Source organism: Actinoplanes subtropicus (assembly GCF_000721705.1).
Classification (GTDB): domain Bacteria; phylum Actinomycetota; class Actinomycetes; order Mycobacteriales; family Micromonosporaceae; genus Actinoplanes; species Actinoplanes subtropicus.
The window spans coordinates 223184-280040 of the sequence record NZ_JOJL01000011.1 but is presented as its reverse complement, the minus strand read 5'-3'; the positions used below and the strand labels follow the sequence as shown (position 1 = coordinate 280040).

The 56857-nt window shown below is 71.4% G+C and carries 50 protein-coding genes and 1 pseudogene (2 of these 51 cut by a window edge); 30 read left to right on the top strand and 21 right to left on the bottom strand.

The genetic code is table 11. From position 1 onward, the window contains the following. Both IH26_RS0117785 and IH26_RS0117780 read left to right on the top strand, forming a co-directional pair. Window positions 1-629, top strand: partial view of an FAD-dependent oxidoreductase gene (locus IH26_RS0117785; protein WP_030437322.1) — the 3' end only. The gene continues 715 nt to the left of window position 1, outside the view; only the last 629 of its 1344 coding nucleotides appear in the window; its start codon lies off the left edge, out of view; it ends in the stop codon at window positions 627-629. Further along, entirely contained in the window at window positions 626-1648 is a 1023-nt protein-coding gene (locus IH26_RS0117780) for an aldo/keto reductase (RefSeq protein WP_030437321.1), read from the top strand. Before IH26_RS0117785 ends, IH26_RS0117780 begins: the two co-directional genes overlap by 4 nt. Here IH26_RS0117780 and IH26_RS0117775 read toward each other — a convergent pair. Further along, the gene (locus tag IH26_RS0117775) at window positions 1639-2559 is read right to left on the bottom strand and encodes a hypothetical protein (protein ID WP_157437237.1); all 921 of its coding nucleotides are present in this window, start codon (window positions 2557-2559) and stop codon (window positions 1639-1641) included. The two genes, IH26_RS0117780 and IH26_RS0117775, sit on opposite strands and share 10 nt — an antisense overlap. Window positions 2560-2683: 124 nt before the next feature. Between IH26_RS0117775 and IH26_RS55895 the strand changes: the two genes are divergently transcribed. Then, a complete protein-coding gene (locus IH26_RS55895; RefSeq protein WP_084598887.1) occupies window positions 2684-4009 on the top strand; it encodes a 3D domain-containing protein in 1326 nt (441 codons plus the stop codon). A gap of 63 nt (window positions 4010-4072) precedes the next feature. Here the strand turns inward: IH26_RS55895 and IH26_RS0117760 are convergent, their stop codons facing one another. Both IH26_RS0117760 and IH26_RS0117755 read right to left on the bottom strand, forming a co-directional pair. Continuing rightward, window positions 4073-4840 carry a glycoside hydrolase family 75 protein gene (locus IH26_RS0117760; protein WP_030437319.1) on the bottom strand — a complete coding sequence of 256 codons (768 nt, stop codon included), beginning with the start codon at window positions 4838-4840 and terminating at the stop codon, window positions 4073-4075. 716 nt (window positions 4841-5556) lie between these two features. Further along, on the bottom strand, window positions 5557-6453 hold the full coding sequence (locus tag IH26_RS0117755) for a serine/threonine dehydratase (RefSeq protein ID WP_030437318.1): 897 nt from the start codon (window positions 6451-6453) through the stop codon (window positions 5557-5559). Window positions 6454-6523: 70 nt separating this feature from the next. On the opposite strand from IH26_RS0117755, the gene IH26_RS0117750 reads away from it, so the two are divergent. Together IH26_RS0117750 and IH26_RS0117745 are read left to right on the top strand one after the other, a co-directional pair. Then, window positions 6524-7408 carry a LysR family transcriptional regulator gene (locus IH26_RS0117750; protein ID WP_030437317.1) on the top strand — a complete coding sequence of 295 codons (885 nt, stop codon included), beginning with the start codon at window positions 6524-6526 and terminating at the stop codon, window positions 7406-7408. Between the two features lie 28 nt (window positions 7409-7436). Then, window positions 7437-8300: an SDR family oxidoreductase gene (locus IH26_RS0117745; RefSeq protein WP_030437316.1), complete on the top strand. Its 864-nt coding sequence runs from the start codon at window positions 7437-7439 to the stop codon at window positions 8298-8300. 6 nt (window positions 8301-8306) lie between these two features. On the opposite strand, the gene IH26_RS0117740 is transcribed toward IH26_RS0117745, so the two are convergent. Further along, window positions 8307-10679, bottom strand: a complete 2373-nt coding sequence (locus IH26_RS0117740) for an acetyl-CoA acetyltransferase (protein WP_030437315.1) — start codon at window positions 10677-10679, stop codon at window positions 8307-8309. Between the two features lie 83 nt (window positions 10680-10762). On the opposite strand from IH26_RS0117740, the gene IH26_RS0117735 reads away from it, so the two are divergent. Together IH26_RS0117735 and IH26_RS0117730 are read left to right on the top strand one after the other, a co-directional pair. Further along, the gene (locus IH26_RS0117735; RefSeq protein WP_030437314.1) at window positions 10763-11371 is read left to right on the top strand and encodes a TetR/AcrR family transcriptional regulator; all 609 of its coding nucleotides are present in this window, start codon (window positions 10763-10765) and stop codon (window positions 11369-11371) included. Further along, the gene (locus IH26_RS0117730) at window positions 11368-12396 is read left to right on the top strand and encodes an MBL fold metallo-hydrolase (protein ID WP_034215489.1); all 1029 of its coding nucleotides are present in this window, start codon (window positions 11368-11370) and stop codon (window positions 12394-12396) included. The genes IH26_RS0117735 and IH26_RS0117730 overlap by 4 nt, the downstream gene beginning before the upstream one ends. Here IH26_RS0117730 and IH26_RS0117725 read toward each other — a convergent pair. After that, the gene (locus tag IH26_RS0117725) at window positions 12393-13307 is read right to left on the bottom strand and encodes a LysR family transcriptional regulator (protein ID WP_051808232.1); all 915 of its coding nucleotides are present in this window, start codon (window positions 13305-13307) and stop codon (window positions 12393-12395) included. The two genes, IH26_RS0117730 and IH26_RS0117725, sit on opposite strands and share 4 nt — an antisense overlap. Window positions 13308-13455: 148 nt before the next feature. Between IH26_RS0117725 and IH26_RS0117720 the strand changes: the two genes are divergently transcribed. After that, window positions 13456-15879, top strand: a complete 2424-nt coding sequence (locus IH26_RS0117720; RefSeq protein WP_211268667.1) for a CaiB/BaiF CoA-transferase family protein — start codon at window positions 13456-13458, stop codon at window positions 15877-15879. A 7-nt stretch (window positions 15880-15886) separates the two neighbouring features. Here the strand turns inward: IH26_RS0117720 and IH26_RS0117715 are convergent, their stop codons facing one another. After that, on the bottom strand, window positions 15887-16360 hold the full coding sequence (locus tag IH26_RS0117715; RefSeq protein WP_030437310.1) for a universal stress protein: 474 nt from the start codon (window positions 16358-16360) through the stop codon (window positions 15887-15889). A 143-nt stretch (window positions 16361-16503) separates the two neighbouring features. Between IH26_RS0117715 and IH26_RS62885 the strand changes: the two genes are divergently transcribed. The 3 genes from IH26_RS62885 (at window position 16504) to IH26_RS0117700 (ending at window position 21031) form a co-directional block, all read left to right on the top strand. Beyond that, window positions 16504-17991: a lysylphosphatidylglycerol synthase transmembrane domain-containing protein gene (locus tag IH26_RS62885; RefSeq protein WP_084598885.1), complete on the top strand. Its 1488-nt coding sequence runs from the start codon at window positions 16504-16506 to the stop codon at window positions 17989-17991. Window positions 17992-18018: 27 nt separating this feature from the next. Further along, window positions 18019-19332, top strand: a complete 1314-nt coding sequence (locus IH26_RS0117705; RefSeq protein ID WP_245665261.1) for a lysylphosphatidylglycerol synthase transmembrane domain-containing protein — start codon at window positions 18019-18021, stop codon at window positions 19330-19332. A 397-nt stretch (window positions 19333-19729) separates the two neighbouring features. Continuing rightward, window positions 19730-21031 (top strand): radical SAM protein, encoded by a 1302-nt coding sequence (locus IH26_RS0117700; RefSeq protein WP_030437307.1) that lies wholly within the window; start codon window positions 19730-19732, stop codon window positions 21029-21031. A gap of 136 nt (window positions 21032-21167) precedes the next feature. On the opposite strand, the gene IH26_RS0117695 is transcribed toward IH26_RS0117700, so the two are convergent. Then, a complete protein-coding gene (locus tag IH26_RS0117695; RefSeq protein WP_030437306.1) occupies window positions 21168-22697 on the bottom strand; it encodes a M4 family metallopeptidase in 1530 nt (509 codons plus the stop codon). 230 nt (window positions 22698-22927) lie between these two features. Here IH26_RS0117695 and IH26_RS0117690 point away from each other — a divergent pair, with 230 nt between their 5' ends. Then, window positions 22928-24061 carry an FxsB family cyclophane-forming radical SAM/SPASM peptide maturase gene (locus IH26_RS0117690; protein ID WP_245665260.1) on the top strand — a complete coding sequence of 378 codons (1134 nt, stop codon included), beginning with the start codon at window positions 22928-22930 and terminating at the stop codon, window positions 24059-24061. Between the two features lie 559 nt (window positions 24062-24620). On the opposite strand, the gene IH26_RS55890 is transcribed toward IH26_RS0117690, so the two are convergent. After that, window positions 24621-28334 (bottom strand): 5'-nucleotidase C-terminal domain-containing protein, encoded by a 3714-nt coding sequence (locus tag IH26_RS55890; protein ID WP_051808230.1) that lies wholly within the window; start codon window positions 28332-28334, stop codon window positions 24621-24623. Window positions 28335-28543: 209 nt separating this feature from the next. Here IH26_RS55890 and IH26_RS0117675 point away from each other — a divergent pair, with 209 nt between their 5' ends. Next, entirely contained in the window at window positions 28544-28870 is a 327-nt protein-coding gene (locus IH26_RS0117675) for a hypothetical protein (RefSeq protein ID WP_030437303.1), read from the top strand. A gap of 13 nt (window positions 28871-28883) precedes the next feature. Here the strand turns inward: IH26_RS0117675 and IH26_RS0117670 are convergent, their stop codons facing one another. Continuing rightward, window positions 28884-29429 (bottom strand): hypothetical protein, encoded by a 546-nt coding sequence (locus tag IH26_RS0117670; protein WP_030437302.1) that lies wholly within the window; start codon window positions 29427-29429, stop codon window positions 28884-28886. Window positions 29430-29761: 332 nt separating this feature from the next. On the opposite strand from IH26_RS0117670, the pseudogene IH26_RS64495 reads away from it, so the two are divergent. From IH26_RS64495 to IH26_RS0117660, 3 genes and pseudogenes are all read left to right on the top strand, one after another. Beyond that, window positions 29762-29830, top strand: a pseudogene (locus IH26_RS64495) (SEC-C metal-binding domain-containing protein); the annotation flags it as partial. A 380-nt stretch (window positions 29831-30210) separates the two neighbouring features. Continuing rightward, entirely contained in the window at window positions 30211-30687 is a 477-nt protein-coding gene (locus tag IH26_RS0117665; protein WP_169789764.1) for an SUKH-4 family immunity protein, read from the top strand. Window positions 30688-30780: 93 nt separating this feature from the next. Continuing rightward, complete coding sequence (locus tag IH26_RS0117660; RefSeq protein ID WP_030437300.1) at window positions 30781-32355, top strand: alpha/beta hydrolase; 1575 nt, start codon at window positions 30781-30783, stop codon at window positions 32353-32355. A gap of 117 nt (window positions 32356-32472) precedes the next feature. Here IH26_RS0117660 and IH26_RS0117655 read toward each other — a convergent pair whose 3' ends face one another. From IH26_RS0117655 to IH26_RS0117635, 4 genes are all read right to left on the bottom strand, one after another. Further along, window positions 32473-33177, bottom strand: a complete 705-nt coding sequence (locus tag IH26_RS0117655) for an anti-sigma factor family protein (protein ID WP_030437299.1) — start codon at window positions 33175-33177, stop codon at window positions 32473-32475. Continuing rightward, window positions 33174-33725: a sigma-70 family RNA polymerase sigma factor gene (locus IH26_RS0117650; RefSeq protein WP_030437298.1), complete on the bottom strand. Its 552-nt coding sequence runs from the start codon at window positions 33723-33725 to the stop codon at window positions 33174-33176. Before IH26_RS0117650 ends, IH26_RS0117655 begins: the two co-directional genes overlap by 4 nt. An 81-nt stretch (window positions 33726-33806) precedes the next feature. Beyond that, on the bottom strand, window positions 33807-34793 hold the full coding sequence (locus IH26_RS0117645) for a DUF1996 domain-containing protein (protein WP_063763700.1): 987 nt from the start codon (window positions 34791-34793) through the stop codon (window positions 33807-33809). 378 nt (window positions 34794-35171) lie between these two features. Then, the gene (locus tag IH26_RS0117635) at window positions 35172-36008 is read right to left on the bottom strand and encodes a LysR family transcriptional regulator (RefSeq protein WP_030437296.1); all 837 of its coding nucleotides are present in this window, start codon (window positions 36006-36008) and stop codon (window positions 35172-35174) included. A 115-nt stretch (window positions 36009-36123) separates the two neighbouring features. On the opposite strand from IH26_RS0117635, the gene IH26_RS0117630 reads away from it, so the two are divergent. The 3 genes from IH26_RS0117630 to IH26_RS57955 all read left to right on the top strand — a co-directional run bounded on the left by IH26_RS0117630 (window position 36124) and on the right by IH26_RS57955 (window position 38179). After that, window positions 36124-36810, top strand: coding sequence for an SDR family NAD(P)-dependent oxidoreductase (locus tag IH26_RS0117630; protein WP_030437295.1), 687 nt, complete (start codon window positions 36124-36126; stop codon window positions 36808-36810). A 66-nt stretch (window positions 36811-36876) separates the two neighbouring features. After that, the gene (locus tag IH26_RS0117625; RefSeq protein WP_157437235.1) at window positions 36877-37218 is read left to right on the top strand and encodes a hypothetical protein; all 342 of its coding nucleotides are present in this window, start codon (window positions 36877-36879) and stop codon (window positions 37216-37218) included. A 379-nt stretch (window positions 37219-37597) separates the two neighbouring features. Beyond that, complete coding sequence (locus IH26_RS57955; protein WP_084598883.1) at window positions 37598-38179, top strand: MTH938/NDUFAF3 family protein; 582 nt, start codon at window positions 37598-37600, stop codon at window positions 38177-38179. On the opposite strand, the gene IH26_RS0117620 is transcribed toward IH26_RS57955, so the two are convergent. Next, window positions 38095-38898, bottom strand: coding sequence for a maleylpyruvate isomerase family mycothiol-dependent enzyme (locus IH26_RS0117620; RefSeq protein ID WP_030437293.1), 804 nt, complete (start codon window positions 38896-38898; stop codon window positions 38095-38097). The genes IH26_RS57955 and IH26_RS0117620 overlap by 85 nt on opposite strands. A 323-nt stretch (window positions 38899-39221) precedes the next feature. Next, window positions 39222-39491 carry a hypothetical protein gene (locus IH26_RS0117615; protein WP_211268666.1) on the bottom strand — a complete coding sequence of 90 codons (270 nt, stop codon included), beginning with the start codon at window positions 39489-39491 and terminating at the stop codon, window positions 39222-39224. A 65-nt stretch (window positions 39492-39556) separates the two neighbouring features. Between IH26_RS0117615 and IH26_RS0117610 the strand changes: the two genes are divergently transcribed. The 4 genes from IH26_RS0117610 to IH26_RS0117590 all read left to right on the top strand — a co-directional run bounded on the left by IH26_RS0117610 (window position 39557) and on the right by IH26_RS0117590 (window position 43530). Then, window positions 39557-40237 carry a TetR/AcrR family transcriptional regulator gene (locus IH26_RS0117610; RefSeq protein WP_063763699.1) on the top strand — a complete coding sequence of 227 codons (681 nt, stop codon included), beginning with the start codon at window positions 39557-39559 and terminating at the stop codon, window positions 40235-40237. 475 nt (window positions 40238-40712) lie between these two features. Continuing rightward, window positions 40713-42308, top strand: a complete 1596-nt coding sequence (locus IH26_RS0117605; RefSeq protein ID WP_030437290.1) for an alpha/beta hydrolase — start codon at window positions 40713-40715, stop codon at window positions 42306-42308. A gap of 138 nt (window positions 42309-42446) precedes the next feature. Continuing rightward, complete coding sequence (locus tag IH26_RS59805; protein ID WP_157437234.1) at window positions 42447-43169, top strand: hypothetical protein; 723 nt, start codon at window positions 42447-42449, stop codon at window positions 43167-43169. Between the two features lie 4 nt (window positions 43170-43173). Beyond that, on the top strand, window positions 43174-43530 hold the full coding sequence (locus IH26_RS0117590) for a hypothetical protein (RefSeq protein ID WP_245665258.1): 357 nt from the start codon (window positions 43174-43176) through the stop codon (window positions 43528-43530). Between the two features lie 21 nt (window positions 43531-43551). On the opposite strand, the gene IH26_RS0117585 is transcribed toward IH26_RS0117590, so the two are convergent. From IH26_RS0117585 to IH26_RS0117565, 5 genes are all read right to left on the bottom strand, one after another. Continuing rightward, the gene (locus IH26_RS0117585) at window positions 43552-43878 is read right to left on the bottom strand and encodes a TraR/DksA family transcriptional regulator (protein ID WP_030437286.1); all 327 of its coding nucleotides are present in this window, start codon (window positions 43876-43878) and stop codon (window positions 43552-43554) included. Between the two features lie 2 nt (window positions 43879-43880). Further along, entirely contained in the window at window positions 43881-44549 is a 669-nt protein-coding gene (locus tag IH26_RS53650; protein ID WP_157437233.1) for a hypothetical protein, read from the bottom strand. After that, entirely contained in the window at window positions 44549-44944 is a 396-nt protein-coding gene (locus IH26_RS0117575) for a DUF1707 SHOCT-like domain-containing protein (protein ID WP_034215480.1), read from the bottom strand. The genes IH26_RS53650 and IH26_RS0117575 overlap by 1 nt, the downstream gene beginning before the upstream one ends. Window positions 44945-44975: 31 nt before the next feature. Next, a complete protein-coding gene (locus IH26_RS0117570) occupies window positions 44976-50441 on the bottom strand; it encodes an ATP-binding protein (protein WP_030437283.1) in 5466 nt (1821 codons plus the stop codon). A gap of 62 nt (window positions 50442-50503) precedes the next feature. Continuing rightward, entirely contained in the window at window positions 50504-50953 is a 450-nt protein-coding gene (locus IH26_RS0117565; RefSeq protein WP_030437282.1) for a hypothetical protein, read from the bottom strand. A 71-nt stretch (window positions 50954-51024) separates the two neighbouring features. Between IH26_RS0117565 and IH26_RS0117560 the strand changes: the two genes are divergently transcribed. From IH26_RS0117560 to IH26_RS0117540, 5 genes are all read left to right on the top strand, one after another. Beyond that, window positions 51025-51372: a VOC family protein gene (locus tag IH26_RS0117560; protein WP_030437281.1), complete on the top strand. Its 348-nt coding sequence runs from the start codon at window positions 51025-51027 to the stop codon at window positions 51370-51372. 3 nt (window positions 51373-51375) lie between these two features. Next, window positions 51376-51900: a hypothetical protein gene (locus IH26_RS0117555; protein ID WP_157437232.1), complete on the top strand. Its 525-nt coding sequence runs from the start codon at window positions 51376-51378 to the stop codon at window positions 51898-51900. 184 nt (window positions 51901-52084) lie between these two features. After that, window positions 52085-52678 carry an RNA polymerase sigma factor gene (locus IH26_RS0117550; RefSeq protein WP_030437279.1) on the top strand — a complete coding sequence of 198 codons (594 nt, stop codon included), beginning with the start codon at window positions 52085-52087 and terminating at the stop codon, window positions 52676-52678. Continuing rightward, entirely contained in the window at window positions 52671-53387 is a 717-nt protein-coding gene (locus IH26_RS0117545) for a hypothetical protein (RefSeq protein WP_030437278.1), read from the top strand. Before IH26_RS0117550 ends, IH26_RS0117545 begins: the two co-directional genes overlap by 8 nt. Window positions 53388-53441: 54 nt before the next feature. Then, the gene (locus IH26_RS0117540; protein WP_030437277.1) at window positions 53442-53672 is read left to right on the top strand and encodes a three-helix bundle dimerization domain-containing protein; all 231 of its coding nucleotides are present in this window, start codon (window positions 53442-53444) and stop codon (window positions 53670-53672) included. Window positions 53673-53683: 11 nt separating this feature from the next. Here the strand turns inward: IH26_RS0117540 and IH26_RS0117535 are convergent, their stop codons facing one another. Then, window positions 53684-54511, bottom strand: coding sequence for a MurR/RpiR family transcriptional regulator (locus IH26_RS0117535; protein ID WP_030437276.1), 828 nt, complete (start codon window positions 54509-54511; stop codon window positions 53684-53686). A 59-nt stretch (window positions 54512-54570) separates the two neighbouring features. Between IH26_RS0117535 and IH26_RS0117530 the strand changes: the two genes are divergently transcribed. Together IH26_RS0117530 and IH26_RS57950 are read left to right on the top strand one after the other, a co-directional pair. Beyond that, entirely contained in the window at window positions 54571-55593 is a 1023-nt protein-coding gene (locus IH26_RS0117530) for an ornithine cyclodeaminase family protein (RefSeq protein ID WP_030437275.1), read from the top strand. Continuing rightward, a protein-coding gene (locus IH26_RS57950) for an aromatic amino acid lyase (protein ID WP_157437231.1) crosses the window boundary here: on the top strand, window positions 55590-56857 show its 5' portion. The gene runs 496 nt beyond the window's last position; 1268 of the gene's 1764 nt are visible here — the first part of the coding sequence; its start codon is at window positions 55590-55592; its stop codon lies beyond the right edge, outside the window. Before IH26_RS0117530 ends, IH26_RS57950 begins: the two co-directional genes overlap by 4 nt.

Below are 56857 nucleotides of genomic sequence, written 5' to 3'. Positions count from 1 at the left end.
AGCGGCTGGAGGGCGGCCGGATCCTCCTCACGCTCGCCGGGGTGCGCGGCGAACGGCCGCCGCTCGCCTACGACGAACTCCCGGCGTACGCGCGGACCCTCGCCACGGCCGACACCTACGACCTCCTCCGCGCCGCGAAACCGCTCGGCGCACCGGTGGCGTTCCGCTTCCCGGCGTACGTGCGATACCGCTACGACCAGCTGCGCCGGCTGCCCGCCGGCCTGCTCGTCACCGGCGACGCGACCTGCGGCTTCAACCCGGTGTACGGCCAGGGCATGTCCGTCGCCGCGATGAACGCCGCCGCCCTGGCCGAGGAGCTGAGCCACGGCGCCGAACCCGACCCGTACCGCTACTTCCAGGCCGTCGCCCGCGCCCTGGAGGCGCCCTGGCGGATGGCCGTCGGCGCCGACCTGGCCCTGCCCGGGGTGACCGGCCCGGCCCTGCCCGACTCGCCGCTCACCCCCGACTACCTGCGCCGGCTGCAGCTGGCGGCCACCGAGGACGCCGAGGTCGCCGCGGCCCTGGTGCGGGTGACCAGCCTCGTCGAGCCGCCGCCGACGCTGCTGCGGCCGGAGATCGTCGCACGCGTCGAGCGGTTCTCCCCGATCCAGGCGATCCTAGGTGGATGAGATATCGAACCCTGGGCGGCACCGGCACCGTCGTGTCGACCCTGTGCCTGGGCACCATGACCTTCGGCAAGGAGAGCAGCGAGGAGGTGTCGCACGCCCAGCTCGACCGCTTCGTCGAGGCCGGCGGCAACTTCGTCGACACCGCGAACGTCTACTCCCGCGGCGTCTCCGAGGAGGCCATCGGCCGCTGGCTGGCGGCCCGGTCCGGCGTACGGGACCGGCTCGTCATCGCCACCAAGGGCCGCTTCCCGATGGCCGACGACCCGAACTCGGCCGGGCTGAGCCGGGTGAACCTGACCCGCGCGCTCGACGCCAGCCTGCGCCGCCTCGGCGTCGAGACGATCGACCTCTACCAGGCGCACGCCTGGGACCCGCTGACCCCGATCGAGGAGACGCTCGCGTTCTTCGACGACGCGGTCCACGCCGGCAAGATCCGGTACGCCGGGGTCAGCAACTTCCTCGGCTGGCAGCTGCAGAAGGCGGCGCTGATCACCCAGTTCCGCGGCCTCGCCCCGATCGTCACCCTGCAGCCGCAGTACAACCTGCTGGTCCGCGAGATCGAGTTCGAGCTCGTCGACGTGTGCCGCAACGAGAACATCGGCATCCTGCCCTGGTCCCCGCTGGGCGGTGGCTGGCTGACCGGCAAGTACACCCGCGACCACGAACCCACCGGCGCCACCCGCCTCGGCGAGGATCCGGCACGCGGCATGGAGGCGTACGGCCCGCGCAACTCCGACAGTCGCACGTGGCGCGTCCTCGACGCCGTCCGCCGCGTCGCGGACGAGAGCGGCGTGTCGATGTCGCAGGTGTCGCTGGCCTGGCTGGCGGACCGTCCGGCGGTCACCTCGGTGATCCTGGGCGCCCGTACGCTCGAACAGCTCGACGACAATCTGGGCGTCGCCGACCTGCAGCTGTCGGAGAAGCAGACGGAGCTGCTCACCGAGGCCAGCACGCCGGCGGTGGGCGAGTACCCGTACGGCCCGCAGGGCATCGCCCAGCGTGACCGCCGCTACGCGTGAAACATTTGCTGAGCCTCGGCCTGACTCACCCGCCAGATCGTGGCCATGCCTTTAGCGCCGAATTTGCGCCGTACCCGGCGCTGCCCGATGACGAACAGGATCAACAGGACGAACCACATAAGAAGCGGAATGCCCTTGCCACCGAAGACGGATAGGAACGAGATGGGCAGAACGAGCCCGATCAGGTAGATCACGAAGACGATCTGGAGGACCGGCGACAGCATAATTTTGAAGACCTGCCGATCGTTCACATTCTGCTGCCGGGTGGTGTGGTTGAGGACCGCGAAGGTGAAAGCGCTCTGTCCCTTGTACGCGGTCCAGAAGCTCGCGATCTGGCCGCGAAAGGCAGTGACGTTGAAGTTGAGGACCTGAACGGTGTGGCTCCGCCCGTCGGCCAGCCTCAGGTTCAGGGTGTCGTACACGTCGATCTTGACCTGGGTCCGGGACGACGGGTAGGAGCTGCCCGGGAAGTAGCCGTACTCGGTGATGACAGTGGTGTCCGTGTCTCGCCGCGACGCCAGCACCTCGCCGGTGACGTGGCCGAGGCGCCACCCCCGGCGCAGCCCGGTGGCGGTGCTGTTGACCCGCAGAGGCCGCCAGATCCAGACCACATACCCGATCAGCGGCAGGCAGAGCAAAAGCGCGAAAAACGTCATGGCGACCACCACCGTGGCGCCGGTGAACGTCGACCCCGTCGTATCCGGCACGTCCACGTTCTCCTCCTGAAGGCGCAACCGCATGGAATGGAAAATGGTCGACCGAACCGTTCTCCACGCTGCAAATCCCCTCAAAACCGCCACCGAGTCGGACGCCCGGCGGGAGCCAGCTTCACATTGTTGCCAGCGCGCGACATCACCCGATCCGCTCTTTGCCACAACTTCTTTCGGCTGGATCAGATCGACCCATTCCACGGAGCACCACCAACTGCCTATCTCGCTCGCCGAATGCGACGCGGGCGGGACCGGACGCCGGCGACCCCTCCGGGAACAGTTAACAAACCTTGACATTCGGCCGGTCGTCGACTCTCATCGATGCATGCGTAGACGGAGAGGCCTGGCGGTCGGCGCCGGGTGCGTGACGGCCGCCGTGGTGGCGGTGTTCGCGGTGGTCCTGCCGGCCAGCGCCGGCGCGAATCCGGTCGGCGATCCGGGCTTCGAGTCCGGCCTGGCGGGGTGGTCGTGCGGCGGTGCGGCGAGCGCCGCGACGGGCACGGTGCATTCCGGCACGTACGCGCTGAAAGCGACGCCCAGCAGCGGCGACACGGCGCAGTGCAGCCAGTCCGTGGCGGTGACGCCGAATACGGCGTACACGCTGACGGCGTGGGTCAACGGCAGTTACGTGTACGTGGGTGCTTCCGGCGCGAGCATCTGGACGCCGTCCACGGGCGGGGCGTTCCAGCAGCTCAGCACGTCCTTCACGACGTCGTCCTCGACCACCAGCGTCACCGTGTTCGTGCACGGCTGGTACGGGCAGCCGACGTATTACGCGGACGACTTCGCCCTGACGGCCGGCTCGGGCAGCGGCACCACGACAACGCCCACCACCGTTCCGACGACGGCCCCGACCACGCCGCACACGACCGCGCCGACCACACCGCCGACCACCGCCCCGCCAACCACCGTTCCGACGACGCCGCCCACGACCGCGCCGCCGACCACCGCTCCGACCACGCCGCCGACCACCGGGACCGGGCCCGGTGCGAGCCTCCCGGCCTGCCCGTTCTGGTCGACCGTCACGCCGCCGGCCCGGGTCGTCGGGCCCAGCCACGACTCGGTCAGCCAGGGGCCGCGGATCAGTCTGAGCGGCCGGCTCCCCGCCCCTGCCACGGTGACCGGCTCGCTGACCGGTTCCAGCGTGACGATCGCGTTCAGCCGGGTGACCGGCGCCGCGGCGTACCGGGTGTGGCGCAACAGCCAGTCAGTCGGCTGGATCGACGACTGGGGGCAGGCCAGCCTCTCCGTGACTGACACCGCGCCATGCCGTAACGCGCATTACACGGTGGTGGCACTGCGCTCGGATGGGAGCGATGCCTCCACCGGCGCGCTGTCGCAGCCGTATATCCTCGCCGACAGCGGAGTGGTCCAGCCGTACGCGATTCCGGCCGGAACCAAGTTCCAGTACGAGATCACCTCGTACAACGATCTCGGCCAGACGGCGAGTGGCTACCACGCGGCGCTGGGCATCTGCGCCGTCGACACCCGCTACATCCCGTGGGGAACGCGCCTGAAGGTGGACGGGTACGGGTACTGCTACGCGGCCGACATCGGCACCTGGATCCAGGGCCAGATCGTGGACGTGTGGTTGCCCGGCGCCGAGGCGGACAACTGGGGCGTACAGATGAGGACGATCACCATCGAGTAGAACGGTCGCCACCATGCCGCCCGCCGGCAGCATGGTGGCGATCGTCTTCAGCTTGGACGACTGCTAGAGACCCATGCTCGAGCCGAGGCTGTTCAGCGCCTTGGAGACCAGGGCCTGGGCGTTGTCGCTCAGCTTGGAGTTGCTGCCGTTCACGACCCAGGACGAGCCGGAGAAGATCACCACGGTCACGCCGTTGTCCACGCCGCCGGTGGTGCCGCTGCTGGGGATGCCGAGCAGCGAGGCCGACTTCACCGAAGCCTCGCCCAGCTCGCGGGAGTCGTTGTCCGAGGTGGTCTGGTCGTTCCCGGTCTGCGTGTCACCGAAGATCGCGCCGATGCACTTGCTCTTGTAGAACATCAGGGCGAACTGCCGGCCCTTGATGTTGTGCTCCTTGTAGAAGAAGTGCGGGCAGGGCGACTTGCGATCCCAGCAGTCGTCACCCAGCACGTAGAACGGCACGTGGTGGGCGGCCAGCTGCTTGCCGTTGCTGTCCTGGAACGTCGTCTCGCCCTGGTGATCGGGATCGGGATCCGGGTCGCTGCCGTCATCGTCGACGGCGAGACTCGAGGTGTAGGCATAGACGCCGGACGCCACCTGGTACACGTTCACGTTCTTGGCCCGCGTCATGGTGTTGATGTGCGGCTTGGAGTTGACCTTCTTCGAGCTCGTCATGTTCTTCTTGACGCCGGCCAGCACCTCGGCGGCCGTGTAAGACGCGGCGGCGGGAGCGGCCGCCGCCGCGTCCGTCTTGACCGCGGCCTGCGTCGTGGCCGCGTCGGCGTCCCGCACGGCAAACGGGGCGGCGAGCGCGAGAGCCGCGGCGCCTGCCACAGCTAAGCGCGTGCGGGTACGGGTGGATGACATGGGTGAGGGCCCCCAATCGTTAGTTAGACTTATTAACAGATCGAAGCACCGCGCCCCTCGCCACGAAATCATCTTCAAGAAAATTTAAGATTATCGACAATCCCGACAAGTCGATCTTCGAGCACCCCGATCACCCGTGTTACGCATCCCGATCACGGCAGCGACGGCGACGGCGACGGCAACCACGCCCGGATGCGACATGGTCGGCCGTGCCAAGACCCGCCACACGCAGCCTTCCCGAGACGGGATTTGCCGATGTGCGGGCACCCCCGCCGCTCGGAGGCCGCCGCGGGTAAGCCACGGCCGGGGCGCGCATCAAGCCGTAACCGCCATCGCACGCCACTCGACAGCGCGCCCCAACCTTCGACGATCGACGCCGGACCACCGACCTTGAAGCGCACACGTCCGCCATAAACAGGAAAGCCTCACCCTCGCGCCGAATCCGCGTCCGCGACGCCCGGAATGACGAAAATATGGTGATACCCGACCGCGCGAACGCCAGCATGTGGACGCGAGGCCCACCACACGGGAACATCCAGGCGCCCTCCAGGGCGACATCCATCCGCTTACGAAAATCCTGCCAGAGCCGTGGGCAGCCGTACCGGGACGCGACATCCGTAGCCGTGAGCGCACCCGGCAGCACCTCTCGGATGCACACCGGCGGCCGTGAGCGCGCACGGCCGTCAGTCCTCGGGTGACCAGTCGGTGTTGGCGCCGCACACGATCAGGCAGGGGAGGTCACCGGGGACTCGGCCGGCCAGCCACGCGGCGAACGGGACCGCCGCCGCGGGCTCGACCGCGAGCCGGAAGTGGTCCCACAACAGATCCCGTGCGGTCAGCAGTTCCTCGTCGCTGACCAGCACCGACTCCACCGGCGCCGATCGCAGGATCGCGAACGGCAACGCCCCGACGCGGGTGGCGCCTAGTGCCGATGCCGCGACCGAGTCGACCTCGCCGTCGACCGGCCGGCCCGCGGCCAGGGCGTTCGCGAAGCACTGGCAATTCTCCGGCTCGACCGCGACCGTCACGCGCCGCCCGGCGGCGAGCGCGGTCCCCGCCGCCAGCCCACCCCCGCCGACCGCCACCGCCATCGTGTCCACCTCGGGGGCGTCCTCGAGTACCTCGGCGGCGACCGTCCCCTGCCCGGCGATCACGGCCGGGTCGTCGTAGGCGTGCAGATATCCGCACCCCGGTCGCTCGGCCGCCACCATTGCCGCCGCGGCCGCCTCCGCATACGTAGAGCCATGCCGGATCAGGCGGGCGCCGGCCGCCTCGATTCGCCGGGCCTTCGCGGGCGGCACGGTCACCGGCACGAGGACCGTCGCCGTGCGGCCGAGCAGGCCCGCCGCCGTGGCCACGCCCAGGCCGTGGTTGCCGCCCGAGGCGGTGATCACGTGCTCCGAGCGAGGGCGGGCGAGCAGGGCGTTCACCGCTCCGCGCAGTTTGAACGAGCCGCTCAGCTGCAAATGCTCCAGCTTGAGCAGCACCCGCCGCCCGTCGATCCGGGCATCCAGCAGGGGCGTGCGCCGAACGTACGGCCGAATTCTCTCCGCCGCCGCGGCGATGTCGATCGGTTCCATGCCCTCGATGATCGGCAGTCGCGGCATTAAGCGCCAGCGCATACTTCTCAATCCCGTTTAGCATCGCTTAATGACCCTGGACGTAGGACGGCTCCGAGTGCTGGTCGAGGTGGCCCGTGCGGGCTCGATCGCCGAGGCGGCCCGCCGCATGTCGTACACCCCCTCGGCGCTCTCCCAGCAGCTCAGCAAGCTGGAGGCGGAGCTGCGGGCCCGCCTGGTCGAGCGCAGCGGCACCGGCATCCGGCTCACCGAGGCCGGCGCCGTCCTGGTGCACCACGCCGAACGGGTCCTGGGAGAGCTCCGCGAGGCCGAGGCCGCCACCGCCGCGGTCCTGGGAGCGGAACAGCGGCGGATGGCGATCGGCACCTTCGCCACCGCCGGCGCCGCCCTGGTCCCCGCGGCCCTCGTCGAGCTCCGCGCGCGGCACCCCGACGTCCAGTTGTCCCTGCGCGACCTGGAGCCGCCCGACGGCTACGGCCTGGTCACCTCCGGCGACCTCGACCTGCTGATCACCCACCGCTACCCGGGCGTGCCGTCCGTGCCCACCGGCGGCCTGATCCGCCGGCCGCTGCTCAACGATCCGCTGCGCCTGGCGCTCCCGGCCACCCGCCCGGCGAACGGGAAGCTGGACCCGGCCGCCGAGCACTGGATCTCCGGCGGCCCGGGCGTGCCCAACCGCACGTGCCTGGACATGCTCGCCGCCCGGATCGGCTTCACTCCCAGGATCAGCTACGAGACCGCCGACTACGGCCTCACCCTGGCCCTGGTCCGCGCCGGCCTCGGCATCGCCCTGGTCCCCGCGATGGTGCTGCGGGAGCATCCGGGCCTGCGCGTCCGCGAGTGGGGCACCGCCCGGCCCGCCCGCGAGATCTGCGTCGTCCACAGGAGACGCCCCACCCCGCTGGTGACCGAAGTGGTCACCCTCATCCGCGAGGCGGCGCAAGCCCTGTCATGATCCTCGGGGCCGGAGGAGGGCGGGATCGATGACGGTTCTGGTGGTGGGTGCGACCGGCAGCGTAGGCGTCCACACGACGAGGGCGCTGCTGGCCAGGGGCACCGACGTACGAGCCCTGGTCCGAAAAGCGTCGCTCCCCGAGGGCGTGACCCCGGTCCTGGGCAATCTCCGCGACGAGGCGTCGGTGACCGCCGCGCTGAGCGGCGTGAGCGCGGCCCTTTACACCTCCCCGCACGACCCGGACGAGGAGCGCCTGGCCGAGACCTTCGCCCGCGCCTGCGAACGCCTGGGCACCCGGCTGGTCTTCTGCGGCGTGTACGCGGGCGGCCTCCGCCGGTTCGTCTACGAGCGATTCCTCCCGCACTACCGCGGCAAGCTGCGGATCGGCGCCCGCATGCACCGCTCCCCGGTCTGCGACGTGGTGCTCGCCCCGACGAACTTCTACCAGAACGACGAGATCATCAAGGCCGACATCCTGGCCGGACGCTACCCTTTGCCGGCCCATCCGCGCGGCGTCAACCGGGTCGACCTGCGCGACGTCGGCGAGGTGCTGGCCCGGGCCCTGACCGACCCGGCGTTCCCGGCGGTGACCGGCACGCTGGCCGGCCCCGCCTCGATCAGCGGCCGCGCGGCGGCGCAGACCTGGGCGAGCGCGCTCGGCCGCCCGGTCGAGTACCAGGACGCGGAGAGCGCCTGGCGCCCGGCCCTGGCCCGGGGCCTCGCCGGCCAGAAGCTGGCGGACTTCGGCCACACGTACCGGCTGCTCTCCCGCATCCCGGTGCCCACCTCGGCCAGGGACGTCGCCCTGATCACCGGCCTGCTGGGCCGGCCACCACGGTCGTACGAGGACTACGTCCGGGACACCGCCGCCGACTGGGCCGCCACGCCGTAGCCCGGGTCAGCGGTTGCGCCACCGCGGCTTGCGTTTCTGGGCGAACGCCGTCAGCCCCTCGATCGCGTCCTCGCTGACCATCAGGTCGTCGAGGGCCGGGCTGTGGTGGGTCACCGCGTCGACCACGTCCGGGATGCCCCGGGTCTCCTCCATCACCTGCAGCGAGATCCGCACCGAGGTGGGCGACCCGTCGAGAATCTCGGCCGCCAGCTCTCGCGCCCCGGCCAGCGCCCGCCCCGCCGGCGTGACCCGGTTGACCAGGCCGTACGCCTGTGCCTCGGCGGCGGTCAGCCGGCGGCCGGTCAGGATCATCTCGTTCGCCAGCTTCGGTGGCAGCATGCGCGGCAGCCGCACCACTCCCCCGGCCCCGGCGATCAGCCCGACCTTCACCTCGCTGAGCGCGAACCTTGCCGTCTCGTCGGCGACCACCAGGTGACAGGCCAGCGCGATCTCGCACCCGCCGCCCATCGCGAAGCCGTTGACCGCGGCGATGACCGGTTTGGGCAGGCTGCGGCGGCTGGTCAGGCCCGCGAACCCGTTCTTCGGCACCCACATCGGCTGGCCCGACCCCGAGTAGATCAGGTCATTGCCGGCCGAGAACGCCTTGTCGCCGGCCCCGGTCAGGATCGCCACCCACAGGTCGTCGTCCGCGAAATAGGCGTCGAACGCGTGGTCGAGCTCGTCGTTGGCCATCGGGTGCAGGCTGTTTCGCGCCTCCGGCCGGTTGATGGTGACTTCGAGCAGATGTCCCTCTCGCCGTACGAGAATGTGCTCGTAGCGTTCTCGAAGCACCGCCGGCGACACCGGAAAGAGCGCGTCCATCGCTTCCGGCGAAACCGTCACCCGGTTGCCGAAGCCGAACGACCGCACGTATACGCGTTTGCCGATCGGCTCGTCGGTGCCGAGCAATGCCAAAATCGAAAAGTCCCGATCGTCCGTACGGGAGATGAACCGTCGCCCGTCCGACTCGAGGCGCCCGATCACGATGCCGGTCCGCTTCCCGTCGCGCGCCTGCTTCACCGTGTACGTCTCGACGGTCGCCCAGCCGTCCGCCTGCCGCGCCTCGACCGGCGCCGCCCACGAGTCGATCTCCGCCTGCAGTTCCCGGGACCGGTCCGCCCGCCACGGCGACGGCGTGGTCGTATAGACCCCGGCCGAGTACTTGCTCATCGTCCCGCCATTGGCCCCGACGAATCCGTAACTGCCCGGCGAACGGCGCGCCAACTCGACGGTCGTGGCGATCGCGTGCATCGAGTAGTTGTTGCCGGCCCCGCCGAAGAACGGCAGTCCGCCGGTCACCGTCAGCCCGCGCGGGTCGTCCGCCGCCAGCCCGAATGCGTCCGCGATATTGAACACCGGCGCCGGGAAACAGCTGTACAGATCGATGGTGGCGACATCGTCCATCCCGATTCCGGCCACTTCCAGGGCGTGCCGCGCGGCCATCACCGACGCCGGGCCGGCCGACAGATCCGCCCGCTCCATCAGGTCGCGCTCGCGCAGGTCGGCGTGCCCGGCCAGGAACACCCACTTCGCCCGCGGAATGCCCAGTCGCCGCGCCTCGCCGACCGACGTCAGCAGCACCGCCGCGCCCTGGTTCACCTTTTCCCGGGCGACGACATAGCGGGTGTACGGGTCGGCGATCGGCCGGTTCGCCGCGCTCGGCGTGACCAACTCCGCCGCGCTGCGCTCGATCGGCGCCGCCGCGTACGGATTGGCCGCCGCGACCCGGGTGAACGGCTCGAACAACGCCCCGATCGCCGCCGCGTACTCCTCCCGCGACTGCTTGAGCCGGGCCCGCCGGGCGTTCTCGAAAAGCGCGTACTGGCTCGGCGCGTCGGTCAGCCCGTGCGCCGCCTGATGCATGCTGACCAGCCCGTGCAGCCCGTATCCGCGGTCCTCCAGATCGCCGTCGACGTGCTCGGTGAAATCGGGTTTCGACTCGTCCCCGGCGTACCTCTCAATGGTGGAAATCGCCTCCGACCCGAAGATCAATACCGAGCCGCAGGACCCCGCGGCAATGGCGGCCGCGAATTCGTTGACCAGGTGCTGCGGGCTCTGCCCACCCGCCACCTCGAGCACCGCCCGGCGCGGCGTGACGCCTACGCGCCCGGCGACCGAGCGCGGGAAATTGTCCGACCGGCCCAGCGGCGCCCGGGCCATCGGCATCGAGTTCTCGAACTGCCGGGTGCCCGCCACCGTGTCGATCGCCGCGACGACCTCCCGCGAGGGCGAACCGGTGTCCGCGATCGCCGCCCGCGCGGCGTCCGCGGCCAATTCCACCGGCGACCGGCGCCGATACCCCGGCTCGTCGAGGCGCTCCGCGGACTGCCCGACGCCTGCCACGATCGGCGTACGCGGGTCGAGGTCGTCCGGTGTCATGAATGTCTCCAATACTGAACGCTTCCCGTTCACTTATGGCGACTGTATCCTGACGGAATCCGTTCAGCAATATGGAGATCGTGATGAGCGCTACGCCGACCGCGCCCGGCCGGCCCCGGGACCCGGCGGTCGACCGCCGGATCGCCCAGGCCGCCCTGGACGTCTTCGGCGACGCCGGCTGGGCCGGGTTCGCGATGGAGGCCGTGGCGAAGCGGGCCGGCGTCGGCAAGGCGTCGCTCTACCTGCGCTGGAGCAACAAGGAGGCGCTGCTCACCGACGCGCTGACGGCCGGCCTGCCGCGAATCAGCGACGTCGACACCGGCACCCTGCACGGCGACCTGGCCGAGCTCGCCACCCAGATCCTCGATCTCTACCTCGGCCCGGCCAGCCGCGCCGCGATGCGGCTCAACCTGGAGGCACACACCATTCCCGGCATCGCCGAACACTACGAAGCCCTGCGGACGTCCCAGGTGCTGGCCGCCCGCGCGATCGTCCGGCGCGGCATCGACCGGGGCGAGTTGCCCGGCACGGTCCCGATCACGCTGCTGCTGGACACCCTGGTCGGCGGCGCGATGATGCACGCGATGACCACCCCGGCCGGCAGGCGCGCCGCCCTGGCGAGCGACACGGCGGCCCACGCGGCCCGGCTGGTCGACTTCCTGCTGCACTCCGTCACCGCGAGCCACGCATGATCGTCACCGGAGAGGCTCAGCACCGGGCCTGGCAGCAGCGCGTCCTCCCGCCGGTCGAGCAGGTCCGCCCGGGCGTCTGGTCGATCCCGGTGCCGATCCCGCACAATCCGTTGCGTTACACCCTGGCGTACGCGTTCCTCGACGATCCCGCCGTGCTGCTGGTCGACCCGGGCTGGGAGAGCGACGAGAGCCGGGAGGCGCTGACCGCGGGCCTGCGCCTGGCCGGGGCCGCGGTCGCCGACGTCACCGGCGTGCTGGTCACCCACGTGCACTTCGACCACCACGGCCTCAGCGGCTGGGTCCGCGAGCGGTCCGGGGCGTGGATCGGCATGCACCCGGCCGAGGCCCGCGCGCTGCCGGGCCGGACGTGGCACGACGGCGCCGCCGCGGCCGACCACGCGTGGCTGCTGCGCCACGGCGTACCCGCCGGCGAAGCCGCGATCCTGGTGGTGGATCCGGCGAAGGTGGGCGACATCCTCGAGATGGTCGAGCCCGACCGTACGTTCGAGGACGGCGACCTGCTGCCGACGGCCCGGCACGAGCTGCGCGCGGTCTGGACGCCCGGCCACACCCCCGGCCACCTGTGCCTGCACGACGCGGCGGCCGGCCTGCTGCTCACCGGCGACCACCTGCTCCCCCGGATCACCCCGAACATCGGCGTGCACGACGACGAGGACGACCCGCTCAGCGACTACCTGGCGTCGCTGGAGCGGACCGCCAAGTTCACCGCCGAGGAGGCGCTGCCGGCGCACGAGTACCGCTTCCGCGGCATCGACGCCCGCGCCGCCGACCTGATCGCCCACCACGACGAACGCGGCCACGAGATCCTCACCGTCCTGGACCGCCTCGGCCCGTCGACCGGCTGGGCGATCGCCGCCGAGCTGACCTGGTCGCGCGGCTGGGACGCGCTGCGCGGCATGCTGCGCCGGATGGCCCTCGCCGAGACCCTCGCCCACCTGCACTACCTGGCCGGCACCGGCGCGGTCCGCCCGGACGGCGGCACCCCGGAGCGCTGGCGCCGCTAGATCTGGATCTCGCCGCGGGCCCACCGTTCCTGGACCGCCTCGACCAGGCCCGCGACCACCCGATCGGCGACCCGGGCGCCCAGCCAGACCAGTCCGAGGTGGAACGGCGGCCCGTCGGTCAGCGGCACGATCGCGAACGCCGGGTCGTCGAAGATCCGGGCCGATCCGCCGGTCTCCGGGGCCAGCGTGAACGTCAGGTCGCCGGTGCGGCGCACGTGGCCGGCCAGCATCGCCGAGTCGGCGCCGGGCAGCATGCGCACCCGGCGCAGGCCGCGGCCGAGCAGCCCGTCCCGCATCTGCTCCATCGCGGCCGGCTGCAGGCTCAGCGGGAACGTCACCACGGTCCGGTCGGCCAGGTCGGCCAGGTCCAGCGACGACCGCCCGGCGAGCGGGTCGTCCCGGCGCATCGCCACGAAGAAGCGATACGCCGCCAGCGGCAACGCCTCCATCGCCGGGTCGTCGACCGGCAGGTGCACCACGGCCGCGTCCAGCTCACCCCGCCCGAGCGCCGGCAGCAGCTCCGAGGAGGGCGCCAGCGTCACGTCGACGGTCCGGCCCGGGTTGCCCTTCTCCGCGCACTCGACCACCGCGTCCAGGATGGCCGGCGGCGACAGGTGCGACCCGCCGAGCCGCACCACCCGGCTCTCCCCGGCCGCGACCAGCTGGACCTCGCTGCGCAGCCGGTCGAACTCGGCGAGCAGCGGCGGCACCCGGCGGGCCAGCTCCCGCCCGGCAGGGGTCAGCTGGATCCGGTGGTAGCCGCGGACGAACAGCTCGGCGCCCAGCTCCCGTTCCAGATCCTTGACGATCCGGCTGACCGGCGAGGCGGTCATGTGCAGGCGCTCGGCCGCCCGGCCGAAATGCAGCTCCTCGGCGACCGCGAGGAAGCAGCGCAGCTGGGCGATGTCCACGCACCCATCCTGCGGTGCCGGACGATCACCGGCAAGGAAGCACGTTGCGGCGGGCGGCACGTAGCGTGCCGGAAACAGTGATTTACGGACGTCCGGGCGCCCGGTCATCGTGTGACGTACCGCACCGCACCCGCCGAGGAGGCCGCCCGTGGACGAGATCCTGCCGCTGACCGGAGTCCGGGTCGTGGACCGCACCGACGGCCTCGGCGAGACGACCGGGCGGCTGCTCGCCGACCTCGGCGCCGACGTGATCCGGGTGGAGCCGGCCGAGGGCGCGGCGTCCCGCCGGCGCGAGCCGGTCGTCGACGGGGTGAGCCTCTACTACGCGACGCACAACGCGAACAAGCGCGCGGTCGTGGCCGCCGGCGACGATCTGCAGCGCCTGGTCGACAGCGCCGACATCTACCTGACCAATGAAGCGTCCTGGCTGCCGGCGCCGCGGCCCGGCCTGGTCGTGGTGGCGATCACCGACTTCGGGCTGACCGGGCCGTACCGGGACTGGCAGGCGACCGAGTGGACGCATCTCGCGCTCGGCGGGGTGCTCTGCCGATCCGGGCTGCCGGGTCGCGCGCCGTTGCTTCCACCGGGTTCCCTGGCGTACGAGTCGGCAGCCGCCCAGGCGGCGTGGGCGGCTCTGGTGGCCTACTTCGCCGGCACTGGTGACCTGGTCGACGTGTCGGTCTACGAGGCGACCGCCCAGGTGCTCGACCCGGGCTTCGGCATCGGCGGCAGCGCGACCGGCGGCGTCCCGGCCGCCGACGGGCCGCGGGGCCGCCCCGACGCCCGGCACCTCTACCCGATCTTCCGCTGCGCCGACGGCTGGGTCCGGATCTGCGTGCTCGCGCCGCGCCAGTGGCAGGGCATGTTCACCTGGCTCGGCTCGCCCCCGGAGTTCGCCGACCCGGCGCTGGCCAGCCTCGGCAAGCGGTTCGCCGCCGCCGGCCGGATCTACCCGGCGATCGGCCGCCTCTTCGCCACCCGCACCCGGCAGCAGATCGTCGCCGAGGGCCAGCGGCACGGCGTCCCGACCGCCGCGCTCCTGGAGCCGACCGAGGTGCTGCACGCCGACCAGTTCACCGCCCGCGGGCTCTTCACCCCGATCGAGGAGGTCCCCGGTGCCCTGATGCCGAACGGCTACCTCGAGATCGACGGCCGCCGCGCCGGCATCCGGATCCCCGCACCCGTCCACGGCCAGCACACCACCGAGGTTTTCGCCGCCCTACCCCCCACCGAACCTTCCGCGTACGGACTCTCCGCGTACGGAACGGAACGGTCCCGCCCGCTGGCCGGGCTGCGGGTGCTCGACCTGGGTGTGATCGTGGTCGGGGCCGAGCTGGGCCGGCTCTTCGCGGACCTGGGTGCCGAGGTCATCAAGGTCGAGAACAAGGCGTTCCCGGACGGCAGCCGGCAGACCTTCGACGGCTCGGCGATCAGCGCGGGCTTCGCCTACGGGCACCGCAACAAGCTCGGCCTCGGCCTCAACCTGCGTACGACCGACGGCATCGCGCTGTTCAAGCGGCTGGTCGCGGAGTCGGACGTGGTGCTCGCCAACTTCAAGCCGGGCACGATGGAGTCGCTCGGACTCGGCCACGACGAGCTGGCCGCGATCAACCCCGGGATCGTGGTCGCCGACTCCAGCGCGTTCGGGCCGACCGGGCCGTGGAGCAAGCGGATGGGGTACGGGCCGCTGGTCCGCGCCACGACCGGGCTGAGCGGGCTGTGGCGCTACCCCGACGACGAGGCCGGCCACAGCGACGCGTCCACGATCTACCCCGACCACGTGGCGGCCCGCTTCGAGGCGGTCGCCATCCTGGCCAAACTGATCGCCCGCCGCCGCACCGGCCGCGGCGGCACGGTCAGCGTCGCCCAGGCCGAGATCATCCTGGGCCAGCTCGCCCACCAGCTCGCGCTCGAGTCGGTACGCCCGGGCTCGCTGGCCCCGGCCGGCAGCGCGACGTGGGGGCTCGCCCCGAGCGGAGACGCCGCCGACGAGCAGGGAGTGGCCGCCCCGGGCGAGGACGCCCGGGACGCGCGGCGAGAGCCTGCCACCGGCGGGGACGCCCGGGACGCGCCGTGGGGGCTCTACCCCTGCGCGGGCGACGACGAATGGTGCGTGGTGACCGTGCGGGGCGACGAGGACTGGGTGCGGCTGGAAGGCGTACTCGCAACCGGTCTTGATCTTCCCACGGCCGGGGACCGGATCCCCCGGCGGGAGGAGCTGGATGCCCTGGTGGCGGCGTGGACGTCGAAGCGTGCGCCGCGCGACGCGATGGCCGAGTTGCAGGCGGCCGGCGTGCCCGCCGCGATGATGCAGCGGATCCCGGAGCTGCTGGACGACCCCCATCTGGCCGCGCGGGGCTTCTTCCGCACGATGGTGCATCCGCGGATCGCCGAGAAAATGCCGACCGAGAACGCGCCCGCCGTCTTCGCGAACGTCGCGCCGCCGCCGCTCGACCCGGCGCCGCTGCCCGGCGAGCACTCCCGGGAGATCCTGACGCGGGTGCTGGGCCTGCCGCCGGAGGAGATCGACGCGCTGATCGCGGCGGGCGTGGTCGAGCAGTGGGCGGCCTGAACAGCGATCAGGGGACGACGGTGACCGGCCAGCGCCCGCAGCGGGTCAGCTTCACGGCGAGCGAGCCGATCACCCGGTGCAGGATCTTGGTGGAGCGCCCGACGATCACCGCGTCCGGGTGGACCTCCCCGGCCACGTCGAGCAGCTCCGCGTAGGGCTCGCCGCTGCGCACCACCAGCTGCACGTCGAGATCGAGCACGGCCACCCGCTGCGCGATCGCCGCCCGGAGCTCCCGCTCGACCTGGTCCTGCGCCTCGATCACGGTCCCGGCCGCGCCGGCGACGGGCACCGCGTAGGCGCTCGGCTGCTTCACGTAGACCGCGACCAGCCGGCTGCGCTGTCGCCGGGCGAGGCCGGCGGCATAGGCGGCCGCGCGCAGCGACGACGTCGAACCGTCGACGCCCACGAGAATCGTGGCCGGACCGTCCTTGCACCTCTCCGGGGCGGCCTTGGAGCGCGGCAGCAGCGAGTCGTCAGTCATGACGCGGACCCTCCGTTGCTGAACGTTCGTTGTTCAGCAACGCCCACTTTATGGTGACGTCGACCGATCAGCAATGGCGGGGTGTGACGGCGTTCTCACCACGGAAGCTTGCGCAATGGGCAAGTTTGGATGACGCTTGATCAGTGACCAGGAAACTGCGGGCGGTGGGCATCGGAGCGGTGCTGCTCCTGCTCACGGTCGAGCTGGTGCTGGGCTGGCACTCGCTGGCCGGCGCGCTGCGCCAGCTGCGCACGCCGCATCTCGGCTGGCTCGCCCTGGCCGTCTTCGTCGAGCTGGGCGCGATGAACGCGTACGGGCGGATGCAGAGTCACCTGCTGCGCTCGGCCGGCGTCCGCGCCCCGGTGATCGAGCACCTGCGCCTCGCGTATGCCGCGCACTCGCTGAGCGCGACGCTGCCCGGCGGCCCGGCGTTCTCCACCCGCTTCAACTACCAGCAGATGCGTCGCCTCGGCGCCACCCCGGCCATCGCGTCGTGGGCGATCGCGCTCAGCGGCATCCTCTCCACCTGCGCGCTCGGCGTCGTCACGCTCGGCAGCGCCCTGGCGGCCGGCGGCGCCACCCACTGGCAACATCTGCTCTGGTGGCTGCTCGCGGCGGTCGCGTTGATTCTGGGCGTACGTCATCTGGGCCGTCACCCGGAGGTTCTGCGATCGCCCCTGGCGGCCGTCAACCGGCTGCGCCACCGTCCCGAGACCGACGGCTCGGACCGTCTGCGCGGCTTCCTCGAGCAGTTGCGGGCGGCCCAGCTGACCCTCCGCCACGGCGCGCCGGCCGCGATCCTCGCCCTGGCCAACTGGCTGCTCGACGCGCTCTGCCTGTGGCTGTGCTTCCGCGCGGTCGGCGAAGAGCCGGCCGCCCTGACCGTCGTGCTGCTCGCCTTCTGCGCCGCGATGGCCGCCGGCACCATCACGATCGTCCCCGGCGGCCTCGGCATCATCGACAGCGCCCTGATCCTCGGCCTGATCGCCGGCGGCGTCCCCACCGCGGCCGCCGTCGCCACGGTCGTCCTCTACCGCGTGATCAGCTTCGGCTTCATCGTCGCGCTGGGCTGGCTCTCCTGGCTCGGCATGCGCTCCCCTCGCACCGCCGAGCCCGTCCCGGCCGTGACTCCCGCCCAGGCGGGGGCCACGGCCGCGGCCGCCGACACGCCCACGCCCGCTCCCGCCCGCACGGCCGCCGCGGACGCGCCCGCCCCCGCCCGCTTGGCCGCCGCGGACGCACCCACCCCCGCCAGCTTGGCCGCCGCGGACGCACCCGCCCCCGCCAGCTTGGCCGCCGCGGACGCACCCGCCCCCGCCCGCTTGGCCGCCGCGGACGCGCCCGCCCCCGCCCGCACGCCCGTCCTCGCCCGCACCCGCACGGCCGCCCGCACCCGCACGGCCGCTCCCGCCCGCACGGGCGGCCCCGCGCGCACGCCCGCGCCAGCCCGCACTGCGATCATTGCCGACGCGCCGATTCTCGCCCGCACGCCGACGCTCGGCCTCACGCCCGCCCTCGCCCTCGCGGTGACCCTCGGCTCGCTGTCCGCCCTCGCGCCCGTCTGGCCCGCAGCGCCCGCCGCGCCCGCCGCCCCGCACACGGAACCCCGGCCCGCGGAGATCCTCAGCTAGCCGCGGCGAGCGCCGATGGTCCCGGCGATGACCGCCGTGGACAGCCCGATCGTGGCCCTTGACGCAGCCTCGCCCGCGGTGGATCGCCGCCGCTGGCTCCGCCTGGCCGGCATCGCCGCTGTCGTCGTACTGTTCGGCGTCGAGCTGGTGCTGGGCTGGCACTCGCTGAGCAGCGCCCTGCGCCAGCTGCGCACCCCGCACCTGGGCTGGCTGGCCCTGGCCACCGTCGCCGAGCTGGTCGCGATGAACGCCTACGGCCGCATGCAGCGTTACCTGCTGCGCTCGGCCGGCGTGCACGCCCCGCTGGTCGAGCACCTGCGCCTGGCCTACGCCGCACACTCGCTCAGCGCGACGCTGCCCGGCGGACCAGCCTTCTCCACCCGCTTCAACTACCAGCAGATGCGCCGCTTCGGCGCCACCCCCGCCATCGCCTCCTGGTGCATCGCCCTCAGCGGCATCCTCTCCGCCTGCGCCCTGGCCGTGGTCACGCTGGTCAGCGCCCTCGCCGCGGGCGGCGTCACGCACTGGCAGCACCTGGCCGCCCTGCTGGTCGCCGGCGTCCTGCTGACCCTGGGCGTACGCCGGGTGGCCCGCGACCCGGACACCGTGCGCCCACTGATCCGCCTGGTCAACCGCCTGCGCCGCCGCCCCGAGACGGACGGCGACGAGCGCATCCGCGGCTTCCTGGAGCAGCTGCGCGCCGCCCGCCTGCGCCCCGGCCACGGCGCGGCCGCGGCCCTCTACGCCCTCGCGAACTGGTTCCTGGACGCCCTCTGCCTGTGGCTCTGCTTCCGCGCCGTGGGCGTGACCCCGGCCGGCCTGCCCGACGTGCTCCTGGCCTTCTGCGCCGCGATGGCCGCCGGCACCATCACGATCGTCCCCGGCGGCCTCGGCATCATCGACAGCGCCCTGATCCTCGGCCTGATCGCCAGCGGCGTGCACACCACGGCCGCCGTGGCAGCGGTCGTCCTCTACCGCCCACCACGCCCGCCGCAGCGCCCACCACCACGCCCGCCGCAGCGCCCACCACCACGCCCGCCGCAGCGCCCACCACCACGCCCGCCGCAGCGCCTACCACGACGCCAGTCGCCACGCCCACCACCACGCCCGCCACAGCATTTGTCGCCGCGCCTGCCACGGCGTCCACGTCTGTCGCCGGCGACTGAGCGGCACATCTCGGTGGCCGACCGCTCAGGCCGGCCACCCGCCGGGATAGGCGCAGGTCAGCAGGTACCTGCGGCTCCCTTTGCTCTGCGCACGCATACGCACCGAAATCGAATAGGCGTTCATCTTCGGTGCGTATCGGTGCGCAGAGCAAAGGGAGCCGCACCCTGGCCGTGAGCCGCAACGTCGCGAATCGGTGCGCAGAGCAAAAAGGGTGGCCGCACCCTGGCCGTGAGCCGCAACGTCGCGTATCGGTGCGCAGAGCAAGGGGGGCCGCAAGGTGGGCGTGAGCTGCGACGTCCCTATCTCCGCCGCCGCGGTGAGCGGCGGCAGCTGGGTGACCGGACGCCCGGGCCGGCCTGCCCAAGTTGCAGCTCAGCCCGCAGCGGGCGGCACGGGGCCGGGACGGCAGCCAGCTCGCCTGCTGCAGGCGGGACTCTTCTGACCCGTACGATGGCTGGATCTTGATCTTGGTTCTACGACGCAACCGGTGTCATGAACGTCTCCCCCGGGGTGGATACGGGAGGTTCGTGTGATGACATGGGATGAGCCGCATAGTCAGGAGAGGCGTCGCATGCGTACCGATCTCGTCGAAGACCTCATGGCCCGTTTTCCGCATGTCCCCCGGGAAGCCGTGATCAAGGAGGACCTGCTGCGTGGTGGCCTGGCTTTCGACGACTCCGCGCTGACCGACAACGAGAGCGGCGACGTCAAGCCCAAGTCGTACTTCATCTTCTCGTTCGACCACCGCACCCTCCCCGAGCTGGGCCAGGCCGCCCTGCGCCGCCCGCCGGAGGAGATCGTCCTGCTCGGCGGCCCCTATGACCTGCGCCGCACGGTGGTGAGTGTGCGAACGAACCCGGACTCCCCCTACCGGGTCAAGGCCGACAAAGACGGGCAACTCAAGCTCTTTCTGGACGACCGCGCGATCGCCGAGGTCGGCCTGCCGCCGATGCCGGACTACTACCGGCACACCCTGGCGAACGGCAAGCAGGTCATGGAGGTGGCGCCGACGATCCAGTGGGGCTACCTCGTCTACCTGACCGTCTACCGGGTGTGTCAGTACTTCGGGGCCTCGGAGGAGTGCCAGTACTGCGACATCAACCACAACTTCCGGCAGCACAAGGCGGCCGGGCGGCCGTACACCGGGGTGAAGCCGGTCGAGGAGGTCCTCGAGGCGCTCGAGCTGATCGACAAGTACGACACGGCGAAGGCGTCGCAGGCGTACACGCTGACCGGCGGCAGCGTCACGCGCAAGGTCGACGGGCTGGCCGAGGCGGACTTCTACGGGCGGTACGCGCAGGCGATCGAGGAGCGCTTCCCGGGACGGTGGATCGGCAAGGTGGTGGCGCAGGCGCTGCCCCGGGCCGACGTGCAGCGGTTCAAGGACTACGGGATCAGCATCTACCACCCCAACTACGAGGTGTGGGACAAGCGGCTGTTCGAGCTGTACTGCCCGGGCAAGGAGCGCTACGTGGGCCGCGAGGAGTGGCACCGCCGGATCCTGGAGTCGGCCGAGGTGTTCGGGCCGCGCAACGTGATCCCGAACTTCGTGGCGGGCGTGGAGATGGCCGAGCCGTTCGGCTTCCGGACCGTGGACGAGGCGATCGAGTCGACCGCCGAGGGCCTGCAGTACTTCATGTCGCGGGGCATCACGCCGCGGTTCACCACCTGGTGCCCGGAGCCGACCACCCCGCTGGGCCGGACGAACCCGGCCGGTGCGCCCCTGGAGTACCACATCCGGCTGCTCGAGGTGTACCGGGCGACGATGGAGGCGAACGGCCTGTCCAGCCCGCCCGGCTACGGCGAGCCGGGTGCGGGACGCGCGGTCTTCTCGGTCTCGTCGTTCATGGACAGTCTGCCCTCGAACGACTGAGCTCCCGCCGACGTGCGAGGTCTTGGGCCGGTACAGCCCGGCGGCCGGGGCCGGGGCTGTCGTTGCAGCCGCCGGCCCCGGCACGCCGGGGGCTCGTCGAACGCTCGTACGGTACGAGTCGACGCCTAGCGAACGGTCAGCAGGTGGCCTCGCCGGACTGGGCCGGCACGCTCACCGCGTTCCAGGCGGCCTTCACCGAGTTGAACTGGGTGCAGCTGCCGGGGAACAGGTTCTTCGCGGCCTGCAGCGTCCACTTGCGGTAGTTCAGGTAGGACGAGCTGGACGTCTTGAGCAGCATAGCGTTGTACATGATCTTGATGGCGTTCTGGATGCCGACGCCGGTCACGCTGCTGCCGTTGCAGGTCGGGCTGGCCGGCTGGCCGTTGCCGGAGCTGCCCTGGGCCAGCAGGTAGAACCAGTGGTTGCCGGGGCCGGCCGCGGCGTGCACCTCCTGGTTCGGGATGCTGGAGGAGTAGCAGTTGCTGTCACCCAGCGCGGACGGGTTGTACATGTTGCGGATCGGGCCGCTGCCGACCAGGTTGACCTCCTCGCCGACCAGGTAGTCCGGCGGGTCCATCGGGCTGTTGATGTACCACTCGGTGGCCGCGCCGAACGTGTCGGCGACGAACTCCTGGGTGCCGCGCTTGGAGATGCCGCCCGGGGTGTGGTCGTCGATGCCGTGCCCCAGCTCGTGGCCGACCACATCGGCCGAGGCGATCCAGTCGCCCGCGGTGTTGTGGCCGATCTGCACCTGGGTGCCGTCGTAGTACGCGTTCTCGTCGTTCAGGCCGATCCGGATCGGCCACGCGCCGCCGGAGCCGTTCTGGCCGTTGCGGCCGAGCCACGCCGAGAGCATCGCGAACTGCTTCTCCGCGACGAACAGCGCGTCCACGCCGCCGGTCTCCCGGTTGGTGCCGTTACCGTTGCCCCAGACGTTGTCCGAGCCGGAGAACGTGGCGTTGTTCGACGCGTTCTGCGCCCGCACGGTCGTGTGCGACGGGTCCTGCAGCAGGTACGTCGAGCCGGACTGGGTGGTGCTCAGCGACACCGAGCCGTAGACCCAGCCGGTGCCGCTGCCGGTCGCCTCGGTGACGTGCTCGTCCGTGCTGAGCACCTGGCCGGTGACCGCGTCGACGTTCACGGTGAGCCGGCTCGGGCCGCCGGCGCGGATCCCGTCGACCGTCGTCTGCCAGGCCAGCTTGGCGGCCGTGCCCTCGTCGGCGAGCACGACGAGCTGGGTGCCCTCGACCTTGCTGACCGAGCTGAGCTGCTTGCGGGCGGTGGCCCGGGCGGCCCGGTCGGAGATCTTCGGGGTCACCGACAGGGCGCCGACCGCGCTGGTCCGCGCGACCGAGGTGTACCGCGCGACGCCGTTCGCGTCGGTCATCACCACGAAGTCGCCGCCCACTTCCGGCAGGCCCTGGTAGGTGCGGGTGTACGAGACGTAGCTGAAGCCGGCCGAGGTGGTCACGGCCTGCCGCTGGAACGTCTCGGCCGAGCTCACGTGCAGGTACGCGGGTTTCGCCGCGACCAGCGCATCGGCCGCGGCGGCCGGCGAGGCGGCGGTTCGCGCCGGCGCTGCCTGGGCGACGGCCGGCCCGGCGGTCAGCGCGGCGGCGACCGCGGTGGCGGTCCCCACGGCGATGACGAGGGGGATTCGGGACATCAGACGCACTCCTTCCCCGCCCGGGGGGTGACGGGCGGGCTCGACTCCGGCGCGGCCGGGTAACCGCGACCGGCGTTACCGAACCGACGCTATATATCGACATGGATCAAAGGAATGGGGAAAACCCTCGGCTCACGTAGTACGTCGGAAGGTGGTAGCTTCTGCCGATCTCCCGCCGACCCGAGCCGACCCATCCCGAGTGGCCCCATCGCTCGCTGGACGTCGCCGCGTTGCGCGCCGAGGGCTGGCGGCCCACCCCGTTCCGCGAGTTCGTGCTCAAGGTCCACCAGCGGTGCAACCTCGCGTGCGACTACTGCTACGTCTACGAGCACGCCGACCAGAGCTGGCGCGACCGGGCGACGGTGATGCCGGGCCACGTCGTCGAGGCGGCCGCGCGGCGGATCGGCGAGCACGCCGCCCGGCACGGGCTGGACCGGGTGCGGCTGGTGTTGCACGGCGGCGAACCCCTGCTGGCCGGGCGGGACCGGTTGCGCGCGATGGTGCGTACGGTGCGGGCCGCGCTGCCCTGCCCGGCGGAATTCACCCTGCAGACCAACGGCACCCTGCTCGACGAGGCGACCTTGGACTGGCTGCGGGCCGACGAGGTGAGCGTGGGGGTGAGCCTCGACGGGCCGCCCGGCGCCAACGACCGGCACCGCCGCTACGCCGACGGCCGCGGCAGTTCCGGCGCGGTGCACCGGGCGCTATCCCTGCTTTCCAGAGCAGAACACCGCGACGTGTACGCCGGCCTGCTGTGCACGGTCGACCCGGAGTCCGACCCGATCGGCTGCTACGAGGCCCTGCTCGCGTTCGACCCGCCGGCCGTCGATTTCCTCCTGCCGCACGCCAACTGGGAGCGGCCCCCACCGGGCGGAACCCCGTACGCACATTGGTTGATCCCGGTCTTTGATGTTTGGTACGACAGCCGGCCGCAGGCCACCCGGGTCCGGCTGTTCGAGTCGCTGATCGCCCTCACGATCGGCGGGCGCAGCCGCAGCGAGCAGGTCGGACTCAGCCCGGCCGCGCTCGCGGTGATCGAGACGGACGGCGCGGTCGAGCAGGTCGACGCGCTCAAGTCCGCCTACGAGGGGGCGTGTTCAACGGGCGTCAACGTGCTGACCGATCCGCTCGACGCGGCGCTCGGCCATCCCGGCGTGGTGGCCCGGCAGATCGGGGTCCGCGGGCTCGCCGACACGTGCCGGGCCTGTTCCGTGCACCGCATCTGCGGCGGCGGCCACTACGCGCACCGCTACCGGCGCGGTTCCGGCTTCCGCAACCCGTCGGTCTACTGCGCCGACCTGCTGCGGCTGATCCGGCACGTCGGCGGCCGGGTCACCGCGGATCTGGGCCGGCTGGGACGGTGATCCCGCCCGGCGGAAGACATCTTTCGCGCTCTGAGCGTTGCCTGCGTGCTGTCCGGTGGGTTCGCTGCCGGCTTGGTGGATGGCTGGGCCGGCTCGCATGGCCCGGGGCTGCGTGGTCGCTGCTCGTGCGATCGGCCGAGCATGGTGGGCGGCTGGGCTGGCTGGCCATGGCCCGGGGCTGCGTGGTTGCCGCTCGTGCGGCCGGCCGAGCATGGTGGGGCCGGCCACGACGGTGATGACTTGCTGTTCGTGGCGAACAGATACGCGTCAAGGTTCACCGACGGCCAGCGCACGATGATGGGTTGCTGTTCGCGGCGAACAGCAACCCATCATCATTGCCGCGAAGATCGTGGCCTGACGACCCTGGCATGCGCGCAAATCGCCCACCGTGACCGGCCGCAGCCGCCGCGACCACGCAGCACCGGGCCAGGGCGAGCCAGCGCGGCCACCCACCCAGCCCGGCCGGCCGGCCGCGCGAGCAGCGACCACGCAGCCCCGGGCCAGGGCCGGCCGGCCCGGCCACCCACCAAAGCCGGACCGACCGCACGAGCAGAAATGCCTAGCCGATCGCGATGCGCTTGTCGGTGGTGTACGTGAACGGGTTGGGGAGGGTGCCGACGTACCAGACCAGCGGCACCAGCTCGGCGTCGGCGGTCTGCACGATGTTGCCGGCGCCGGTCAGGACCGTGAAGCCGTCGCCGCCGCCCATCATGAACGAGTTGGCGGTGCCGGTGTAGGACGCCGACGTGTCGTTCGGGATCGGGGTGCTGTTGTCGCCGGCCGCACCCAGCCACACCCCGGTGATCTTGCCGCCGGAGTAGGTGAAGTGGAAGCCGGAGATCTGCATGATCCCGCCGGTGCCGGTCGCGAGCTGCTGCGCGAGCAGATCCCACACCTGCTTGCCGGTCAGCGAGAACGTGTCCACGTAGTCGTCCTGGAACGGCTGCATCGTGAACAGGTCACCGTAGGTCACCTCGCCCGCCGTCAGCCCGGCCCGCACGCTGCCGGTGTTGACGAAGGCGAGCTGCGTCTTGGTGTACGCCCGCTGCGAGTCGGCGATCAGGTCACCGGCCGGCGACTCGCCCGCCGCCGTGGCCCCGCCCTCCCGCTGGGAGAGGACGTCGGCCGCCGCGTTGCCGATCACCCGCTGGGTCACCGGGTTCGTGGCGGTCACCGCGGCGTCCACGATCTTCTGCACCGCCGGGTCCGGCTGGACGGCCGGCGCCGACGGGTCGGTCGACAGCGGCGGCTGGTTCTCCCAGGCCGGGAGCACCGAGCCCCAGGTCGCCGCGATCGTCCCGGCGTGCCGGTCGAGCAGCAGGTGCACCTGGTCGAACGCCCGCGTGTAGGACGATGCCTGGATGACCAGCGCGTGCCCGACCCGGGTGTCCACGACCGAGTGGCTGTGCCCGCTGATCAGCACCGAGACGGCCGGGTCGAGGTTCGCCGCGATCGTGTTGATCCGGTCGCCGACCGTGCCGACCGGGTAGCCGGTCTGGAAGCCACCCTCGTGGATGACCGCCACGAAGGCCCGTACGCCCTTCTTCTTCAGCGCCGCGACCTGCCCGTTGATGGCGGTGGCCTCGTCGGTGAAGTGGACGCCGGTGGTCGCGCCGGTCGTGGTGATCGTCGGCGTGGTGATCGTGGTGGCGCCGATGAAGGCCACCGGCACGCCGGCGATCCGCTTGAGCACGTACGGCCGGAGTAGTGGTTCTCCGGTCTTGTCGCTGATCACGTTGGCGTCGACGATCGGGAAGTTCAGCTTGTCGAAGGTGATCGTCGGGTCGATCGTGGACACGCCGCCGTTGATCTGCCGGAGCATCTCGGTGACGCCGCGGTCGAACTCGTGGTTGCCGAGCGTCCCGACTTCGATCCCCATCTTGTTGAGCGCGTCCAGCGTCGGCTTGTCGCGCAGCAGCCCGGACGCCGGCGGGCTGGCGCCCACCATGTCACCGGCCTCGACGGTCACGGTGTCCCGCGGGTCCGCCGCCTTCGCGCTCTTCAGGTACGCGGCGAGCGTGGCGATCCCGCCCGCGGTGTCCTTCACACCGGTGAACGGGTCGGTGTAGGTGAGCCCGTCGTGGGTCAGGTTGCCGTGCACGTCGTTGATCGCCAGGAGCTGTCCCGTCCCGTACCGGGAACCGCCCTTGATGATCGAGGTGAGCACGCTGCCCTGGGCCTGCAGCGGCGGGTTGAAGCCGCCGAGCACCGCCAGCGTCGGGGCCAGGTCGACCGCGCGCACCCCGCGGACCGCCGGGACGTGCGCGATGTCCGGGCCGCCGGCCACGAACGTCGCGTGCATGTTGATGTTGTGCGGCAGGTCGACGTCGTCGGGCAGGTAGCCGTGCTGGCCGAAGAACCGGGACGGCGCGACGATCGTGCCGACCGTGTTGCCGTCGAACTCGTACGGCACCTTGGTGACCACCACGACGTCGCCGGAGCGGGTCGGGTTGAGCGAGTCGCTGCCGTCCACGTTCGCCAACTGGGCCTTGGTGAGCACCTTCTCGACCACCGGCTTGCCGGTCGCCGGGTCCTTCAGGTCCCGGTACGCCGCGACGATCTTGTCAACCGTCGCCTGGTAGTCGGCCTGCGCGAGCACGCCGTCCGGGTTGCGGCCCTTGAGGTCCAGGTAGATCTGCGTGGTCGCGCCGGCCCAGCAGGCCTTCGCGATCGTCTTGCCGGCCTGGCTGGCCGCCGCCGGGCGGCAGTTGCCGGTCTGCTCGACGTCCTGCAGGCCGAGCTGCTTGAGCACCAGCGGGGCGTCGACCGCGTACCACTGCGGCGCGAAACCGTGGTCGCTGGAGGCGAGAACGTCCGGGTTGTGCAGCGTCGAGCGGACGAAGCCGAGCCGCGCGTCCGCCGAGTGGTAGGCGCCGCGCAGGTAGCCCTCGCGCTGGGCGAGCCGGTTGTCCCGCGGCCCGCTGCCGGCGACCCGGTCGAAGTAGGGGTTGGCGCTGCCGTCCGGCGCGGTCGGGGTGAGCAGGCCGAGGATCTGGTGGCTCACCTCGTCGGTCTGGTCGGTGCCGGCCAGCAACACCTGCGTGTCCGGCTGCAGCGTCTTCAGAACATAATCAAAGACCGCGAGGTCGTACGCCTGGTTGAGGCCCACGGTCTGGCCGTACCAGGTGTCCTCGTCGATCAGGCCGGCCTCCTCGGGCGCGAAGTCGCCGAAGATCGCCGGGGGCAGGTTGTCCGCGATGTACTTGGCGAGCTTGTCCTCGCCCGCGGCGCCGGCCGGCAGCGCGTTGCAGGCCGCGGTCGCGCAGTGCGCGTTGGGCCGGGTGACCGAGGTGAAGTAGAGGCCGAAGCTGGAGAGGTCGCTCGCCAGGTTCGTCACGTCGACGTAGAAGCCGGCGCTCTCCCCCGCGGCCGTGCCGATCAGGCCGTCCGCGCCCTTCAGCTTGACCGGGCGGTATGTGCGAGGGGTCAGGTTCGCCGCCGCCTTGCTGCCGTCCTTGGCGGCCGACGACGGGACCATCACGACCTTGTCGTAGCCGCGCTTGCCGCTCGCGTACACGTAGAGGTCGAAGGTTCTGGTGGGGTTGAGCGCCGCCGACGTCGAGGTGACCGTCAGCGTGGCCTGCTCGGCCGGCTTGCCGTTGCTGGCCGGCACGTTCGTCCAGCCGGTGGCCGGCGTGAACGCGGCGACCTGGTAGGACAGCCCGAAGCCCGCGGCGCTGGTCTGCTTGGCCGGGTTGGCCGGGTATTCGAGCAGGCCGCGCTGCGAGTAGAAGGTGGCGTAGTCGACGGTCGGGCCGCTGATGTTGGCGTTCAGGCCGCCGGTCCACTCCAGCTGGGCGACCTTCTTGCCGGCCAGCTCCGCGCTCGAGGCGACCGACTGGGCCTCGAGCACGTTGGTCGGATCGCTGCCCGGGCTGGCACCGTTGCCGTGGAACGAGAACGACGTCGACGTGGTGAACGCCTGCCGGTTGTCGAAGAACGTGTTGTTGGTGCTGCCGTGCACGCCCGGCCAGGCGCCGGTGGCCATCGTGTACCAGCCCTGCCCCGTGTTCGGCGGGAACCCCTGGGTCAGGCCGTTCGCCCCGGTCGCGCCGCGGCGCATGAGGTCGGCGTACGCGGGCATCTGCCCCTGCGCGGCGTACCGCTGCATGAGGTCGGGCCGCATGCCGTCGGAGCTGAAGAGCACCACCGGCGTCTCACCGGACCCATGGTGAGCCGCTGCCGGCCCACCGGTGGCCACCACGCCCGCCGCGGTGAGCGCGACCGTGAGGAAGCCCGCCAGCGGCGGATCGAGAAATCGTCTGTTGACCATTTCACACCTTTTGTTCATCTCAATGCTGTGGCACGAGTCGAATGTAGAAATCGACCTACCTTGACTTGTGCATGGATGCGGGTCAACGACGCCGGGGCAAACTTCCGGCCATGATCCACCCCACACGCGCCGATTGGTCCGGTTCCCCACAAAGGTCACGCCCTGGGATAGTCTGAACCCCGCCCTCGGAGAGAAGTGGGAATGGCTCGATGACGATCTTCAAAGGCCTTCGTGAGGCCATCGTCTACATCGCGGTGTGCGCCGGGCTCGCGGCCGCGTTCGCCCTGGCATGGCTCGCGGCTCTCGGCGGACAATTTTCGCACCATTTCGGCGCATGCTTGATCGTCCTCGGCAGCCTGGTTTCCGTGACCGGCGGGCAGATCCCGACGAAGCTCCACATGGCGGATGTCAACGCGTGGGTCGGCATCGACTCGAACTCACCGACAGAAGGAATTCCCTACGGCGCACTGACAAGTGTCGGCGTCTTTCTTTTCGTCACGATTCCCCTGGTGGCTGTCGGATTGGCCATGGCGTGACCGCGGCCCGGGGTCACTCGTCCGGGAGCGTCGACACCCCTTCCTGACCAGCCGCTGCCGGTCGTTCGTGCATCGGCGCCAGCACCAGCAGGAGCATGAACTGCCGCCCTCCACCGACCAGCACGAGTAGCAGTCCCGCCAAGTACAGGCCAGGACTCGGCCAGAAGGCGCCCAGCAGTTGCGTGAACGCCACCACCAGCCCCGGAACAACGAAGCTCCATCGGAGCACTCGGGGCCGCCGTGGCGCCCAGGGCGTGTCCCTATCACGGTGAGCGATCCAGGCGTTGTAGCCGGCCACACCGGCAAGCATCAGCCCGAGGCAGACCCCGCAGATCCGCCACGTCTGCCGCTCCCCGACCGCCGTGACGATCACGAACGGCGCGATACCGCCGATCACCACGATCGAGGCAAGCGTGAGCATCAGAAGCAGCCCCCGAATCTCCGGCGGCAGCAGCTCGGCATTTCCCCGGTGCCGCAACGAAGTGATCACCCCGGCGAAGCCCGGGAGCGCGACACCGATCTGCGCCATCGTCACGAGAGCCTGGTCCACGTCCAGCACTCCCCCAGTGTCGGGCGTCTTGTCCAGGCCACGTCGATCTCCCGCCGCTCACCACGGCGTCGCCTGCGGCGGGGCCCTGCCAGAAACTGGGCTCCGGAATTCGGTGGCAGGTAGGGGCCTCGGTGTCTATGGTTCTCTCGCGCTGCAGGTACAGCACCTGAGCATGATTCGTAATACCTCAGGAGGTCGTGATGGGCCGCAACGGGAACTTCGAGATGTCCTTTTGAGCCGAGCAGCAAGCGCCGTCGGGGGTTCCCTTTAGCGAGACCCACGTCAAGCGGGGCGACCGCGTCGTCGGTCACGATACCGAACTCGTCGAGAAGCTCGGCGGCAACGACCCGTGCCCGTGCGGTTCCGGGCGGCGGTTTCCGTCGCTGCTGCCGTCCGGGTGGACGGTATGACGACGCCAACGGCCACTACTACGTCCGCGATTGACCAGCGTCGACCACGGCCGTCCCTGCCGCTGAGACTTGCCCTGGTGCGTGGTGCCTTCGCTTCGCCTACTTCACGGCGGCCGCGGTCAGCAGGTGCGAGCTGATGCCGAACAGGCTTGGTTCCCGCTCGACGGAGCGCAAGGCTTCCAGCAGCCCGGCGGTGCGTTCGTCGCCGTCCAGCCAGCCGTCCCGGTCGGCGAACAGTCAGGCGCCGCCTTCCACTGCGTATCTGGTCGCCGGGGCCAGGCCGGCCTCGGCGAACTCGGCGTCTCGTCAGGATGATGGAAGTAACAGCCGGCGTAGGACTCGCTGATGCGACCCGCCGGCCGCCCCGTAGCCTGTGCGCCGTGAACGCATCGAACGAGAAGGTTCTCGGTGTTGTGCTGGACGACCGGGAGGGGCCGGCCGAGGTGGTTGTGGGCGGTGACAGGCTGACGGTCATCGGCTACATCGAGGAGCCCACCACGGACCTGGTCGCGGTCGACCGCGCCGGCGTGGTCTGGTGCTGCTCCGCGGACGGCAGCGACCGTACCCGCATGAACTCTTCGGTCGCGTCGCTGAACGGCTTCCTCGACCTGTTCGCCGCCTTCTTCGACGCCGACCCGGCCGCGGACAGCGGGCCGGTGACGTACTCGGCGGAGCAGATGGCCGAGCGGCTGGCCGCGTTCCGGCGCGGCGAGATCAGGCCGCCCGCCCCGCGCCCCGATGACCGGAAGTCGCGGGTCAAGCAGCTCAAGAAGGCGCTGAAGGACCTCGACAAGCGGGCGGTCAAGGGGCCGTGGTGGTCGATCATCCTGGAACAGGTCGACGACGGCATCCTCTGAAAGAACGCACCGTAAGGGTATCCCCGGATGCCCTCGCCGCATCGAGCCACGACGATGGCAGGGCACCGTACGTCATCGTTTCGGGGAGGTTTGATGCGGGGAGAAATGCGGTTCGCCGTCGCGGCCGGAGTCGCCGCGGCGCTGCTCGTGCAGCCGGTCGCGGCGCACGCGGCGCCGGCGGGCACCGCGCCGCCGATCGCCTGGGGTGCTTGCGCGGCAGACGTTCTCGCGCAGGTGCCGGCCGGCGACCACGGCACGTACACCTGCGCGACGTACCAGGTACCACTCGACTACGCGCACCCGTCGGCCGGCACGGTCAGCCTCGCGCTGCTCCGGCGCTCGGCCGACGACCGGGCGCACCGGGTCGGCTCGCTGTTCCTGAACCCCGGCGGGCCGGGCGGCAGCGGCTACACCATGCCGATGGCCGGGTTCCAGCGCCTGCCCGAGGTGGCGGCGCGTTTCGACCTGATCGGTTTCGACCCGCGGGGGGTCGGCCGCAGCACGCCGGTGCGCTGCTTCACGACCGATGAGGAGGCCGAGGCGGTCTTCGGCGAGATCGTCGACGTGCCGGTGACCCGCGCCGAGATCGCCTCGACGCTGCGCGGCAACCGGGACTACACCCGTGCCTGCGCGGCCAACGCCGGTCCCCTGCTCGGCCACGTGTCCACCTTGGACGTGGCGCGGGACCTCGACCGGATGCGGGCAGCGGTCGGCGAGTCCCGGATCAACTACCTCGGGTTCTCGTACGGGACGCTGCTGGGCGCCACCTACGCCAACCTCTACCCGCAGCGCGTACGCACGCTGGTCCTGGACGGCAATGTGGACCCGGCCCTGCGTACCGGAAACGGTCTGGAATATCTGCGGCAGCGCGCCGCCGGCCAGGAAGAAGTGGTCAACGCCTTCCTCGCCCTCTGCAAGCAGGTCGGCAGCGCCTGCGCGTTCAGCGCGGGCGGCGACCCGGCTGCCAAGTTCGCCGAGATCCGCACCCGGCTGCGCCAGGGCCCGATAACGGTGCCCGCGCTCGGCGGCACCATCACGCTCAGCATGTTCACCGGCGCGGTCTCGGGCGCCCTGTACTCCGCCGACGACTACCCGGACCTGGCCGCCAACCTGCAGGCGCTGTACGAGGCGATCCACCCGGCCGCGGCGCCCGCCGCGATCCGCGCCTCGGGCGCCTGGTGGACCACATCGAACCACGGAAACGGCCTGCTCGACACGCCGTACAGCGGAAACGACGCCGGGATCAGCGTGAACTGCGCCGACGAGCCTTTCCCGCGTACGCCCGAGATCTACCCCGCGATCGCCGCCCGCTGGGAACGCGAGTCGCCGACCGTGGGCCGCGGGCACGCGTTCAGCCAACTCGCCTGCGCCACCTGGCCGGTCACCGACCCGGAGCGCTACCACGGCCCGTGGAACCGGCCGACCGCCAACCCGGTGCTGCTGTTCGGCAACTACCACGACCCGGCCACCAACTACCACTTCGACCGGCGCATGGCCGCCGAACTGGGCTCCGACCGGCTGGTCAGCGTCGACGCGTACGGCCACACCATCCTCGGCGGCCAGAGCGCCTGCGCCGACACGATCGCCACCCAGTACCTGATCGGCATCAAGCTGCCGCCGCCCGGCACGGTCTGCCAGACCGACCGCCAACCGTTCGATCAGAATTAGACACCGGGAACCGGCCGCATGGCGGCCCCGTCCGACCCCGAGATGTCTCTCCGGGGACCCCGATCCAGCTGATCCACGGCGAGCTCGCCCACCCGGGGCCGAGCTCGCCGTGGCCGATCAGATGTCGAGGTGGACGAAGGTCTTTCCGGCGGTGTCGCGGACCTCCACGGCGACCACGTCGGCCGGGGGGATCGCGACGCTGCCGTCCAGGTTGGTGCCGTCGGTCGCGCCCTGCGGCGACACCACCCAGCCGCCCGCGACCTCGCGGCTGCCGTCCCGGCCGACCAGCAGCAGCCGGCAGTTCTCCCCGGCCGGGATGCCGGTGATCGAGGCGTTGACCCGTACCCACCCGGCGGCCGGAGTCAGCGAGGCCGTCAGCCGCGCGTTGGTGCGCGGGTCGACGACCGTGCCCGTCCGGGTCCCAGGCTGCACCGACACGGTGGCCGTGGGCCCCGCCACGACCCCGCCGGGCGAGTGGGAAGTGGCGCGCCCGACGCCGACGCCCACGGCGACCGCGCCGAGGATGCCGACCGTCGCGGCCGCGATCGCCAGCCCGCGCCGCATGTTTCCGGCGGAGTTCTTCTCCGTACGGATCTGCCGGAGCGTCCGCTGCAGCACCAGATCGGCGTCCGGCGGCTCGTGCAGCAGCGCCTCCGGGGGGATCTCGCCCAGCACGTCCCGCACCGCCTCGAGCTCGGCCAGTTCGGTCCGGCACGCGGCGCATCCCGTCAAATGCTCATCCATCTCGGCCCGCTCGCTGGGATCCATGGTGTTGAGCACGTACGCGCCGACCAGGCGCGCATCGTGTGCATCGGTAGTCATCCGGCAACCCCCTCCAGGGCGACCGGCCGCCTGTGCAACAGGTCTCTGAGGTTCTTCATCGCATTGTGGCTGCGGGACTTCACCGTCCCCGCCGGGATGCCGAGCACCTGCGCGGTCTCGGTCACCGAGCGCCCGTGGAAGTAGATCTCCACAAGGACGCTGCGATGCTCGTCGGACAGGTGCTCCAGGGCCTGGTAGGCCACCATCGAGTCGACCACCCGATCGGCGTGGTCACGCTCCACCGGTACGGTCGCCTCGGTCTCCACCACCTCGGTGGGCCGGGCCGCCTTCGCCCGCATCTTGTCCGTTATGACGTTCCGCGCGACCGTGAACAGCCAGCCCCGGATGGACCCGGCCGACTCGGTCAGCGAGCCGGCGTTGCGCCAGGCCCGGATCAACGTCTCCTGCAGTACGTCCTCGGCCGTGGCCCGATCCCCGGTGAGCCGGGTGGCGTAGGCGAGCAGCGCCCCGCCGTGCTGTTCGTACAGCGATCGGACCAGTGCCTCGTCGCTGGATGCCTGACGCCGGGGCGTCCGCAACCTGACCATCGATGTCCGCCCTCCCTGGCCGCACCGGCGGTGCGTCTCCTGCGGTCACTTGAGCTACGGTCCGCCGACCGAAACGGTTCACTAAGTTTCCGATGAACACGTACGGCCCGAGTTCAGGCACCGGACCACCTGGGCCATCACCCGGTCGGGCACGATGCTGATGAAGAACGCGTGATCCGTACGGGAGTCGTAGTTCTGGTCGGGAAACGCGTCGACCACGAAGTCGGCGCCGGCCGGCACATCGTAGGCGACCGTCATGCGCAGGCGCGGCACCGGGAAGGTCGCGTGCGGGCAGGCGCCCCCGGGCCCCGGCGCGACCAGGTGCGCGCGGTGATCGGGGCTGTCCAGCCGCCGGCCGTCCCAGCAGCTCGGGAACTCGAAGACCCGCAGCACCTGATCACCGGCCGGGCATCGGGGATAGCCGTCGGTGCGGCGCCGCGGCGTGCTGGAGCAGGTCCACGTCGGACTGGTGGCGAGCATCGGCTCGGTCAGCGCCCGCGCGTTGCCGACGGCCGCGCGCAGAAAGCGCGGCATGGCCACGACCGGCGCGACCGGGTTGCCGAGAAAGGTCAAGACCACCGAGGCGGGCGTACGGACCTGGCCGTGCCCGTCCATCCCGGCGCCGCGGACCAGCAGAACCGGCCAGAAATAGGTGGACTGATCGCCGTTGTCGCAGGTGGTCCTGGCCGCCGCCAGGCTGGCGTCGGTCGAGTCGTCATCGGTGGAGAGGTTGCCGACGTACTCGTGCGCGTGCAGTTGCGGCGGCACCTTTCCGGGTGAGGCGACCACGTTCGCGCTGTTGCGATGGCCCTCGGCGTTGTGTCCGCAATTCCACGTGTACGTCCCGGTGGCGGCGCCGGGCAGCGCGGCCGGTTCGGGCCCCGGCTCCGGCACGTCCGCAATGTCGACCCGGCCGCGATCGGCGCCGGCGGCGGGCTGGGCGCCCGGCAGCCGGCGCGTCGCCACCAGCACGGCGGTGAGCAGCAGCAACTCCACGAGCACTACCAGCGCCACGGTCGCGCGACGCGCCGCCGCGGTGCGGTCCCGCCCCGCAGACGCATTGCCCATGACTGCACGCTATTGGCGCGCGGCCCGTAAGCCCAGCGCGTCGCGGAGATATTAATCGACAGTTCCGGATCCGCGCGATCTCCGCCCGATCCTCCGTGAACCGATGACCCTGCCCGGCGACTCGGAGCTGCGGTCGCAGGAGATCTTCGCGCTCAACCGGGACCGGCTGCAGCCGGACGGCGGGCGGCTGGTCGACCCGAACCTCCTCAACCCCGGCTGACTGCTCGAACTGCCGCCGGACGCCCGCTGCCCGAGGCACACACGCTGCTGCTGGACGACGGTCGCTGCGCCCGCGCTCCTGCCACGACCGTCTGATCTTACCGACGACCGCGCCCGCGGGCTGGGCCCCCGCCGATCACGAAGTGGTACAACGTGCGATCACGGGCGACGCGAATGGGTTGGGCGCGTAGCGGTTGTGGCGGCGCGTGCGAGGGCCGCGACGGACGGGGAGGTGCTGTGCGCGGGCCAGGCGAGCAGGAGGACGCTTGGTGGGACGTCCACCACGGGGACCGTGGTCAGATCGTCGCGTAGTGGCGTCGTCAGCACCCGGGGCAGCACGGCGACCTTGCGCCCGAGGGCGATCAGATGCATCAGCGCACTGATGCTCTGCATCGCGTCGGGATCGGTGGGCTTGCGGTGCAGGCATTCGCCGGCCAGGTCAGCCATCTGCAGGCTGGTCCGCCGGGCGAGCGGGTGGGAGGTGGGTAGCACAGCGACCGGTGCCTCAGTCAGCAGCGTTTCGGTGTCCAGGCCCGGCAAGTCGTCCGGCGGCGCGTAGAGCAGCGCGGCGTCCGCCCGTCCTTCGCGCAGCGACCGGGCACCGTCGGCGTCGAAGGCCACCTCGACCGGCAGTACCTCTGGTTGGCGTTCGTACTCGGCGAGGATGGCCGGGAGCAGGCCGCCGTCACCGCCGGGCTTCATGGCCAGCACCAGACGCGGCTCGCGGATGCCGGCCCGCTGCGTGCGCAGCGCCGCGGCTGATAGCGCGTCCAACGCGACGCGTGCCTCGCGGGTCAGCACCCGGCCGGCCTCGGTCAGCGCGACCGCGCGGCTGGTCCGCTCCAACAGGGTGACGCCCAGCCTGCGTTCCAGTTGGCGGATCGTCTTGGACAGCGCGGGCTGCGCGATGCCCAGTCGGGTTGCGGCGCGGCCGAAGTGCAGTTCCTCGGCAACAGCCAGGAAGTACGCCAGTTCCCGCGTCTCCAACCGGTCCATTCCTCCAGGTTATCGATCGTCGCCCGGTTGGTCTTGGACGCATGGTGCACACCGGTGATGAGGTGAGGCCGTCCCGTCAGGTGGCTGGCGGGCGACCCCCTCCAAGGAGATCACCATGCCCGCGATCGCACTCGTCGCCGCCGGAACCCGCCTCGGCCTGTCCCTCGGGAGAATCTTCGGGAGTCACGGCTTCGACGTCGCACTGATCGCCCGCTCGAACGAGCGACTCGGTGTGCTCACCGAGCAACTGTCGGCCGAAGGTGTCAAGACCGCAGGCTTTCCCGCCGACGTCACCGACCACGCCGCGCTGGCCGCAGCCCTGGACACGGCGGCGGGACGGTTCGGCGGAATCGACGTGTTGCACTACGCCGCCCCGCCGGCAGGCAGCAGCCAAGCCGTACGCAGCACCGGAGCCCTGGACGTCACCGTGGACAACCTCGTGCCGCAGATCGAAAGCATCTGCTACGGCGCGATCACCGCGACCCGCGCGGTGCTGCCGGCGATGCTGAGCGTCGGCACCGGAACACTGCTGTACACCACCGGGGCATCATCGGTTACACCCGCGCCGGTCTTCGTGAGCGCCGGCATGGCGGGCGCGGCCCTGCGCAAGTGGGCCCTCACCCTCAACGCCGCGCTGGCCGACAAGGGGGTCTACGCCGGCCATGTCGCGATCGGCGCCTGGATCGCCGGCACGCCCGGCGCACCGGACGGCGCTTCGCTCAAGGAACCCGACGACATCGCACGCCTGTATTGGGACCTGCACACCAGCCGCGCGCCCGCCGAGCACCTCATCGGCGCCTGATCCGTCGGTCCACGTTGCCTGATGCGATCAACGGACGCGGTCTCACCGTCAAGTAACCTCTTATTGATGGCCGAGCCTGACGTCTTGGACATTTCCCGGCTGTCCGCTGGGCTCTTCGTGGAGTACCTCGGTCCCACGGAGAGCGGCCTCGATGTCACGATGGTCCACGCCGGAGATGCCGAGCCCCGGTGCGATCGCATGTGGCACGGCCACCCCGGCGTGATCTCCGAGCCGGTGCCACAGCACGTTCTGGTCACCTGGGTCGGACTCGAGGAAGCGGTCGCCAGTTTCGCGGTCGGATTCAGTTGCGACGACCACGGTGCCTATTGCGGTCTGGGTGTCCTCTCCGCCCAGGATTACGAGGCGCGGCGCACTCGCATACTGGATGGCAAATCACCGACGGGCTGACGGGTCTCTTTGCACGCTGTGCGCCGCACATACATTCGCCGTAGATGGTGCGCGCTGCGGGGCGGCGTGCGCCGCTCGTGTGACGCAGGTCGGGTCCAAGCGCGTGGGTAGCCGTTGACCGTCTGGTAGAAGCCCTACGGTGGTGGCGACTCGTCTGGGTCAGTCTCGTCAACGCCGGCCCACTCGGTACCGCCAAGGACCACCCCGTGTCGAGGATCCTCGATCGCGTAGAGGAACAGGCCGTTTTGCGAGGCGCGAACGCCTCGCATTGACCCGTATCCTCATCCCGCGGCCGCTGCCCTGCTGGAAGTCGATGGAGGGGGAACTGCAGCCGCCCGCCGAGGCCGGAATCCTTGGGCCGCGGCGGTAGGTTGCTGATGTGACGCCACCGGAGATTCTGGCGGTCTCGTGGGGTCGGCTCGAGGTTGATGGGCTCGGCGTGGTGAAGGATCTGAAGGTGTGGCCGGGAGGCGGCCGCGAGTGGGATCGGGCTGAGACTGGTACCCGTCACTCGCCGGGTATCCAGCCTGCCGACGTGGAGGAGTTGGTTGCCGCCGGCGCGGTGACGGTGGTGCTCTCGCAGGGGATGGAGAAGCGGCTCGAGGTGCCACAGGCGACGGTGGAATGGCTGGAGGCGCGGGGTGTGACCGTGCACGTGGCGGAGACAACGGCGGCGGTCGCGCTGTACCACCAGTTGCGCGAGATCACGGTGGTGGCTGGGCTGTTTCACTCCACCTGCCGACCAACTCGCCCCGGTCGAGACCGTGGACATTCTCTTCAGCCGCACCTCCGCCACGGCGAATCTCCACAGAGCTACCCACACCAACCCACTAAATGGCACGTCTGTTCGTCGCGGCGGTGGCGTGGCGGTGCCGGTCAGCCGCTGACATGTGCGGTGTTGTCGAGCCAGTGTTGGGCGAGGTCGGCGTCGCCGTCGACGCTGATGCCGATGGCTTTGTGATCGTTGAGGGGTATCCGCCGGGTCAGGGTGAGCAGCAGCGATCGTGCCGGGCCGGTCACCGTCACATCGGCCTGCCCGGCGCCGTGGTGGTATGTCGCCCCGTCAGGCCGCCGTTCGACGAACCAAGCGCCAGCGCCGTCCGCGGTGTCGGTGGCCAGCCATTGCAGGGTCTGCCCGGTGCCCCGGATGGCGTGGGCGGACTCGGACCGTTGCATCTCCCACGTGGGGGAGGTGAGCAGCGCGAGGTGGTTGCTGATGAGTGCGGCGGCGATGTCGGCGTCGATGTCGGCCGGCCGGCCCGCCGCGTTGGCTGCGTCAAAGCCGTGGACGACCGCCTCGTTGAGCATGCTGGACATCCAGAACCGTGTCCCGGACCGCCCGTCGGCCGCGGGGTTGAACACCGGCGCGTCGAGTGCCTCATCGGAGCACGCGTCGGCGACCCGCTGCGCGGACTGCGACAGCCATGCCTGCCACTCGCCGGGGTCGGTGGGCAGCACGGCCATCTGCGTGGGCAACTGCGCGGGTTCCGTGACGCGCCGCTCGATGATCTCCGACACCCAGTGCTGGGTCTGGCCCACGTGCTCGACCAGAGCGGTGATGGTCCACCCCGGGGCGGTGGGAACGGCGGCGTCAGGTCCGGCCTCGGCGGCTGATTCCGCCAGACGCCGGGTGTGTTCGACGATCGCTGTCCGGGCGCGTTCCGCGTTCAGTTCGGTCACTGGGATTGTCCTTTCCCTAGGTTCGTTGTGCTGCTATTGACCCGGCGTGCCGGTCGAACTCATCGGTGACGTACGCAATGGTCACGCTCGCTGGGATGTGGTGAGCCCGGACTGTCGCGCTCGGGCGCTGGCCAGAGCCACGAGCGTGGTGGGCCGGCGGCTCATGCCAATGCCGTCTGCGGCGTATCGGCGGGATGACGCTCGACCAGCTTGCCACTCTCGAAGCGGGCGCCGGCGCGGACCAGGGCGACGCTTCCCGGCCAGCGTTGGCGCGCGGGCTCTACTCGATTCCTTGGATATAGAGCGTCGCCGGGAGGGCTTGGTCATCGGCCCGAGTTCGAGCGACGGACGTTCGCCCCGCCCACAGCGGCCAAGGCGGCGCCGGCGAGGGTCATCGCCGCGAAGCAGCCCAGTTGGGCAGCGAAGCCGCCCGGTAGCCATCGCAAGACTCCGGCATTGTCATGGTCGGCGAGCAGGCGGATACCACCCTGAGCCCCTAGAACCAGCAGAACCATGCCCACGATCAGCACAACGACACGTCCCATGGCGATCCCCCGTTCCTCGGCAGCCACGTTATGGTTCGATCGGACCATAACAGAATTGGTACGATCGAACCACCTCGGTTGAGAGTCGCAACCCCGCCCGAAGGAACAGCCGCATGCCCCGACATGTCGACCATGAGCAACGTCGACATCGACTCGCCGAAGCCGTCTGGCGGCTGGCCGCCCGTGGCGGCCTGGAAGACGTCACCTTGCGTCACGTCGCGGCCGAAGCGGGCGTCCCGGCACGACAGTTGCAGTACTACTTCGGCACTCGCGAGCACGTGCTGCTGGGCGCGCTGGAGATCCTCAACGCCGACGCCGAACGCCGTGCAGCCCAGCGAATGAGCGACCTCGGCCCCGACCCATCCCCGCGTGCCGCGGTCCGGGCGATCCTGCTGGAGCTGCTTCCCCTGGACGACGAACGGCGCCGGACACAAGTCGTGCACGCCGCGTACTTCATGCGCTTCCTGACCGATCGCGCCTTGGCCCAGTCCGTACGGGACAGTCCGCACACACTTGAAGACCTGGTCGCGTCACTGCTTCGCCAAGGCCAAGAACTCGGCCACGTGACCCCGGACATGGACCCGCAAGCCGAAGCGGCCTTCCTCGTAGCCGGCGCCCAGGGACTGCAACCGCCCGTCCTCCTCGGGCAATACACGCCGCAGTACGCCGTGAACCTGATCGACCTACAGGTCGACCGGCTCTTCGCCGGCCACCACCAAAACGCGTCACCAACCGGCCGTTCCCACCCAGCAGACAGCCTATCGATCACGGACGACCGAACATCAGGCTCTTGAGTCAGATCGGGCTGAGCAAGGGCGGCCAGGACAGTCGGCTTCCAGCGGGTAACGAACGTATCCGCGAAGCCGGTGGATCTCGGCGACTGCCGCCCCGCCCGCAGCCTGGGGCGGCAGGCAGAGCCATCCTCGTCGTTGCTCCGCCGGCTCCCACGCCAGCAACTCGTACGCATTATCCGCGACCGACACCGGCGTGAGCGTCGCCGACCCGAGCAGGCCGGAGAACTCGGGCAACGCCGCGATCGGTGGGCGGGCCGAGAACTCATCGACAAACCGCGCCCCGTCGCTCATCGCCGCGATCATGCCACGGCCACGCGAACCATCACGCCCACCGGCGGAGAGGCCAGCGACGGGAAAGATCGCCTGGGGTGGAAATCTGCCCTAACGGACGGCTTCCGCTCGGTAGCTGGATCACTAGTCTTCGATGGTCGCCCGAACGACACGGGGGCGGCGAACCGAACAGGAAAGGCAGGGTATGAGACGACTTCTGGCGGCCACCGTCGCCACGACTGCCGGGCTCGTGCTGGCCGGCGGCATGATCCCGGCGGCGGCGCAGGCCAACAGCGGTACTCCTGGTTACACTCCACCCGCGATCTCGTGGGGCGTGTGCACCAACGCGACCCTCAAGGCCCGCGGCGCCGAGTGCGGCTTTGTCACCGTCCCGCTCGACTACGCTCACCCGAGCGGCACCAAGATCAAGATCGCGGTGTCCCGGGTGCTGCACAAGACCGCGAACTACCAGGGCGTCATGCTGGTCAACCCGGGCGGACCGGGCGGATCCGGCCTGATCTACTCGGTGCTCCAGTCGGCGATCCCGAACAAGGCGGGGCTCGACTACGACTGGATCGGGTTCGATCCGCGCGGCGTCGGTTCCAGCGTTCCGTCGCTGACCTGCGACGGCAACGTCGCCGGCTACAACCGGCCGTACTACGTCCCGGTGACCAAGCAGCTGGAGAAGACCTGGCTGGCGCGGTCCAAGGCCTACGCGCAGGCGTGCGCCAAGGCCGGCGGTGCGCTGCTCAACCACCTGAAGACCACCGACAACGTGGCCGACATGGAGAGCATCCGCAAGGCGCTGGGGCAGCAGCAGATCAACTACTACGGCTTCTCGTACGGCACGTACCTGGGCCAGGTTTACGCCACGCTGCACCCCGGCCAGGTGCGCCGCATGGTCTTCGACGGCGTCGTCGACCCGCGGGGCGTCTGGTACGGCGACAACCTCGACCAGGACATCCAGTTCGACAAGAACATGGACACGTACTTCGCCTGGGTCGCCAAGTACGACTCGGTGTACCACCTGGGCACCAGCGCCAAGGTCGTGAAGGCGAAGTACTACGCCACGCTGCAGAAGCTCCGCAAGACACCGGCCGCCGGCAAGATCGGCCCGGACGAGTGGAACGACATCTTCGTCCAGGCCGGTTACTACGTCTACGGCTGGGAGGACGTGGCCACCGCGTTCTCGGCGTACGTCAACAAGGGCGACGCGACCGACCTGCTGGCGCTCTACCCCGAGCCCGGCCCCGGCACGGACAACGGCTTCGCCATCTACCTGGGCACCCAGTGCACGGACGTGCAGTGGCCCACCAACTGGAACAAGTGGGAGCGGGACAATTGGCGCATCTACGCCAAGTACCCGTTCATCACGTGGAACAACGCCTGGTTCAACGCGCCCTGCGTGTTCTGGAAGGGCAACGTCGGCAAGCCGGTCTCCATCAACGGCAGCAAGGTCCCGCCGATCCTCATGATCAACGAGACCAACGACGCGGCCACGCCCTACCCCGGCGCCATCGAGATCCGCAAGCGGTTCCCCCGCTCGGTCCTCATCGAGGGCGTCGGCGGCACCACCCACGCCGGCTCGCTGAGCGGCGTGACCTGCACCGACGACACGATCGCCGCGTACCTGGCCAACGGCGCCCTGCCGGCCCGCGTACACGGCAACCGTTCCGACGTGCAGTGCTCCCCGGTCCCCCAGCCGGACCCGACGGCCGCGGCGGCCCAGTCGCTCGCGACCAGCACCACCAGCGGAAGCCTGATGGCAACCGTGCGCAAGGCGGCACCCGCCGTGCGCTGACCTAGCGCCCGGCACCGACCGGCCCGGGAGTCCGTCGCTGGCTCCCGGGCCGTTCGCTACGCCGGGTCCGGTGGCCGTCGGTTGCTAGGCTGCGACGCAAGTCGATGGCCGGATCGACCGACGGGCCCGGGAGGAACCGTGACGGCGCGGCCGAGGAGCCACGAAAGCGGCGGCGACGACCCCCAGCCGCGACACGGTGATGATGGCGACGAACCTTCGCCACACCCGCGACTTCCGGCCTCGAACGTGGCCGAAGGCGAGCAGCACGCTCTGCAAGTGCTGCAGGGCGGACGTCCCCGAACGGTCGGCAGCGAAGTCCGGGGCGACGCCGCTCCCACCACGCGAGAGCCGGTTCCGGAAGACCCGGAAGTCGCGCACGCGATGCGCATATACGACCAACTTGGCCAGGACCCGCCGAAGATCCATGTCGCTGACAACGAAGCGGTTCATCCCCGTGCGCACACAATCGAGCGGCATGGTCCTGACCTCCCCGTACGCCGGCAGGCCGGCGTGCAGACGATCGAAGGGCGTATCTACGGCGACCACGGCTGGGACGGCCCGGAGAACCAGTCCTTCAAGTGGGACAACGCGACGGTCATGACCCGCGAGATCAACGAATATGTCCAGCGCAACTGGGAGAACATCCGTGGCGACCTGGCGTTGAAGGGCTTTCACAGGGCCGGATACAACGCCGGGCACCGAGTAGGTGAGGGATTCCTCAACGGCGGGATGTACGGCTTCGGACCACGCCAGGCGGAGTACATGTCGACCAGCCTCGTGCGGCTGCGCATCAGGCTGGTGCCGGGTGCGGATCCCGCACGCTTGTTCCTCGTGAGCGCCTTCCCTGCCGGGATACTCTGAGGCCATGGACCCTTCCCAGACCCGTGACATGTTACGGGCACGGATGGCGGAACAGGACGCCCGCCCGCCACTGGAGAAGGTCCGCGACCTCCTGGACGGCCATGTGGTGGACACCGACGGGTGGGGCGAGATCCGCGAAGAGCTGCACATGACCGCGCAGCACAACACCAGGACCCTCCGTCAGGGCCTGGACGCCATCGATGCCGTGCTGGCCGCGGATCTGCCGACCGGCACGCTGCTGCGCATGGTCGCCGGCGAGGCCGGCAAGTCGCTCGACCACGATCCGACCGACGCGGGAGCCGCAGCCTTCCTCCGCGAACTGGCCGGACTGATCCGATCCGTGCTGGAGGAGGCGGCGTAGGCACGTCGCCGGCAGCATCACTCAGGCGCAGGTTATGCAGTGGCGGGCGAACGGCCTGGCGGCCAGCCGTTCGGCGGCGATCGGGTGGCCGCAGCGTTCGCAGGCGCCGTAGGTTCCCTCGGTCAGGCGGCGCAGTGCGTCATCGACCTCGGCGAGCCGGTCGCGGGCGGCGGCCAGCAGGGCGGTGAGCTGGGCGCGTTCGAAGCCGATGGTGGCGCCCTCGGGGTCGTGCTCGTCGTCGGCGTTCGAGTCGCGCGAGGCCGTGAACAGCGCCTCCAGGTCGGCCGCCAGGGTGGCCGCCTCCGACTCGGCGCTCGCTCGCAGCCTCAGCAATTCGTCCCGGGCCATCGTCAGCGGACCCAGACCCGCAGGTCGCCGAGGGGCGTGAAGCCGCCGGCCAGCGCGGCTTCGAGGGCCTCGCCGCGCTCGTAGCCGACCAGCGGGCGGCCCGGGAAGTAGCAGGCGATCACACCGGCCAGTCCGGCCCAGTCGACGCGGTGGCCGGGTGCGGACCACACGTTCGACACGTCGACGGCGCCGCTGCCGAGGCGGGCGACCGCGCCGGCGACGAGGCGACCGTCCGCGTGCCGGGCCAGGATGCGGAAGTGTGCGCGCCGCAGCAGTGGGGGCAGCAGCACGTCGGTCGTGTCGTGGTGAGCGGTCCAGTCGGCGAGCTCGTCGGCGCCGGTCACCGTGACCCAGCCGGCCGGGGCGCGCTGAGATGCGGGTTCGCGGTGGATCCAGGTGGCCGGGAACAGCAGCTCCATGCCGTCGCCGGACAGGTCCATGGTCGCGAAGCTGTCCTTGACGCCGCAGTGCTCGCGGCCCGAAAGGCAGGCGAGAACCCGGCCGGCGGTCACCTCGGGCTCGACGACCAGCGCGTCCGAGTGCAGCGGGGGCGGCCGGTCGAGCGCGCTCCACAGCCCGTCGGCCAGGGTGGAGCCGACCCCGTGCAGGGCGCAGAGGTCCTCGTACCACCCCACACTCGCGTCGACAGCGCTGCGAAGACGCGGGTCCATCAGCGGCGGTCGTGGCGCCGGCCCCGGCCGATCGGGCCGAAGATGAACAGGAAGAACAGGAAGCCGGGCCAGATGAAGTGCGCGCCGGTCAGCGCCCAGGCCGCGAGCAGCGCCGCCACCACCACGATCACCGCGCTTGCGGCCGCGGCCGTGCGGCGCCGCTGCCGGGCGACGGCCATCCTCGCCTCGGGCAGGTCGGCGAGCGCCGGCCGGCCGTTGCCGGGCAGGTCGGCGGTCAGCCGTTCCAGGTCGTCGCGGTAGACGGCCTGATAGACCGCGGCCAGGCGTTCCTCCCCCTCGTCGAGGGTGAGCCGGCCCTCGCCCATCGCGGCCCGCAGGATGTGCGCGACCTGTTCCCGTTCCCCGTCCGACGCGCGGATCTGCTGCGCTGCCATGCCCCAAGCATGACACCGCCCCGCCGCCCGCCTAGCCGCGCGGGCGGGCGCCGAAGTCGATCGCCTCGATGACCCGGGGCCTCAGCTCGGCGGCGCGGATCACGGCGTCGACCGAGCCGACCTCGACGGCACGCTGGATGCTGTGCTTGCGGTCGAACTCGGCGGCCACCTCGTTCAGCTTCTCCGTACGTACCGACGCTCGCAGCTCCTCCAGCTCGGCGGCGAGCGGCCCCCGATCGGCGCCGGACGCTGCGGCGACCCGGGAAGCCAGTTCGGTGACCCGCGGGTCGGCCGCGGTGCGCCGGTTGACGTCGGCGGTGAAGACCACCGCGGCCGCGGGGGCGCCGCCGAGCACCGAGGCGAACGAGCCCTCGAGCGCCAGCACGGTCATGTTCGGGTTGAGGCGCTTGGAGAAGACCACGAACGCGCCGCCGTGGTAGCGGGAGATGACCACGAAGACGATCGGGCCGCGGAAGTTGACGATCGCCCGGCCGATCTCGGCGCCGTACTCAAGTTGGAGCTTGCGCATCGATTCCGGCGAGCCGTCGAAGCCGGACAGGTTGGCCAGCACCACCAGCGGGCGGTTGCCGCTGGCCGCGTTGATCGCCCGGGCCGCCTTCTTCGAGGAGCGGGGGAAGAACGTTCCCGCCGTGTACGCGTCGGGGCCGTCGGTGGGCGGGAAGCCGCGCCGGGTCACCGATTTCGACTCGATGCCGAGCAGGCAGACCGGGATGCCGCCGAGGTGCACGTCCTGCACCACCGCCGTCTCCGCGTCGGCCATGCCCGCCCAGCGTTCCAGCACCGGGTGGTCCTGGTCGGCGAGGGCGCGCATCACCGTACGGATGTCGAAGGGTTTCTTGCGGTCGGGGTTGGCCGTCGGCGAGAAGATCTCGCCGACCGTGGTGAAGTCGCTGCCGGCCGCGGTGTGCGGGAAGCTCGACACGTCCCGGGTGATCGGGTCCGTGGTGGCTATCCGGCGAGGGCCCTGCTCCCCCGGCACCACGTACGTGTGCTCGTAGTGCGCCATCAGCACGTCCCGGGCCGCGGCCAGGTTCGGCGCCCAGTACTGGGCCTGCCCGTTCGGGCCCATCACCCGGTCGTACCCGCCGATGCCGAAGTTGTCCTCGGCCGAGACCCCGCCGGAGAAGTCCAGCGCCTGCTTGCCGGTCAGCACCATCGCCGAGTCGGGGGTCATCACCAGGATGCCCTTGGTGTGCATGAGCATCGTGGCCTCGGCGTTCCAGTACGGCTGGGCGCCGACGTTGATGCCCGCGACCACGATGTTGATCTCGCCACCGTCCTGGGTGAACTCGACGATCCGCTTGAGCGCGGCGGCCACCCAGTCCATGTTCTCGGTGCCGGAGTCCATCGAGATCTTCGCGCCGGAGGACAGCGTGTACCACTCCAGCGGCACCTGGAGGCGCTCGGCGAGGTCGAGGGCGGCGATCACCCGGCGGCACTCCGGCTCGGCGAGCGAGCCCAGCGCCTTGGTCGGGTCGCCGAGCAGCACCACCCGGGCGATGCCCTCCGGGTGCCGCGGGGTCGTCGTGGTGACCACGCCGGCGACCAGCGCGGCGCTGTTCTGCCCCTTGGGCCGGTCGACCGGGACCAGTTCGTGGTACGGCGACAGGTCGTACTCGACGAACTCGCCGAGCATGCCGGTGATCTCGTACGGGTAGACGGTGTTGCGGCTGCTCGCCCGCAGCACCTTCTGCCGGTAGCCGTCCAGCGGCTCGACCGGCTCGTCGGACGGCTCGCCGATGGTCAGCGTGGCGCCGCCGGTGATGTCGAAGGCGATCCGGACCGCCACCTTGCGCAGGGTGCCCTCGTCGGTCCGCAGCCGGGCGATGAAGAGGATCTCCTCGAGCCCGGCGCCGGCCACGGTCGGCGCGACCCGGCGCGCGATCATCCCCATCTCCTCGCGGGTCAGCGAGACCGGCGGCCAGACGTACACGACAATGCGGTTGGTGTTGAAGCGCTTGTCCGAGGGGCGGCTCGACTGCTGCCGGCGGATCGAGTCGAGGCAGGTGGCGATGGTCTCCTCGGTGGTCGGCAGGGCGACCAGCCGGCCGTCGTGCTCGCGCAGCTCGGCCAGGTCGCGCACCTGGGCGAAAGCCACGAGCCGGTCGTCGGCCGGGTTGTCCCGGGCCACGCAGCGGAAGAGGTAGACCTCCTCGTCCGAGGACGGCACCCGGGTCAGGTCGAACTTGCGCAGCCGCTCCAGCTGCATCCGCTGGGCGATGTGCGGGTGCAGGCCGCGGATCAGCCGCTCCTCGGTCATTCCGGTGGTCGAGCGGCGGAACGTGAAGTGGTGGTGGATCACCGCGCCGCCGCGGCCGGCGACGGCCACGGTCAGCCGCTGCACCTGCCGCGGGAGGGCGTGCGCGCTGATCACCTCGTACAGGGCGGCGGCCATGTCGTCGGACTCGGCCGGCTGCCCCTCCCAGGACAGGTAGATGTCGGCGTCGATGGCGACCTCGCCGGTGGCCAGCTCGGCGACCCCGTCGAGGGCGGCGCCGAACCGGGGGAACTTGACCGCCGTGGTGACCAGGCGGGAACCGGATCGCTCGGCGACCACGTACGAGCAGCCGCCCGATTCGATCGTACGGAGGTCACTCAGGTCCTTGTTGCCGTAGTAGCGGCGGCTGATCACCTCGAGCATGACCGAGTTGTCCAGATTGTCGCGGACCAGGCGTTGGCCGAGGACCCGGACCAGCGGCTCGGTGCTGCGGACCATCTCGGCGATCCGGTCGGCGCGGTCCGGCGCGTCCGGCTGCTCGTCCAGGTGGCGCAGGTTCTTGCGGACCTCGACGTACACCCGGGCCCGGTTGCGCAGCAGCAGGGGCTGGCCGAACCAGGTGAACACCACGCCGCGGGCCAGGTCGGCCAGCGCCGGGAAGCGCACCTGGGTGGCCGCGATCAGCCGTTCCAGGGCGAGACCGGACGGCTCGCGCAGGGTGTCGTCCGGCGGCGGGTCGCCCAGCCAGGCGCGCAGCAGGGCGGCGACGGTGGCGGCGTCGGCGGCGGCCCGCTGCTGGGCCAGGAAGATGCGGAACACCGCGGCCTCGAGGTCGGGCGTGCGCTCGAAGTCGGAGACGCCGTAGTGGCCGAGCGCCTTGGCCAGCCGGGCCTGGAACCGTTCGGGCAGGCCGGCCCGCTCGACGTCCAAACTCTGCAGGTACGCGTGGAAGTACTCGCGCGGGCTGTGCACGTGGGTGTCGCTCGCGCCGTCCTCGCCGGCCGGCCGGTTGCGGCTCAGCTCGGCCAGGTCGGCGAAGACCTCCAGCAGCCGCACCTCGCCGGCGAGGGGGCGCTGCCCGGCCTCGGCGGCGGCGCGGCGGGCGGCGAGGTAGTCGTTGAGCACCCGGCGCTCGTCGTGCGGGTCGGTGTCGAAGCCGAGCAGCTGGCTGCGCAGGTCCTCCTGGCCGCGGTCGGCCTGCTGCCGGGCGGGCACGCCGGCCGGTGAGGCGGGCAGGTCGATCTCGACGTGCTCGGCCGCGGCGACCGCCTCGGCCTCGGCGTCGCCGATCGGCTCGAGCCGCAGCAGCGCCGCCCCCGCGTCGACCTTGGTGCCGACCACGACCAGGCACTCCTTGACCCGGGCCTTGAACGGCGAGCGGAGCACCGCCTCCATCTTCATCGCTTCCAGCACGAGGACGGGCGCGCCCGCCTCGACCTCGGCGCCGACCGCCAGCGGGGTGGCCACCACCAGCGCGGGCATCGGCGAGCGCAGCACGCCACCCTCGTCCCGGGTGATCCGGTGCGCCACGCCGTCGACCTCGACCAGGTGGATCGCGCCGTGCGCGCCGGTCAGCAGGCGGTGCCGCGTGCCGTTCACCACGATCCAGCCGGTGTGCTCGTCGAAGCGGTGCATCTCGACATCGGCCGTACGCCTGTTCTCGCCCGCCTCGATGCCGACCCGGAACCGGTGCGCGCCGACCTGGGCGACCCGCACCCGGTAGCCGTTGCCGCGCAGCTTGAGGTCGAGCGGGCGGCCGCTCTCGTGCCGCACCTGGGGCCGGCCGCCGAACGCGGTGGCGAGCAGGCGCTCCTCCTCGACCCGCTCGTCCTCCTCGTACGCCTCGATCGCCGCCGCCGCCAGCGCCACCCCGGAGTGCCGCTGGGAGACCAGCCGGCCCTCGCCGCGGACCCGGTCGATCCAGCCGGTGTCGGCCGACGCGTCGATCACCTCGGGCTGGGCCAGCAGGTCCAGCACGAAGCTCTTGTTGGTGGCGCCGCCCTCGATGATGACCGTGGTCTCGGCCATCGCCCGGCGGAGCCGCCCGAGCGCCTCGTCGCGGTCCTTCCCGTACGCAATGATCTTGGCAATCATCGAGTCGAAGTCGCCCGGGATGGTGTCGCCCTCGCCCACCCCGGTGTCCACCCGGATGCCCGGGCCGGCCGGGAAGACCAGCCGCGCGATGCGCCCCGGCGAGGGGGCGAAGTCACGATCGGGGTCCTCCGCGTTGAGCCGGGCCTCGATCGCGTGCCCGCGCTCGGCCGGCGGCGCCCCCTCGAGCCGGCCCCCGGATGCCACGTACAGCTGGGCCTTGACCAGGTCGAACCCGGTGGTCGACTCGGTGATCGGGTGCTCCACCTGCAGCCGGGTGTTGACCTCCAGGAAGGCCAGCAGGTCGTCGCCCGGGTGGTAGAGGAACTCGACGGTGGCCGCGCCGCGGTAGCCGACCGCGACGGCGAGCCGCTCGGCCGACGCCTTGAGCTCGGCGGCCCGCTCGGTGCCGAGCACCGGGGACGCCGACTCCTCGATCACCTTCTGGTTGCGGCGCTGCACCGAGCAGTCGCGCACGCCCAGCGCCCACGCGGTGCCCTGGCCGTCGGCGATGACCTGCACCTCGACGTGCCGGGCGCCGGTGACCAGGCGCTCCAGGAAGACGATGCCGCTGCCGAAGGCCCGGGCCGCCTCCTGGCTGGTCCGCTCGTACGCGTCGGTCAGCTGCGCGGCGTCGCGGACCACCCGGATGCCGCGCCCGCCGCCACCCGCGGTCGCCTTGAGCATCAGCGGGTACCCGATCCGGTCGGCCTCGGCGATCGCCGCCTCCAGGGTCTCCACCGGGCCGCGGCTCCACGGCGCGACCGGGACGCCGACCTCCTCGGCGATCAGCTTGGCGCCGATCTTGTCGCCGAGCTTGCGCATCGCCTCCGGGCTCGGGCCGATGAAGGTGACCCCGACCTTCTCGCAGAGCTCGGCGAAGGCCGGGTCCTCGGCGACGAAGCCCCAGCCCACCCAGGCCGCGTCGGCGCCGGAGTCGACCAGCGCCCGTTCGAGGGTCTTCAGGTCCAGATACGGCCGGGAGGCGGCCGGGCCCAGGTCGTACGCGATGTCGGCCTCGCGCACGAACATCGCGCCCCGGTCGACGTCGGTGTAGAGGGCCACGGTCTCGATCCGGGCGCCGGTCTCGGCGGACAGGTCGCGGACGGCGTGGATGAGCCGCATGGCGGCCTCGCCGCGGTTGACGATCGCGATTCGCTTGAACACCAGACCCAGCCCTGCCCTCACCGTTGGGTAACTCTCAGGGGAGGGTACCGGCCCCGTGCTGATCACGAAGAATAGGTGAGATCCATCGAGTCCTCGTGGCCGGACCACCGCAAGGTCAGCCGCCAGCATCCGGGCCTGGGCAGATCCACGATCGAGGGCCCCGGCGCGGGGCCGACCTCGGGCTGGACCGTTTCGCCGGTTCCGTCGAGCTTTGCCACGATCGTGAAGTCGCTGGGCGTGGTGATCGGCAGCCGCGACACCCAGAGGATCTTGTTGCCGTGGTCGGCGGCCGGCGGCGCCTTGAGCGGATCGCCGAACAGCACCCCCAGCATGTCGCCGTTCTTGCTGAACACGTGCGGGTTCCCGGAGCCGTCCCCACTGAAGCCGGCGCGCGCCCACACCGGCAGCGCGCCGGTCTCGATCTTGGTGACGCACGCCGCTTGCGCCGGCGGAGGCTTCTCACTGCAAGAACCAAGCAGGAGTACGAGGATCAGCACGGTCGATGGCCTCATGTAACCGGGGACACCACCGGGCGCGGATCGGTTCCCGAACTTTTGTCACACCCGGGCCGTAGATTCTGGGCATGGCACAACTCGGCAGTGTGTTCCTGCCGGTCACGTCCCCGCGGGATGCGGCCGCTTGGTATTCGGCGGTCTTCGGCCTGGCCGTCTCCAGCGTCCAGGAGCACGCGGCCGTCCTCGACTCCCCCGACCGCGAGTTCCGCCTCACCCTGATGGGTCCCGGGAGCGGCATCGCCGCCCGCCCCGGCCTGACCTGGGCCGCGTTCAGCCTGCTGGTCGGCGACCTGGAGGCGGCCCGCAAGAGCCTGGCCGACCGCGACCCCGGCCCGATCAGCGGCGACGAGCACACCTGCCTGTGGTTCACCACCACCGACCCCGACGGCAACACCCTCTTGATCTGCGATAGATGAGTGATGGACGCTGTCGGGTTCCCGCTCTGGGACGCGCCGGGTTTCGGGTCGCCCTGGCTCGGCGGCGTGCGCTCCGAGTGGCGGGACAGCGAGCTCCACACTGTCACGCTCGCCCGTTGCCGGGACGAGACACGTGACGATTTGGCGGATATTTCGGTCTCGACCTCGAAGCCCGGGTGGTCCACCACGCCCCATCTGGCGCTGGCCGTCGGCGCGTTGTTGTCCTTCTCCCCGCGCCTGATGTCGACGGGTGGGATGACGGCGCGGGAGGCGGCCGAGACGCTCGCCGGGTTGTCGCGGGGAGCCGGCCGTTCGACCTCGCTGACGGTGGCGGGGCGGGTGGTCGAGGCGGGCCGGTTCGACGTGCCGGTGACCGGCGATGGGGTCGTCACCGCGGTCGATCCGCCTCTCGCGGTGTGGGCGGCCGGCCGGGAGGCGCTTCCGGTCCCCGCGCTGGAGACCGCCGACTTGACGCCGTGGAACGCTCCGCTCGGCGAGCAGGTCGCCCACGCCCGAGCCAGGCGCTGAGCGAACCCGGCACGCCGCCGAGCCCGGCCCGGTGCGAGGGCTGCCGAGCCGGGCCGGTGCAACAGCTGCAGGGCCGGCCCGGCGCGACGCCTGTTCCGTCGGCGGCCGATTTGCCGCGCCGCGCGGGAACCGTTTCGCGCCGGGCGGTGTCGATGATGTGTTCGACGGCGGCTAGCGGGCGGGGGTGTCGGGGCTGGAACGGGCGACCGAGCTCGATGACGCGGCCGTGGTGGCGCGGGCGCGGGCCGGCGATCTGGACGCGTACGAGGTCCTGGTCGCGCACTACACCGCGGCCGCGCACCGGGCCGCGGTGTTGCTCGGTGCCGGGGCCGACGCGGATGACGTGGTGCAGGAGGCGCTGGTCAAGGCGTATCGGGGGCTTTCGCGGTATCGGGGCGAGTCGGGGTTCCGGCCCTGGCTGCTGGCGATCGTCGCGAACGAGACGCGCAACCTGCACCGCTCCCGCGGCCGGCGGGACGGGGTGCTGCTGCGCGCGGTACGGCAGGAGATGCCCGAGCCGGCGCCGGATCCCGCCGACACGGCCGAGGCGAACGAGCGCCGGCAACGGCTGGTCGACCAGCTGCGGCGGCTCGACCGGCGGGACCGGGAGGTGCTGGTCTGCCGCTACCTGCTCGACCTGTCCGAGGCGGCGACCGCGGTGGCGCTGGGCTGGCCGAAGGGCACGGTCAAGTCGCGGACGGCGCGGGCGCTGGGCCGGCTCCGCGAACACCTGGCCGAAGACGAACACCTGGCCGGGGAGGAGGGCACCGATGACTGACCGGCACGACGACCTGATCGCGGAGCTGCGTGCGCTCGGCGACTTCCTCGACGTACCGCCGGCTCGGGATCAACGGGCCGCGGTGCGCGCCGGCATCGCCCGGCGCAAGGCGACGCGGCGCTGGCGGTTGTGGTTGATCGGTGTGCTGGTCGCGGTGGCCGGAGCGATCGGCGGCGTGGCGCCCGCCCGGGCCGCGGTGGTTTCCGCCGTCGATGGCTTGCTGCGGGTGGCCGGGATCGCCGTACGCACGGGGCCGGCTCCCCCGGTCGCCCTGCCGGCCGGCCCGAGTCCCCTGCCGTTCGAGCAGGCCACCACCCTGGAGGCGGCCCGGCGAGCGGCGAAGTTCCCGGTCCTGGTGCCGGCCGCGCTCGGCGACCCGCAAGACGTGACGATCGCCGACGGGGCACGCGTGGTCACGTTCGCCTACCGCAACGGGCGGGTGCGGCTCGACCAGTGCGACGGCACGATCGACCCGATCTTCTTCAAGCAGGCCCCGAACGCGGAGTGGGTGAATGTCGGCGCGGACTACGGCATCTGGCTGGCGAAGCCGCACGAGGTGACCTACGTGGACCGCGCCGGGGTGGAGCGCACGGTCACGGCGCGGGTGGCCGGGCCGACGCTGATCTGGCAGCACAACGCGGTGACGTACCGCCTGGAAGGGATCGCCGACCGGGACGAGGCGATCAAGGTGGGTCGCTCGCTCGGCTAGAGGCGCGTACGTGGAAATGGTGTTGATCGGGGGTTTGGCGGGAACCAGACCGGAATGAGCATCGACAATCCGGAAGTGGCGCTGCGGCGAGAGGTCGAGGCGCTGGCGCAGCGGTTTCCCGACGTCGACCGTGCCGAACTCGAGCGGCGGGTGCGGTCGACCTATGCGGAACTCAAGGAGCAGGCAACCGTCGACGAGCATCTTGTGTCGATGACCGAGGGGCAGGTGACCGAGCAACTGCGCGAACGCGGCGAAAGCGTGCATGTGCGCGGCGAAGACATCTGAGGCGGACGACACTATTCCGGCAGCGCCCAGCGGTCGATCAGCGCCTCATGCGCCTCGAGACGCTGCTGGGTGCGCCGCGGGTCGGTGCCGGCGATCGCATCGAGGAGGCTGATCGCCAGCAGCACCGCGGCGGCGTGGGAGTCGAAGACCAGGCCGGTGCCGACCGGGGCGACCAGCAGCGCGTCCGCGTCGGGGGCGAAGGGGGCCAGGGCGCTGTCGGTGACCACGACCGTCTTGAGCGAGAGGCTGCGGGCGAGCCGGATCGCGCCGACCGTGGCGGCCGGGTAGCGGGGCATCGCGAAGAGCAGCACTGCCCCGGCGCCCTGTTCGTGCAGTTCGAGGACGGCGTCGTCGACGGTTCCGGCGTCGGTGCAGACGACCACCGCCGGCACCACCCGGCGGGCGAAATAGGCGAAATATTGGGCTAAAGCGGCGGAGGCGCGGAGGCCGATCACGCCCAGGGGTGTGGTGTCGGCCAGGAGGCGGACCGCGAGGCGCAGGCGGTCGCCGTCGAGGGTGCGCTTCAGGCTCTCCAGGTTGGCGATCTCCTGGTCGACCGCGGGGACGCCGGGCAGCGCGGGCGCGGGGGCCAGCCCGACGACGACATCGCGCAGCGCGGCGCGGAACTCGGGAAAGCCGGCGAAACCGAGCGCCGTGGCCAGCCGGGTGACGGTCGGCTGGCTCACCCCGGTCCGCTCGGCGATCTCGATGGTGGACAGGAACGCCACATCCGGGAACATGCCGAGCATCCGCTGCACGATCTGCCGCTGGGCGGGCGAGAGCCGGTGCTGCTGGGCGAGGGCGAGCAGCCAGTCCTCGGCGCGCGCGGTGTCGACCATCGGGCCTGCCTCCCGTCGTCGTGAATAGCTTGAAACGCTCAGGCTATAGGGTGCATCGTATGATTCACGCGAGTCCGGAGCTCTGGTTGCGGTTCCTCTCCGGGCCGGAGGTCGACCGGCTCGGCATCACGAACGGCGAGGTCATCGCGGCCGTCGAGGCGGTCGTCGACGCGCACGGCCGGGGCCGGACCGTCTTCGAGCCGCGCACGCATCTGGTGCCGGAGAACGGCGGGGCCGGCCATTTCAACATCCTGCGCGGGCACGTCGGCACCCTCGGCGTACACGGAGTCAGCGGGGTCAAGGTGGTCGGCGACTTCGTGCCCAACTACCGGCGCGGCCTGCCCAGCGAGCTGGCGCTGATGACCCTGTACGACCCGGCCACCGGCGTCCCCCTCGCGATCATGGACGCCACGCTGATCACCGAGGTGCGGACCGGCGCGATGACGGCGGTGGGCGCCAAACACCTGGCCCGGCCGGACGCGCGGATCCTCGGCCACGTCGGCGCGCGCGGCACCGCCTTCGCCAACGTGACGATGCTGGACAGTCTCTTCCCGCTGGCCGAGATCCGGGTGACCAGCCGCCGGCCGGAGTCGCGGGAGGCCTTCGCCGAGCGGTTGCGCGCGGTCACCGACACCCCGGTGCGCGCGGTGGCGAGCGCCGACGAGGCCTTCGATCAGGCCGACATCCTGGTCGAGGCGTCCCGCCTGGAAAATCCGACACCACTATTGCGTACGGCTGCCGTCAAGCCGGGCGCCCTCGTCGTGCCGTACGGAACCGTCAGCGCGGTGGAACTCGACCTGCTCGACATCATGGACAAGGTGGTCGTGGACGACTGGCGGGAGTCCCGTTCCGGGCGCTTCGGGGCGCTGCGCGCGCATGTCGACACCGGGCGCCTGACCGAGCAGACCCTGTACGCCGAGATCGGCGAGATCGTCAGCGGCCGCAAGCCGGGCCGGGAGAGTCCGGACGAGCGCATCCTCTTCTGGCACCGCGGGCTGTCCATTCTCGACGTGGCGCTCGCCCACCTGATCCTGACCCGCGCCGAGGCGGCCGACGCCGGCACGATGGTCCGCTACCGATGATCCGCCGCCCGTCGGACCTGCCCGCCACGATCATCCGCCGCCCGTCGGATCTGTCGGCCGCGGTGATCGCCGCGGCGGCGGACGCCGAGCGGCCGGCCGCGATCGAGGCAACGACGGGTGCCGTCCAGCCGGCCACGGTCGAGGCAACGGCCGTGGCCGCCCCGCCGGCTACGGTCGAGGCAACGGCGGTGGCCGAGCAGCCGCCCGTGATCACCGTCGCCGCCCGGGCCGCGCGGCCGATCATCCTCGCCCCGGAACTGCTCGACGCGCTGGCCGCGAGCCGCCGCGACGCCCTGCGCGATCTCGGCGGCGACCGGCCGGTCTACGGCGTGAACACCGGGATGGGCGCGATGGCCGGCGTCCGCTTGGACCCCGCCGCGCAGGCCCGCCAGCAGAACACCCTGATGATCGGCCGATCGGTCGGCTCGGCGCCGTGGCTCTCCCGGCGCGAGGCCCGGGCCGTCCTCGCCGCCCGGCTGCGCACGCTGCTGCACCCGGCCGCCGGCGTCTCCCCCGAACTGTGCCAGTTCCTGGTCGCCCTGCTGGACGCCGGCGTGGTCCCGGCCATCCCCCGGCGTGGCGGCGCGGCCGGCGAGATCATCCCGCTCGCCCATGCCGGCGCCGCCCTGATCGGCGCCGGCATGGTCCTCTCCCCGGCCGGCGAGGCGGTCGACGCCGCCCCGGCCCTGGCCGCCGCCGGTCTGACGCCGCGCCCGTTCGAGGCGAAGGAGGGGGTCGCCTTCCTCGAGGGCGTGCCCGGACTGACCGGGCTGGCCGTGCTCGCCGCCGGGGACACGCGCACGCTGCTCGATCAGGTGCTGGTCGCGGCGGCGGCGGCGCACGCGGTGATCGGGGCGAGCGACGATCCGCTGCATCCCGCGCTGGCCGACAGCGACGAGCTGGACGCGGTCCTCACCGCCATGCGTGGGCTGCTCCCGCGTGCGCTGCCCGAGGGCGGGACCGCCGCGCATGGGCCGCTCGGCGACGCGACCGACCCGCGTGGGCTGCCCGAGGGCGGGACCGCCGCGCATGGGCCGCTCGGCGACGGGACCGCCGCGCACGGGCTGCCCGAGGGCGGGAGCGCGCGGCGGTTGCAGGCGCCGGTGTCGTTCCGGGTCACCGCGCCCGCGCTGGCCGTCGCCCTGCGCGCCGTGGCCGGGCTGGAGGCGGCGACCGAGCGGGCCCTCGCCGGGGTGACCGACTCCCCCGCTCACCTGGACGGGCGGTTCGTCGGGACGTTCGGGTTCGCCGGCACCGAGCTCGC

Excerpts from the sequence above, each read along its gene's own strand:
- IH26_RS0117780 (WP_030437321.1), top strand. The coding sequence starts at position 626 with ATGAGATATCGAACCCTGGGCGGCACCGGCACCGTCGTGTCGACCCTG.
- IH26_RS55895 (WP_084598887.1), top strand. The coding sequence starts at position 2,684 with ATGCGTAGACGGAGAGGCCTGGCGGTCGGCGCCGGGTGCGTGACGGCC.
- IH26_RS0117755 (WP_030437318.1), bottom strand. The coding sequence starts at position 6,453 with ATGGAACCGATCGACATCGCCGCGGCGGCGGAGAGAATTCGGCCGTAC.
- IH26_RS0117750 (WP_030437317.1), top strand. The coding sequence starts at position 6,524 with ATGACCCTGGACGTAGGACGGCTCCGAGTGCTGGTCGAGGTGGCCCGT.
- IH26_RS0117745 (WP_030437316.1), top strand. The coding sequence starts at position 7,437 with ATGACGGTTCTGGTGGTGGGTGCGACCGGCAGCGTAGGCGTCCACACG.
- IH26_RS0117740 (WP_030437315.1), bottom strand. The coding sequence starts at position 10,679 with ATGACACCGGACGACCTCGACCCGCGTACGCCGATCGTGGCAGGCGTC.
- IH26_RS0117735 (WP_030437314.1), top strand. The coding sequence starts at position 10,763 with ATGAGCGCTACGCCGACCGCGCCCGGCCGGCCCCGGGACCCGGCGGTC.
- IH26_RS0117730 (WP_034215489.1), top strand. The coding sequence starts at position 11,368 with ATGATCGTCACCGGAGAGGCTCAGCACCGGGCCTGGCAGCAGCGCGTC.
- IH26_RS0117715 (WP_030437310.1), bottom strand. The coding sequence starts at position 16,360 with ATGACTGACGACTCGCTGCTGCCGCGCTCCAAGGCCGCCCCGGAGAGG.
- IH26_RS0117705 (WP_245665261.1), top strand. The coding sequence starts at position 18,019 with ATGACCGCCGTGGACAGCCCGATCGTGGCCCTTGACGCAGCCTCGCCC.
- IH26_RS0117700 (WP_030437307.1), top strand. The coding sequence starts at position 19,730 with ATGCGTACCGATCTCGTCGAAGACCTCATGGCCCGTTTTCCGCATGTC.
- IH26_RS0117695 (WP_030437306.1), bottom strand. The coding sequence starts at position 22,697 with ATGTCCCGAATCCCCCTCGTCATCGCCGTGGGGACCGCCACCGCGGTC.
- IH26_RS55890 (WP_051808230.1), bottom strand. The coding sequence starts at position 28,334 with ATGGTCAACAGACGATTTCTCGATCCGCCGCTGGCGGGCTTCCTCACG.
- IH26_RS0117675 (WP_030437303.1), top strand. The coding sequence starts at position 28,544 with ATGACGATCTTCAAAGGCCTTCGTGAGGCCATCGTCTACATCGCGGTG.
- IH26_RS0117660 (WP_030437300.1), top strand. The coding sequence starts at position 30,781 with ATGCGGGGAGAAATGCGGTTCGCCGTCGCGGCCGGAGTCGCCGCGGCG.
- IH26_RS0117655 (WP_030437299.1), bottom strand. The coding sequence starts at position 33,177 with ATGACTACCGATGCACACGATGCGCGCCTGGTCGGCGCGTACGTGCTC.
- IH26_RS0117650 (WP_030437298.1), bottom strand. The coding sequence starts at position 33,725 with ATGGTCAGGTTGCGGACGCCCCGGCGTCAGGCATCCAGCGACGAGGCA.
- IH26_RS0117645 (WP_063763700.1), bottom strand. The coding sequence starts at position 34,793 with ATGGGCAATGCGTCTGCGGGGCGGGACCGCACCGCGGCGGCGCGTCGC.
- IH26_RS0117635 (WP_030437296.1), bottom strand. The coding sequence starts at position 36,008 with ATGGACCGGTTGGAGACGCGGGAACTGGCGTACTTCCTGGCTGTTGCC.
- IH26_RS0117630 (WP_030437295.1), top strand. The coding sequence starts at position 36,124 with ATGCCCGCGATCGCACTCGTCGCCGCCGGAACCCGCCTCGGCCTGTCC.
- IH26_RS0117625 (WP_157437235.1), top strand. The coding sequence starts at position 36,877 with ATGGCCGAGCCTGACGTCTTGGACATTTCCCGGCTGTCCGCTGGGCTC.
- IH26_RS0117615 (WP_211268666.1), bottom strand. The coding sequence starts at position 39,491 with ATGGTCCGATCGAACCATAACGTGGCTGCCGAGGAACGGGGGATCGCC.
- IH26_RS0117610 (WP_063763699.1), top strand. The coding sequence starts at position 39,557 with ATGCCCCGACATGTCGACCATGAGCAACGTCGACATCGACTCGCCGAA.
- IH26_RS0117605 (WP_030437290.1), top strand. The coding sequence starts at position 40,713 with ATGAGACGACTTCTGGCGGCCACCGTCGCCACGACTGCCGGGCTCGTG.
- IH26_RS0117590 (WP_245665258.1), top strand. The coding sequence starts at position 43,174 with ATGGACCCTTCCCAGACCCGTGACATGTTACGGGCACGGATGGCGGAA.
- IH26_RS0117585 (WP_030437286.1), bottom strand. The coding sequence starts at position 43,878 with ATGGCCCGGGACGAATTGCTGAGGCTGCGAGCGAGCGCCGAGTCGGAG.
- IH26_RS53650 (WP_157437233.1), bottom strand. The coding sequence starts at position 44,549 with ATGGACCCGCGTCTTCGCAGCGCTGTCGACGCGAGTGTGGGGTGGTAC.
- IH26_RS0117575 (WP_034215480.1), bottom strand. The coding sequence starts at position 44,944 with ATGGCAGCGCAGCAGATCCGCGCGTCGGACGGGGAACGGGAACAGGTC.
- IH26_RS0117565 (WP_030437282.1), bottom strand. The coding sequence starts at position 50,953 with ATGAGGCCATCGACCGTGCTGATCCTCGTACTCCTGCTTGGTTCTTGC.
- IH26_RS0117560 (WP_030437281.1), top strand. The coding sequence starts at position 51,025 with ATGGCACAACTCGGCAGTGTGTTCCTGCCGGTCACGTCCCCGCGGGAT.
- IH26_RS0117555 (WP_157437232.1), top strand. The coding sequence starts at position 51,376 with ATGGACGCTGTCGGGTTCCCGCTCTGGGACGCGCCGGGTTTCGGGTCG.
- IH26_RS0117545 (WP_030437278.1), top strand. The coding sequence starts at position 52,671 with ATGACTGACCGGCACGACGACCTGATCGCGGAGCTGCGTGCGCTCGGC.
- IH26_RS0117540 (WP_030437277.1), top strand. The coding sequence starts at position 53,442 with ATGAGCATCGACAATCCGGAAGTGGCGCTGCGGCGAGAGGTCGAGGCG.
- IH26_RS0117535 (WP_030437276.1), bottom strand. The coding sequence starts at position 54,511 with ATGGTCGACACCGCGCGCGCCGAGGACTGGCTGCTCGCCCTCGCCCAG.
- IH26_RS0117530 (WP_030437275.1), top strand. The coding sequence starts at position 54,571 with ATGATTCACGCGAGTCCGGAGCTCTGGTTGCGGTTCCTCTCCGGGCCG.